The following is a 45,839-nucleotide window of genomic DNA, read 5'->3' as shown; positions in this document are numbered from 1 at the left end:
GGCCGACCTCGATCACGCGGCGCCCCACCTCGCGCCCTACGCCGACATAGAGCTTGAGCGTCTTCACACCCCACGCCACCATGTCCGCCACGAAGGGGTCCACGTCGGCGGGCGTCGCCAGGTACCAGCCGACGTCCGGATGCCAGGGTGGGTTGCCGTCGATGAGAAAGCTGCACCGGAAGACGTTGGGAGAGATCTCCGGGTGGTCGTCCGCGTAGCGCTCGATGAGGCGCTGGGCCGGGACGTTGTCTCCCGTGCTCCGGATCGAGGTCACCCCGTGCCCAAGGTAGAAGGGCAGGACTTCGTCGCCGGTCATGTGCGACTGGTAGAGGATGTGGGTGATGTGAACGTGCGCGTCGATGAGACCGGGGAGGACGAAGAGGCCCGCGCCGTCGATGCGCGCCGCGCCCGCGGCCGCGTCGGAATCGGCGTTCAGTTCGGTCGCCGGGGCGACGGCTTCGATGCGGCCGGCCCGGACGAGGACGCTCGTCTCCGGGCGCATGGCGGCGGCCCGGACATCGAAGACGCTGGCCCCGTCGATGAGCAACGCGCGATCCGATACCTGGTCGGCCGCGTCACCGATCCCCGACGCCCGGTCCTGCCTGCCGCAGCCGAGAGCGAGCCCGGCGCCGGTCAGCGCGGCGCCGCGCATGAAGTCACGGCGGTCGATGGCGGCCACGGGCGGCTACGCGGAGATGCAGCGGTACACGAGCGTCATTTCTGAGGATCGTCCGCGGCCCTCGGCGGCGTCAAGCACTGCGCCGTTCACGGGGCGTTGATAGCGCGTTGCGTTCGCGGCGCTAGGTTGTGGCCATGCCCGCTCCTTCCGCCCGCTTCATCGTCTCCCCAACCGCCGCCGTGCGCGTTGACGCCGCCCGGAAATGGCTCGGAGCGCAACCCTCCGCGGAAGGCGTGACGGTCGTCGGCGAGACGCTGTCCGGGCCGCACGAACTGCTCCTGCGCGGGACGCTCACGGCGGGGGCCGCGATGGGCTGGCGCCGCACCACGATACCCCTCCTGGCCCGCGACGTCGCGCTCTCGCGGCTCGCTGCCGACGGAAGGGCAATCGGAGATGCGGTGGCGCGCGATGCCATCGCGGCGCGAGCGCTGGCGGGGCTCGATCGGCGGAAACTCGGCCGCTTGGCGGCGGTGTCGGACACGCCCGGCTTCCTTCGCGCCGTGGGAGGAGCCGTGGACGCCCTTCGCATGGCGGGCGTCACTCCGTCCGTGGTCGCTACCGTCGATGCGGATCTCGCCGCCTTCTACGAAGCGGTCGAGGCGCAATGGAGGACGGCGGGGCTGGTGGATCGAGCCGGCGTATTCAAGGCCGCGCGGTCTGCACTCCGCGACCCGGGCGCCCGGCAGGGCATCGTGGACGACCGGCTCCTGATGCTGGACGCCCGGATCCGGACGGAACTGGAGGGGCGGTTCGTCGCGGCGCTCATCGAGCGAGGCTGCGACTTGCTCGCGACCGTGCCCGAGGGGGATGACCGCACACTGCGGGCGCTGGAAGAAGCGGGTGCGCGCCCCTCCGATCCGTCCCGGATCGATGGGGCCGCCGCGGGGGCGATCGAACGGCTTCACGCGCACCTCTTCGGCCCGGCGCCGTCCGTATCCGCCGCGGACGATGCCGTGACCGTGTTCTCCGCTCCCGGAGAGGGGCGTGAAGCGGTGGAGATTGCCCGGCGGCTCACCTCCCTCGCCGAGGCCGGAACGCCCTTCGACCGCTGTGCGATCCTCCTCCGGCAGCCCGAAGACTATCGGCCATACCTGGAGGAAGCTCTCAATCGTGCCGGAATCCGCCCCTGGTTCGCGCGCGGTGTCCGGCGCCCGGATCCGGCGGGCCGCGCCTTTCTGGCCCTCCTCCGTTGCCGGACCGAAGACTACTCGGCGCTTCGCTTCTCGGAGTACGTCTCGATCGGCGAGGTGCCGGACGAGGGAGAGGACCCGCAACGGGTGCCGCGACGCTGGGAGCAACTGCTCGTCGAAGCGGCCGTCGTCGGCGGCCTGGAGCGCTGGGAGCGGCGACTCGATGGTCTCGCCGCCGAACTCGAGTTCAAGCGCGCCGCGCTGGAGGCGGAGAACGGCGAAGACCCGCGTCTCGCGCGGATCGATGGGAGGCGCGCCAACCTTGCCTCCCTCCGGGCATATGCGCTGCCCTTGCTGTCGGAGCTGTCCGAGCTGCCCGCCGAGGCTCGCTGGGAGCGCTGGCTGGCGGCGCTGAACGCTCTCGCCGTCCGTTCGCTTCGGCGGCCCGGCAACGTGCTCGCCGCCCTGTCCGACCTCACGCCGATGGGGCCTCTGGGTCCGGTCGAGCTGGACGAGGTTCTGCGCGTGCTCGCGCCCCGGCTCCTGGAGGTCCCCGAAAGTCCGCCCGCGAGCCGCTACGGCCGCGTGTTCGTCGGGCCCATCGATGCGTCACGGGGGCTCGCCTTCGATGTCGTGTTCGTCCCCGGCATGGCCGAGCGCCTGTTTCCTCCCAAGATCGGGGAAGACCCGATCCTGCTCGACGAGATGCGCCAGCGGCTGGCCCCAGACCGTCTCCGGACGAACCGCGACCGCGTGCGGCAGGAGCGGCTCGCCTTCAGACTCGCGGTCGGAGCGGCGCGGAAGCAGGTCGTCCTCTCCTACCCGCGCATCGACGCCATGAAGACCCGGCCCCGGGTCCCCTCCTTCTACGCGCTCGAGGCGATTCGCGCCGCGGAGGGCCGGCTGCCCGGGTTTGAGGAACTCAAGCGGCGGGCGGAGGAAGTCTCCGATGCGCGGATCGGGTGGCCGGCGCCGAAGTCCCGCGCCCACGCGATCGACGAAGCCGAGTACGACCTCGCGGTGCTCGACGAACTCGACAGGCACGATCTCCGTGGAGAACGCGCGGTGAAGGCCGCCGGTCATCTCCTCCACTCGAACCCCCATCTCGCACGTGCCCTCCGCTTCCGCGCCTATCGCTGGGAGGTACCGCGCTGGACGTGGGCGGACGGACTCGTTCAGCTCTCGGAGCGGGCCGCGGAAGCGCTGGCGGAGCAGTCGCCCGGCGCGCGTCCCTACTCGGCGACGGCGCTGCAGCACTTCGCGGCATGCCCGTACCGTTTCTATCTCCAGGCGATTCAGGGCCTGCGGCCGCGCGAGACCCCGGTCGGGATCGAGGCGCTCGACCCGCTGCAGCGCGGTTCCCTCGTGCACCAGGTCCAGTTCGAACTCCTGACCCGCCTCCAGGCCGAAAGCACGCAGGAGCGGCCCCTCCTCCCCGTCGGGCCGGAGAACGACGCGCGGGTATCCGAACTCCTCGAGGAGGTGCTCGACAAGGTGGCGGGGGACTTCCGCGACCGCCTCGTGCCGGCGATCGACCGGGTCTGGGACGACGGCATCGAAACGATCCGACAGGACCTGCGGGAGTGGCTGCAGCGCGAGAGCGACAGCCGGTCACCCTTCGAGCCGTGGCGCTTCGAACTTTCCTTCGGGCTCCCCCGGGATCCCAACCGCGACGCGCACTCCGTGGCGGAGCCCGTCGACCTGGCCGTCGGACTGAAGCTCCGTGGCGCCATCGACCTCATCGAACGGACGCCGGCCGGCGTCATGCGGGTCACAGACCACAAGACGGGCCGGCATCGGGCAAAGGCGGGAGCGACGATTCAGGGAGGTGAACTCTTGCAGCCGGTCCTCTATGCGCTCGCCGCGCAGACGCTGTTCCCGGCACAGCAGGTGGAATCGGGCCGGCTCTACTACTGCACGGCGGATGGCGAGTTCCGGGACCACGTCGTGCCGCTCGACGACCGGGCGCTCCAGGCGGCCGGGCTCCTGAGCGAGATCGTGAGCGGGGCCTTCGAGGCCGGGAGTTTCCCGGCGCTTCCGCGGGAGGACGCCTGCCGCTGGTGCGACTACCGGCAGGTCTGCGGGCCCGACGAGGAACGCCGTACCCGGCGCAAGCCTCCGCCGGTCGATCTGCGGCGCCTGAGGGAGTACCCGTGACCCGGCCCGGCAGACTCGCCGACCAGGAGGCCCGCGACGCGATCCGGCAGGATCTCGACGACACGCTATTCGTCGAGGCGGCGGCGGGGACGGGGAAGACGACGGCGCTCACGGACCGGATCGTCGAGGTGCTGAGACGCGGTCTCGGCACGCTGGAGGACATCGTCGCCGTCACCTTCACCGAAAAGGCAGCCGGCGAAATGAAGCTCCGGCTGCGGGCGGCCATCGAGGAGGCCCGGATGGCAGAGGAAGACGGGGGCGCCCGTGCGCGTCTCTCGCGTGCGCTCGGCCACCTGGAACTCGCCCACATCGGCACGATCCACGGCTTCTGCGCCGATCTGCTGCGCGAGCGGCCGATCGAGGCCGGCGTCGATCCGGCGTTCCGGGTCGCGCCGGATGACGAAGCCGGACGTCTCCTCGATGGCGCCTTCGAGGGCTGGTTCGAGGGCGCGCTGGCGGACCCCGGTCCCGGCGTGAGGAGGGCGTTGCGCCGCCGCGATCGGCGGAATTCGGGCGGTCCGCGCGCGGCGCTGCGGGCGGCGGCCGGCAGTCTCGTGGACCAGCGCGACTTCGATGCGCCGTGGTCCAGACCCGAGTGGGACCGGGAGGCCGAACTCGACCGTGCGCTCGACCTGCTGCGGGAACTCGCCGACTTCGCCCCGCTGGCCTCCCGCCCGGAGGACTATCTGACGCAGAACCTGCGCAACATCGAACGCGGCGTGCGGGAGATCGAACGGCGGGAGGAGACGCGCGGGCGCGATCATGACTACCTGGAAGCCTGGTTGCGGTCCTTCGTGGGCGCGCGCTGGCGCGGCTGGTTCTGGCGAGGCTTCCGCTCGCGGGATTTCGGCGGCGGACTCGCGAAGGCCGATGTCGTCGCACGCCGGGACGAGGTCCGGGCGGAGGTCGAGGGGATCCTGCAGACGGCGGACGCGGATCTGGCGGCCCATCTCCGGGACGAACTCTGGCCCGTGACGGAGCGGTACGAGAGGGCCAAACGGCGCGATGGTTGCCTCGATTTCGTGGACCTCCTGCTCCGGGCGCGCGATCTTCTGCGCGACAGGGCGGAGATCCGGGCGCACTACCGCCAACGCTTCACGCGTTTTTTCGTCGACGAATTCCAGGACACCGATCCGCTGCAGGTCGAGATCCTGCTCCTCCTGTGCGGCGAGGACCCGGAGGAGACGCGGCCGGAGCGCATCGTGCCTGCGAGCGGCAAGCTCTTCGTCGTCGGCGACCCGAAGCAGTCGATCTACCGCTTCCGCCGGGCGGACGTGATGCTGTACGAGAAGACCAAGCGCCGCCTGGAGGACGCGGGTGCCCGGGTGCTGCACCTGTCCACGAGCTTCCGGTCGCAGCCGCGGCTGCAGGCCGCCGTGAACGGGGCGTTCGAGGCACGCATGAAGGCGAGCGAGGACGGCAGCCAGGCGGCGTACGTGCCGCTCGCGCCCTTCCGCGCCGATACCGGGAGCCAGCCCGCCGTCATCGCCCTGCCGGTCCCGAAGCCGTACGGACGCTTCGGAAAGATCCGGGGAATCGAGATCGAGGAATCCCTCCCCGTGGCGGTCGGAGAGATGGTGCGCTGGCTGGTCCGCGAGTCGGGATGGGTCGTGACGGAGCGGGAGCGTCCGGAGGCTCCGGTCCCGGTCGAAGCCCGCCACATCTGCCTCCTCTTCCGTCGCTTTCAGAAGTGGGGAGAGGATGTGACGCGCCCCTATGTACGTGCACTCGAGGCCCGCGCCGTTCCTCATGTGCTGGTCGGTGGCCGCTCGTACCACGATCGCGAGGAGGTGCTTGCCGTCCGGAATGCGCTGACGGCCATCGAGTGGCCTGACGACCGGCTGGCAGTCTACGCCGCCCTCCGCGGTCCGCTCTTCTCGCTCGGCGACCGCTCCCTGTTCGAGTTCCGCGTCGACGTGGGTCCGCTGCATCCGCTCGCCGGGTGGGGGCCGGATGGCGAAATCGGCGGGAACGAACGAAAGGAGGACGGGACGGCGCTGAAGCCCGAACTGCGGGACGTGGCGACGGTGCTCGGGCTCCTCGGCGACCTCCACCGGCATCGGAACCGGCGTCCCATCCCGGAGACGGTCCGGCGCCTGCTCTCGGCCGCGCGCGCCCACGCGGGCATCGCGATCTGGCCGACGGGCGAACAGGCGCTGGCCAACGTCCTCCGGCTCGTCGACCGGGCGCGCGCGTTCGAGCGCCGCGGTAGCCCCTCCTTCCGGGCGTTTCTCGACCGCCTCGACGACGAGGCCGAACGCGGGCAGTCCGAGGAGGCGCCCATCGTGGAGGAGGGGACGGAGGGCGTGCGGATGATGACGGTACACAAGGCCAAGGGCCTCGAATTCCCGGTCGTCATCCTGGCGGACATGACCTGCCCCGCGGCGCACGAGCCGCCGTCGCACCACATGGACGCCCCGCGACGCCTCTGGGCCCAGCGCCTCTGCGGCGCCACGCCGCGCGACATCCTGGACAACGCCGAGGTCGAGCGGCGCCGGGAGATGGCCGAGGCGGACCGACTCGCGTACGTCGCGGCCACGCGGGCGCGCGATCTGCTCGTGGTGCCCGCCCTGGGCGACGGTCGAGACGGCCTCGGGGGCTTCTCCGGGGAAGACGGCGAATGGTGGCTCGAGTCGCTGAATCCCGCGATATATCCGCCACGCGGCGCTCGGCGTCGACCGTCCTCCGCCGAGGGTCTGGGCGCTCCGGCTTTCCGCGATGAGTCCGTCCTGGATCGTCCGGACAGGAAGGGCGGCCAGCGCCCCGCTCCCGGCGACTCGGTCGCGCCGGGGCTGCATATCGCCGCAGCGGGCACGGACGTCGTGTGGTGGGATCCCGCCGCGCTCGATCTCGACGCGGATCCACGCGCCGGCGATCGCCAGCGCCGATTGCTTGAGGTCGAGAGGGAAGAGCAACCCAGTCTGGATGTCGAGGCGGGGCGCGGCGCGCACCGGGAGTGGCAGGCGTCCCGCGCCGCGAGGTTGAAGGCCGGGGGACGTCGGACGATGTCTGTGACAACGGCCCGGGCGATCGCGCGCCGCGCCGCCGAAGCGTCCGAAGCCGGCGACCCGCCCCGCTCCGACCCGCGAGTCGCGTGGATCGAGGTGCCGCGGCCGGAAGCCGAGCGGTCGGACGGGGCGGGGCGTCCGGGTGGCGAGCGGTTCGGCGACCTCGTCCACCGCATACTCGCCACGGTGCCCCTCGACACGGATACCGGCGCGGTCGAAGGGCTGGCCGGAACGCTCGGTCGCGCGCTGGGAAGTCCCGAGCCCGAAATCGTCGCGGCGGCGGCTCTGGCGGCGCGCGTGCTGGAGCACGAAGTGCTCGACCGGGCGCGGGCCGCCCTGGCCTCGGGACCCGGCGCGGTCCGTCGCGAGGTCCCCGTCTTCTACGCGGGTGAAACCGTCGGGCCGGACGGAGAGCAGAACCGGGAGGGGGGCGCGGGCATCGTGGAGGGGGTCGCGGACCTCGCCTTCCGCGAGCTTACCGGATCCGGCCCCCGGTGGACGGTGGTCGACTACAAGACGGACCGGCGTCCCGCCGCTGCGCGCACCGAATACGAGGCGCAGGTCGCCTGCTACGTCGAAGCCATCGAGCGGGCCAGCGGGGAACCGACCCGAGGGATCGTGCTGGCGTTGTAGTGACGGAGGTAGTGTCGCAGTTAGGCGCCGTACTTCCGGCGATGGAGTTCGGCGGCCCGGTCGGACCACTCCTTGAGCCGGATCCGCGCGCCGAGCCCCCTTCCGAGAGTGTCGAGGTCGTCGGAGGTCCACCGGGCGAGATCGAGGTACGTTCGGTAGCCCATCTCGTTCAGTCGCGCCTCGAAGGTGGGGCCGATCCCCTTGATGCGCGTCAGATCGTCGCCCTCGCGAGATGCCCGCGCGCCCACACTTTCCGCCGGCAGGGGACGTGCGTTGCGCCTGCGACCCGTTCGCGTCCGCGGGAAGCCGGCGCGCCGGGCCGGGGCCACCATCCCGCCCCCCTCGGGATCGAGTTTCGAGAGGCGGGTGTAGAGGCTGTCCCGCTCGGCCTCGATCTTCCGTCGTGCGGCCTCGGATTCGAGCCGCGCACGCTCCAGCACCCGCCGTGCGTCCTCTTCGATGGCGGACAGACGGTTGTCGAACCGACGCTTGAGCGTCAGCTCTCTTCCGGCGATCTGTCGGCCACGGATCCACCAGCCGACGAGAAAACCCGCCAGTGCGGCCAGCATCAGCCCCAGAACGACGATCGGGGTCAGGATATCCATCATCTTCGATCGGACTCCGGGTTCCGGCGTACTCCCGCCGCGAGGTGACGCGGAAGGGGAACCCAATGTAGGGTGACGGAGGGTGCCGCCCAACCCCGGCGCAACCGGGAATAGGAACGGAGTCAGCCGACCGAAGGAGAGTGTGATCGAGATCCCGCTGACGGGACGGTTCAACCGGATCATGTCCGCCCGGGACGTTGCCACGGCTTCCGGGTGCGTGCTCGGGACGTCTCGCGAGGGACGGCCCGTCCGGGGTTTCCGCTTCGGGCGCGGGCCCGAGGCCGTGAGCCTGCTCGGCGGTTGCCACGCCGACGAACCGGTGGGGCCGCGCCTTCTGCGTCGTCTCGCCGGCTACCTGGCGGGACTCGACGCGGAGGATCCGATGCTCACCCGCCATCAGTGGTGGATCATCCCGCACATCAATCCGGACGGCGAGCGCCGCAACGCCCCGTGGCAGGATCCCGACGCGGACGCCTACGATCTCGGGCGATACCTGGCGGGCAAGGTGCGGGAACTGCCCGGCGACGACATCGAATTCGGCTTCCCCCGCGACGACGCCGATCCAGGCGCGCGGCCAGAGAACCGCGCGGCCTACGACTGGTGGCGCACCTGCGATCGACCGTTCGCGCTGCACGCCTCCCTGCACGGCATGGGGTTCGCCGCGGGTCCCTTTTTCCTCATCGATCGCGCCTGGGAAAACCGGTGCGAAGCGCTCAAGGCCTCCTGTCGTCGACGCGCACGGGCGCTCGGTTACGCGCTGCACGATGTCGAGCGTCACGGGGAGAAGGGTTTCTTCCGCTTCGAACGGGGGTTCGCCTCGCGGCCCGACTCGAAACGCATGGCCGCCCACTTTGAAGCCCTGGGCGACTCCGCGACGGCGTCGCGCTTCTGGCCGAGTTCGATGGAAGCGGTGCGCTCCTTCGGCCACGACACGCTCACGCTCGTGTCGGAGATGCCGCTCTTCATCCTCCCCGGCGTGGGAGACAGGCCGGGCCCGCCGGACCCGGTCGCCGAACGCTGGAAGAGACGGCTCGACGGTTGGAGACACGAGCTGTCCGCGGGGGCCGCGCCAGACGCGATCTCCGCCGACGCGAGGAAGAGCGGACTGGTCCCGATGCCGGTGCGCGACCAGATGATGCTGCAATGGACGTTCATCGCCGCAGGATTGCGTCAAACGCGCGCTTCGGCGTCGTGACCGCCACGGACGACCCGGCGGCCGGCTTGCCCATGGTGCGGCGGGCGAACAAGGTGGGCAGCGTGAACAGGCGACTTCTATTCGCAACCCTCGCGGCGGCCGGCTGCAGCGACCTTGCATCGCAACCCGAGCGGGTTCCGGGAGCGCTCGAGCTTCTCCCGGCCGATGCCATCGTCCTCGAGGGCGAAACTGTCCGGTATCGGTTTCGGGTACTGGACGAGAGTGGTGCGGCCTTCAGCAGCATTCCCGCCTGGGCGCCGCCGCGCTGGTCCGTGTCCGATCCGTCCATCGCCTCAGTCAGCGCGGACGGGGAGGTCATCGGCCTCGAGGGGGGGTACGAAACGCGGGTTGCCGCGGAGGTGGCGAGCCTGCAGGCCGGCGCCTGGGTGAGGGTGAACCCCCGGAGCGTCACGATCGAAGCGGCCGCCGTGCATCTGACGCAGGCGGTGCAGACGCTGGGAGGGGACATCCCTCTGATTGCGGGCCGTTCAGCGCTCCTGCGAGTGTTCGTCACAGGTGACAAGACGAGCTTCTATCGTCCCCGTCCGCTCGCGACCTTCTATGAAGACGGTGCCGCGATCCACGCGATGCGCCTGGATCCCGCGGCCGACCGGATCCCTGTGGAGCCCGACGAGGGGAAACTCGACCGATCCTTCAACGGGGTCGTTCCGGGTGAGGTCCTGAGGCCCGGGGTCGAACTGGTCGTGGAGCTGGATCCGGACGGCCTCGTGCCGGCGGCCCAGGGAAGCGACCGGCGCGTGCCGGCCGAAGGACGCATGAGGCTGGATGTGCTGACCGTTCCGCCAATGCATCTGACGGTGGTACCGGTGTTGCACTCCGCGGATGCGGAGACCGCCCTGGCCTGGGTCAACGGGATGACGGAGACGAGCGCCGGGATCGCGTTCGTCCGTTCCATACTCCCGATCGGCGAACTGGAACTCACGCTACACGAGCCGTACCACACGACAGCGGACCTGAAGACGGCGGAAGGCTGGCTGGAGCTCTTGCGCGAGATCAGCGTGCTCCGGCTCACGGAACGACGGCGGGACTATTACTATGCCGCCCTCGCAGCGCCTCCGGATGCCCCGTTCAAGGGACTGGGCTATATCGGGCGGCCGATCGGCGTGGGCATACTCGATCTCGACACCTTCGCCCACGAACTCGGGCACAACATGGGGCTGCGGCATGCACCGTGCGGCCTGGCCCTGAACCCCGATCCGGACTTCCCGTACGAGGACGGCTCCATCGGCGTCTTCGGGTACGAGACGCGGCGCGGGGACACGCGAATGGTCGATCCGGCCGAGTATTGGGACCTGATGACGTACTGCGACCCGAGTTGGATCAGCGACTATCACTTCGTCAAGGCCATGGAGTTCCGGCGGGAGCACGAATCGCTGATCCTGCGGAGCGTCGAGCCCGAACCGACGCTGCTCCTCTGGGGGAATGCCGGCGCCGGGGACCTCCTGCTCGAGCCCGCCTTCGTCATCGACGCGCCCGCGACGACACCGACCGGCGAGGGTCCATATCGCCTGGAAGGGCTCGACGCGGCGGGCCGGTCCCTGTTTTCCTTCTCCTTCACGCCGGACGAACTGGAGTACGGCGGTGGACAGTTCGCCTTCGCGATTCCCTGGGAGAGCCGCTGGGGCGGTCCCGGTGGACTGAATCGGGTCGAACTCTCCGGTCCGGATGGCGCCGTCGCGATCCGACGCTCCGGGGGGCGCGCGACAGCCCTGGCTCTGGACCCGGGCACGCGCCGTCTGCGCGGCATCCTGCGCGACCCCGGGAAGGTGCCTCCGTGGGCGGAGGGGTTGGACCTCATGGTCAGCGACGGAGTCCCGCGCGAGGGGACCCCGCGGCCGCGGCAATGAACGGCCCGCGGCGCCGCGCCGCCTTCGTCCTGGCGCTGATGATGGCCGCAGGCACGCCGATCGTCGGGCGCGCCGCCGCGCAGACCTCCGTGGAGGTGCGGAGCGGCCTCGCCGTGGGGAATCACACGTCCACTGCGGCGGCTCTCGAATGGGCTCCTGCCCTCTCGTACGAAATCCGGATTGCGCGACGGCTGCGCCCACGGGTCGCCGTCTCCGCGGGGTATGTCCGTACCGCCTTCGGCTGCAGGGAGGGGTTCTGCCGCGGGAGAGAGCCGACGGTCACCGGCAACCACGCCGCCCTCGGCGTGGAGCTGTCGCGAGGCTGGCTGTGGGGCCGGGTCGGCGTCCTCTACGGCACGACGCGCGTCGGGACCGAAGGCGAGAGCCCGCGGGCGGGCCCCGGTCTGGAGGCGGGCGCAGGACTCCGCCTTCGCCTCGGCCGGGCACGCATCGGGCCGGGCCTGTCCTGGCGGCGCATGTCGGCCGACACCCCGTCGAGTACCGACCATGCCATGGCGCTCGGCTTCGATCTGGGCGTCGTATTCGAATTCGACTAGTGTCAACACCACGCTAGCTTCGCTTGCCCCACAGGTCCCGGAGGCTCGGATGCGCCGCCCACACAGCCGGTCCCGCGCCCCGCGTCGCCGCTTCCACGCGACGGCAGCCTTCTCGCTCCTGCTCTCGGTCGCGTGCGGGGCGCCCGGAGATTCGGCTCCCGGCGGGGGCTCGGCGGCGGCACTCGACCTCACGCTCGACAACATCCACCGCCACAACACGGGCGTGCGGGGCGTCTCGATCTCGCCGGACGGCCGTCACCTCGCGATCTCCGGCTCGGGGCCGGACGGTTCGGGGCTGTATGTCGCGGCGCGCGGCGAGGGAGGTGGCTTCGGGACGCCGCGCTTCTGGCTTCCGGGCTCGAATCCGGCTTGGGCCCCGGGCGGCGACCGGATCGCGTTTGCGACCGGCGGCCAGGTCCACGTCGCCGACGTCGGCGATGTCGAAGCGCGCCCGCTGATGGACCGCATGGAGGGTGTCCGGGCGCCGGCCTTCTCTCCGGACGGGCGGACGATCGCGTTCTACTCGACCGCGAGCGGCCACCAGGATATCTGGCTCGTGCCGGCCGACGGCTCGACTCCCCCGCGCCAGTTGACCGAGGCCGTCATGGCCCTCGACGATCCGCGTTTCGCGCCCGCCTGGCGACCGGGCGGCCGCGAGATCCTGTACGTGTCGAACGCCTCCGACTACTGGCACGACGACCTCTGGCTCGTCGACGTCGAGACCGGAGATCGCCGGCAGCTCACCCGCACGCTGATGGCGATGTCCACCCCCGTGTGGTCGCCGGAGGGGGACCGGATCGCCGTGTTCGGCACGGCGAAGGACGAATACTGGTACGAGGATCTCTCCTACATCTACGTGATCGAAGACCTGGAGGTGGGCGACGGGGCGTCGGAGCGCATCGTGGACATGCAGGTCTACGCGACGGATGCGGCGATGCGGCACGCCCCGTCGTGGTCGGCGGATGGCGCGTTCATCCACTTCCCCTACCTCGAACGCGGCACGGTCAACGTGTGGGCGGTGCCGGCCGCCGGCGGCGTGGCCACGCGCGTCACCCACATGGAGGGGACGATCTCGAGCGTCAGCCACACGCCGGGCGCCGGGATCCTCGCCTTCGTCCGCTCGTCGCCGACGCGCGGAGGAGAAGCGTACGCTCTCGACCTCCTCGGTGGCGTCCCGGAGCGGCTCACCTCGTTCTCACCGTCCTGGCGGTCCGTCGCCGCGCCCCGCGAAATCGCCTTCCCGAGCTTCGACGGACTCCGCATCCAGGGCTTCCTCTACGACCCGCCGCAACGGGCGGCAGGGGCCGCCTGCCCGGCGCTCGTCCAGGTCCACGGGGGCGGGACGAACTCCTACCAGAGGGGCTTGAACCTCACCGAACAGTACCTCGCCTCGAAGGGGTTCGTGGTCCTTGCGATCAACTACCGTGGCGGTTCGGGCTTTGGGCGCGAGTTCCAGGATCTGTCCGTCGAGGACTGGCTGTGGGACCAGGCGCGCGATGCGGGCGCGGCGGCCGATTTTCTGCGCAAGCTTCCCCATGTGAACGGGAAGGTGGGGATCTACGGCGGCAGCTATGGCGGGAGCATGTCGCTGTCGGCGATCAGTCTCACCCCGGAGAAGTTCGACGCGGCCGTCCCCATGCGGGGCGCCTACTCGAAGCTGAACACGCTCGAGTACACGGATCGGCTGGGGAAGATCTTCTCGGTCACGGGACACGGCGGCACGCCGGAGGAGCGTCCCGATACCTACGCCAAGAGCAACGTCGTGTCGCGCATCGCCGACATCACGGCACCGGTCCTTCTCATGCACGGGGAACTCGACCGCCGCGTGCCGATCCAGAACTTCGAGAACGCCGTGGCCGAGTTCGAGCGGCTCCGCAAGAGCCTTGAGGTGAAGACGTACCCGGACGAAGCGCACGGCTTCCGGAACCCGGACAATCGCGTCGACACCTGGTCGCGCCTGGAGGCGTTCTTCAACCGGCACCTCGGCGGCTGCGTCTCGGGCTGAAGAGCGCCGGTCCGGAAACCCGCATCGCCGGCCCCACGTAGGAAGTCACGGTGCGGGCGTCGCCCCGCCGGTCGAGGAATCCGGACGATGGTCTCGATGGACTGCCTGGGAGGACATACGTGAAGAACCCGCTAACCGCCGCCGTGTTGAGCTTTCTCGTACCGGGCGTGGGCCAGTGGTACAACGGCAAGTTCCTGCGCGGCCTCTTCTGGTTGCTGGTGACCCCGGGCCTGTGGCTCGGAACCGGCGGCACGCTGGGCTGGATCTGCCACATCGTGTCCGCGGTCACGGCGTACAGCTACGCGAACCGGCTGTACGTCCGCTGACCCCTGGCAGGCCGTGGCAAGACCCCGCATCGGCGTCGAGAGCGGGGAAGCGCAGCGAGGCTTCTGCCACGGCCTGTTAGGGCACGCGTTCGAAACGGCCGTAGTAGTCCATCTCGACGCCCGTCACGCGGGCGGTGTCGTCCAGCAGGAACGAGACACCGATCCGGACGTCGCCGAACCACACGTCGAAGCGGTCTACGTGCCAGTGCTCAAGCGGCATCCGCACGGGCCGTTCCCGGCCATCGAACTCGGCCACGAGCCGCAATTCGCCGACCGACTCGCCAACTCCGTTCGCCGCCCCGTTGCCGGACCCGTTGCGTTCGGCGCCCGCCGAGGCGGTCGCGGCCGGACGTTCGTGCACTCCGGGGGTCCCATCCCACCGGCCCAACCGTCCCTCGGCGGGCATGAGCGCCGGGATCGCTTCGTCCGTCAGCCGGATGCGCAACTCGCCGGCGTAGCCGTTGCGGTAGGTCCCGACGTAGGCGGCGAGCGGTACCGAGGGACCCTGGTCGAGCCGGGCCGCCTGCCGCGCCTCCTCGGCCTCGAAGGTCCGCCGGTTCCCCTCGGCGACGCTCCGCTCGAATTCCGCGTGCCAGTTGCGGTTCCGCAGCTCGTCCGTGCCCACGAAACGCGCCATCGCCCACTTCGTGAGCACCCACGGCAGCTCCGAGTTCCGGTTCGTCGTCGCCCACACGCCGAAGCCCTGTTCCGGCGCCAGCGCGATCGAGCAGTTGAACCCCAGCGCGTTCCCCCCGTGGCCCACGCCGGTGACGTCCCCGAACCTCCCCGTCGACCAGCCCATCGCGTACGCGCCCGGCCCCTCGAACGGCATCCAGCTGCTCGGGTTCCGTATCACGGTGTGCGGCGTATGCATGAGTTCGACGGATGACCGGGAGAGCGGCGGGTTCGGGTGCGTGCCGACGTGGAACCGCATCCACTCGGTGATCTCGTCCGCCGACGTGATCACGCCGCCCGAGGGCACGGTGACGTCCTCCGCGTACTGCCACGGCACGGGCTCCAGCGGCATTCCCGTGGTTGCCGCGTTTCCGATGAACCGCCGCTGGATGATCGCATGCGGCTCGGCGTGGTTCGGACTCGCGTTCGCGGGTGCCATGCGCGCCGTCGTCGTCGACATCCCCAGCGGACTCCAGAGCTTCTCCCGCGCGTAGGAGTCCCAGTCCGTCCCGGAGACGGTCTCCACCAGGTGGCCCGTGAGGACGAACATGTCGTTTGTGTACCCGTAACGGTCGCGGAACGCGTGGTCCGGATCGGTGTGGGGAATTCGCATGAGATAGTCGCGCCTGTCGGTGACCAGGGGGCGCAGCGGCTGATTGCTCCCGGTCCCGACACGGTGCGTCACGATGTCCCGCACGCGGATCTCGCGCGTCGTCCACGGGTCGTGGAGACGGAACCACGGGATGTGGTCCGTGATGCGGTCGTCCCAGCGCAGTTTCCCCTCTTCGACCAGCGAGGCGATGGTCGCGGCCCCGAACGCCTTCGAGCAGGAGCCAATGCTGAACAGCGTCCCTCCGTCCACCGGCGTGTCCCGACCCAGCTCGCGCACACCGTAGCCGGCGGACAGGTAGCGCTCGCCCTCGTACACGATGGCCAGCCCCAGCCCGGGCACTTCCCACCGCGCCATGGCGTCCTCGACCCACGCGTCGATCTCTTCGACGCTGGGTGGAGGCGGGAGCGACGACTGCGCCTGGGCGGATACCGCCGCTGGCAGCAACGCTGCTCCGAGGAACACCGTGGCCGGTATGCCGCGACGTCGCGGCGGCTGCATGTAAAGACGGTTCCTGAATGTCATCACGGCCTCCTGCTCAAGTCGCCGGCCTGTTCGCCCGGCGCTGTTCCCAAACACACTAGGGGAGTCCGAATACCCAGAGGACTCCGCCCGCGGCGGTCACGATTCGCTGCTCCCCGTCCACCTCGAACGACATGGGGTTGGTGCGGACGCCGGCGCCCGCCTGGAAGTCCCACAACGCCTCTCCCGTTTCCGCGTCGAGGGCGAAGATGTTGCCCTCGTTGCTTCCGCCGAAGACGAGGCCGCCTCGCGTAGCCATCACGCCGGCCCACGGGGGGGACAGGAGCGGGAACTCCCACCGCAGCTCCCCCGTGAGCGCGTCGAGCGCCTTCACGGCGCCGCTCGCCTCGTCGCCGGACAGCGCCTGCTCGCCGCCGCCGAGAAACGGCTGGCCGGGCTCGTATTCGACCTCGGCCTTGTAGTAGACGGCCCCCATGATCCGGGTCGCCTGGTAGAAGAGCCCCGTGTCCGGGCTGTACGAAGGGCTGAACCAGTTCGCCGCCCCCTGGAGGCTGGGCCAGACCAGGTTCCCTTCCTCCGTGGGCTCGGTGCCGGGAATTACGATCGGGCGGCCGTGCTCGTCGAGGCCCTCGGCCCACGTCTGCTTCGAGTACTCCAGGCCGTGCAGGAACTCGCCCGTCTCGCGGTCGAGCACGTAATAGAAGGCGTTCCGGTTCGCGGTCACGAGCAGCTTTCGGGGCTCGCCCTCCCATTCGGCGTCCACCAGCACCTGGATCTGATTCGCGTCCCAGTCGTGCGTGTCGTGCGGCGTGTACTGGAAGTACCACTGCATCTCGCCCGTGTCGGGATCGAGGGCGAGGATGGAATTCGTATACAGGTTGTCCCCGGGCCTCAGGTCCCCGTTCCAGTCGGGTGCGGGGTTGCCCGTCGGCCAGTACAGGAGATCGAGTTCCGGGTCGTAGGAGCCGGTGAGCCAGGTGGAGCCGCCACCGTGCTCCCAGCTGTCGCCACCCCACGTCTCGCTCCCCGGCTCGCCCGGCCGCGGGATCGTGAACGTGCGCCAGAGGAGAGTTCCGGTCTCGGGGTCGTAGGCGTCGACGAAGCCGTTCGCGCCGGCCTCCGCGCCCGACACGCCGACGATGACTTTGCCGTCGAGTGCGAGCGGCGCTGTCGTGATCGAGAAGCCGAGGAAGTTGTCCGCGACGTCCACCTCCCAGCGGAGCGCGCCGGAGCCTGCGTCGAGCGCCACGAGGCGGGCGTCGAGCGTGCCCACGAACACCGTCTCGTCGAGGATGGCGACGCCACGGTTCACGCGCGGGAAGCCGATGTTCTTCGTCGAGGCGGGAACTTCCGCCGACCAGTGCCAGAGGCGGCGCCCGCTGCGCGCGTCGAGCGCGCTCACGTTGCTCGGCGGCTCCGTCACGTACATCACGCCGTCCACCACGACCGGCGTCGTCTCGATGAGCCCGCCGCTCATCTGGTAGGCCCAGATCACCTTGAGGTCGCCGACGTTGCCGCGATGGATCTCGTCGAGCGCGGAGAAGCGGTGCGAGGCGTAGTTGCCCGAGTACGTGAACCAGTTGTGCGGCTCGTCGTCCGCGTTCACGAGGCGCTCGAACGGTACCTGCGCGCCCACGCCCGCGACGGCGCCGCCGCACAGGAGAGCCGCCGCCGCGAGCGCGCCGGCCGCGACAGCCGAAGGAAGCCGTGGTCCAGGATTCACGATCCCTCCCCGAGGTCGGCGAGGAAGGCGACGAGATCGTCGATGTCCGCTTCCGTCATCTCCTCCACGGCGGGCATCAGGGAGTGATCGAACTGCTTCTCGAGTTCCACGAGATCTTCCTTGCGAAGCGAGACCGTGCGGCCGGAGATCGACCGCAACTGGATCGTGAAGGCATCCTCGTTCACGCGCATGCCCGTGATGACGCGGCCCTCGCGCGTGACCGCGCGGATCGGCAGGTATCCCCTGAACCCCCGCAGGATGCCTCGCCGCGAGACCGGCAGCTCCGAGTCGGGCGTCCGCAGAGACGCGTAGAGGTAGTCGACCCCGCGCCGCAGCCCGATGCCCGTGAGTTCGGGGCCGATCCCTGTCCCGCGGCCGTCGACGACGTGGCATGAGTAGCAGTCGCCGGCGGTGGCGAACACTTCCCGCCCGCGCGTGGCGTCACCCGAGACCTCCATGACGGCGTCCTGCCCCAGCGTGCGGACGTAGGCGGCCACGAGGTCGACCTCCAGATCCGACACCAGGTTGGACCTCGTCCCGGGCATGCCGGTACCGGGGATCCCGCTCCGGATCACCTGCACGAGCGACTCGTGGTCGGGCGCGCGGGGCAGGGTGGGGCGGGCCAGATTGGGCCCCTCGCCCCCGTGGCCGAGCATTCCGTGGCACCGGCCGCAGTGGGCCTGGTAGAACAGCTCGCCGCGCGCGAGACCGGCTTCGGTGACCTCGGGTTCATCCTGAGCCGCGGCGTGGCCGGGCACCGCAAGCACGCTCGCTGCCAGCGCGAGACCGCACAGACCCGGACGGGGCCGTCGCATGACCCTCCTCCTCCACAGGCGTTCGTTCATGCCGCTAATCAACGTAGCCGCCCGGCGGGCCCCTACGGAACCAGCGCCTCCGGCTCCAGGACCCACCGCCTGAGCCATTCCACGTTTCTCGACATGAGATCGCGCTGGAGACGCGGAGATCTAACCCCATGTGGTTGATCCGGATAAAGGACGAGCGTCGTCGGCGCTTTACCGATGGCGCGGACGGCCTCGAAGAACTGGATGCTCTGTTCCGCCGGTACCCTCTCGTCCCTCTCACCCACCTGGATCAGGAGCGGTGTCGTCACGTTTTCAACATGACGGTAGGCGGAGCGCTCCTCGTACAAGTCCCAGTCCTCCCACGGCTTCGGGCCCAGGTAGGTGTGGTAGAACTCGGGGATGTCCGTCTGGGAATACATGGAGATGAGGTCGTTCGCGCCGGCGCCCGCGCTCGCAGCCCTGAAGCGGTCGGTCTGCGTGATGCCCCAATAGGTGTGGTGCCCTCCGAAGCTCCATCCGCTCACGGCGAGCCGGTCGGGATCCGCGATCCCGCGCTCGACCATGGCGTCCACGCCGGAGTCGATGTCGACCCAATCCCGGCCGGAGATGTCGCCGCGGTTGAGACCGCGAAAGCGCTCCCCGTAGCCGCTCGACCCCCGGTAGTTCGGCTGCAGGACGGCGAAGCCCATGCCCGCGTAGACCTGTACCGGGTAAGCGCCACGCGTCGCGTTGAAGCGGTCGGATGAGATGCCGGACGGCCCCCCGTGGATCACGAGGACCATCGGGACGCGGTCCCCCTCCTCGTACCCGACGGGAAGGGTGAGAACGCCTTCGATGTCCTCGCCTCCGGCGCGCGAAGGCCACGACTCGACCCGCTGTTCGCCGAGCGCGAGGTCGGCCACCTGCGGATTCAGGTCGGTCAGGCGCTCGGGGCGAAAGGAATCCATCGGAGTGATGAAGAGGTCCGGCGGCGCCATGCCGTCCTCGGCGGTGAACGCGAGCCAGCGCCCGTCCGCCGACGCGGAGGCGCCGGAGTAGTAATGCGGGCCGTCAGCCAGATCGCCCGGAGGACCTGTGGCGTCGCCGTTGGCGAGCGGAATCCGGTACACGGCGGCTCCCGTGCGTCGGGCCGCCGAGACGATGAGCTGCGCACCATCGATGTGGACGAGGTTCGCGTTCGCGTCCAGACCGGCCGTGAGCGACACGGGCTCCAGCGCGGCGCCGGCCTCGTCGAACGGCACCCGCCAGAGTTGTCGATTGAAGGTCCCGAGCAGTTGCCCCGTTCCGGACACGACGAGGCCCGACGCATCGTCCCACGCCACCGGATTCTCCCCGCCCGGCATCGACGTGACGCTCCGGGCCTCCGCTGACGCCCCCTCCTGCACGTACGTCGCACCGTAGTACGTCGTCCTCAGCACCGGCGACGACCGCGCGCCGAAGGCCACGGCTCGCGAATCCGGGGACCATACGAAAGACACCACGTGGAGACCGTCCGGCGACCATCTCACGCCCTCGGCGGCCACGTCGTCCTCGAGTTCGGCGACGTGGAGGCGCGACCACTGGTCCGTGTAGACCGAATCCCACACCATCGGGCGCCCGCGCACCTCCTCGAGTTCGCGGTCCGCCTCCGTCGCGGGCGGGCTCGCCACGAAACCGAGCCGCCGGCCATTGGGCGCGAAGCGGAAGCCGCCGACCGAGGTCTCGTGGGACGTCACCTGCCACGCCTCGCCACCGTCGGGCCGGATACCGTAGACCTGCCTGACGCCCTCCCGGTCCGAGGAGAAGGCGAGCCATTCCCCCGACGGGTGCCAGACCGGCGCATCGTCGGAACCGGGACGGAACGTGAGCTGGCGGGCAGCGGCCGGGCCTCCCGCCGTGGGCACGACCCACACGTCGGTCTCCTGGCGGTCCTCCTCCATGTCCCGTTCCGTGACGACGTAGGCCACCCACCGTCCGTCCGGACTCACGGAGATCTGCGAGAGGCTCCTGAGGGCGAGGACATCCTCGACCGTCATCGGCCGGCCCTCCTGGGCGTCCAATCCGGTGGAGAGGGCAACGGAGAGGATGACGGAGAGGACGGACCCCGCGGCGAGGACCCGGGAGGTGGGGAAGATCGCGGCACGCATGGCACACCCCTGACGTTGGAGAAGCATCGTTACTCTTCGCCGCTCACGCCCAGAAAGAGCAGGACGAACGCCGCCGCCTGCACGACGTGGTACAGCGCGTTGTGGTCGAACCACACCGGGTGGATCGGGATCTGCAGTTGCTGGATGGCGGCCGCCGCGAAGGTGAGCCCGAAGCCGATCAGCGCCCGCCGCCGGCTCGCGGTGGGCCGGCGGCGATAGGCGAGCGCGAAGCGCACCGTGAGATAGATGACGGCGGGCAGATAGAAGGCGACCGCGACGGCGAACGCCTGCCACCCGGCCAGCACGACGGCGACGTAGGCGACGTACGCGAGCCCCGCGATTCGCGTGACCCACCGTGCACCTGTCGCCTGGCCACCGACGCGGGCGCCCAGTCCCCAGGCCGCGAGCCCGGTCGCGCCGACCGTGAGGATCGTGGCCGGCCACAGGACGCGGTATCCGAGGGTCGCGGCGTCCCCGAAGAAGCCATGCACCGTGCCGCCGAAGAGGGCCGCGGCGCCGGAGCCGGCGAAGAGCCCCATCGCCCACGGGCGCAGGTCGGCCCGCACGTGCGAGCGAGCGCGCCAGACCAGAAAGGCGCAGAGCAGGGTGAGCCCGTAGTCGGTCAGCGTGACGGCAGGTTCGGTCAAGGCGCTTCGCCCTCCGGTCGCGGAATGGGTTTTTCCTTCTCTGATCGGTATTGTCGGACCATCGCCCGGGGCAATACTCACACCACACCAGCCCAAAGGAGGAGGAGCCGTGCCTCGATCCCCGCGAACCGTCCGAACGCGCTACCTCCTGCCCGCGGTCATGGGGCTCCTCGCTGCCGGTTGCTCGTCCTCCAGCCGCGGCGTCGACGAAGCGGGCCGGATCCCGCTCACGCTGGAGAACGTCTTCACCGCCGGAGGGGGCGCGGGGCGGGCGGTGCTCTCGCCCGACGGGTCCATGCTCGCCGTGGCCGGACCCGCCGGGGGCGGCAGCGGATCCGGTGTTCACCTTGTCCCGATTCCGGCGCCGGCGGAGGTGGTGGCCGCCGGGGGAGACGCCTCGACCTTCCGGGTCGCCGGCCGGGCGCAGACGTGGTCGCCGGACGGAGAGCGGCTGGCCTTCATCGCCGGAGGAGACCTCCTTGTCGCCGCCACCGGAGAGCCGGGCCGGGTGGTGGTGGAGGGCGCGAGCGGCCTGCGGGCCCCGTCGTGGTCGCCGGATGGGGAGACCTTGGCGTACTACTCCACGGGGTCCGGTTCCCAGGACATCTGGCTCGTGGACGCCGCCGGGGCGGCGCCGCCCCGGCAGCTGACGGCCGGCGCGGCGGAGGCCGAGGACAGCCGCTTCAGCCCCATGTGGTCGCCGGACGGCCGGTGGATCGCCTACATCTCGAACCGGGCCGACTGGTGGCACGACGACGTGTGGCTCGTCGCCGTGGCGTCCGGCGAGACCCACCGGGTCTCCACTTTGCTCATGGCCTCATCCAGCCCCGTCTGGTCGCCGGACGGATCGACCCTCGTGCTGATGGGGACGGCCAAGGACGAGTACTGGTATCAGGACCTCGCCTACCTGTACCGGATCGACCTCGACTTCACCGGCGCCGCTCCGCGCGCCCTCCGGGAAGCGCCGCTCGACATGCAGGTCTACGCGACCGACGCGATCATGCGCTTCGACCCCTTCTGGTCCGGCGACGGCGAGCGCATCTACTTCCCGTACCAGCAGCGCGGGGCCTTCGACTTGTGGTCCGTCCCCGCGTCGGGCGGCGTCGCCACGCGCGTCACGAACGTCGGCGGATCCTGGTCATCCCTGCACGCGACGCCGGACGGCCGCCGCGCCGCGTTCACGCGCGATGCGGCGACGGAGGGCAGGGAAGCCTGGTTCCTCGACCTCGGGGGCGGCACCCCGGTTCGCCTGACGGACTTCTCGCCGCACTTCGAGGGCGTCCAGCGGCCTGCGGAGATCTCCTTCCGCTCCTTTGACGGCTTGTACATCCAGGGATTCCTCTACCTGCCGCCGGCGATCCGGGCCGCGCGCTCCGCCGGCTCCGACCCGCCCGCCTGCCCGGCTCTCGTCCAGGTACACGGCGGCGGAACGAACTCCTACACGCAGGGGACGAACCTCGTGGAGCAGTACCTGGCGAACGAGGGATTCGTCGTGCTCGCCATCAACTATCGCGGAGGGTCCGGCTTCGGGCGTGAGTTTCAGGATCTGTCGGTGGAGGACTGGCTGAACGACCAGTCGAAGGACCCGGGCGCCGCGGCGGACTGGCTGCGCCGCCAGCCGTACGTGAACGGGCGCATCGGCATCTACGGCGGGAGCTACGGAGGCATGCAGTCCATGTCCGCGATCACGCGCACGCCCGACAAGTTCGACGCGGCCGTCCCCATGCGCGGCATCTACTCCGAATCCCTGACGCTGCCGCACGCGGACCGCGTGGGGAAGATCTTCGCGATCACGGGGCACGGCGGGACGCCGGAGGAGCGGCCCGACATCTACGCGAAGAGCGAGACGCTCGACCGGATGGACCGCATCACGGCGCCCGTCCTCATCATGCACGGAGAGTTCGACGTAAGGGCGCCGTTCGAGAATTTCGAACTCGCGGTCGAGCGGCTCGAGGCGCTCGGCAAGGAGTTTGAATCGAAGACGTACCCCGAGGGCCACGGCTTCCGGGACCCCGCCAATTCGATCGACATGTACGGCCGGCTCCAGGCCTTTTTCGACAAGCACCTCGGAGGATGCCAACCCCGCGGCGCGTCTCCGGATTAGCGTGACCTCCGGTATTGTCCGACCACCGCCCCGGGCAATACTCCACGGCTTCCGAAACCCCTCCGGTTCGATTGATATGTACAGCCGGCTCCATGGATCTTTCGACAAGCATTTTCGAGGATGCCAAGCCGACGGCGCGTCTCTAGATTAGTGTAACAGTTGCCCTTCCCCCCAAGACTCAAGGCAGACCCATGGCGACGCGCAACCGCACGAGCTCCGATTCCGAAGGTTCAGCTTTCTCTCGCGTCCGTGTCTGGCGTTCCGCGGCGCTCGGCTTTCTCGGTCTGGCCATTCTCTCCTGTGGCGGAGGGGAGACTTCGGGGCCGCCGCCCGGGCCGCCGCCGCCTCCTCCGACCGCGACCGTGCCGGCGAGAATCACGCTGGACCCGGAAGAGGTCGCGGTCGTGGCGGGCGACACGGTTCGGGTGCGGGCGCGCGTCCTGAACGACCGGGCGCAGCCCATCTCGGATGCGGTGGTGACGTGGACAAGCAGCGATCCGACCGTCGCGGCGGTCGACGCCACCGGACTCGTGACCGGCCTGAAGGAGGGCAACGCGAGCCTGACCGCCACGTCGGGCCCCGTCTCGAACTCCGCTCCGGTCGCGGTGCACAGCCTGGATCGCGCGACGCTCATGGACCTCTACCTCGGCACGCGCGGGGGCGAGTGGACGAACAACGGCGGCTGGGGGACCGACGCGCCGGTCGGGAGCTGGTACGGCGTGACGGCGAACGAGCAATCCCGTGTGACGGCGATCGAGCTGAGCGAGAACGGCCTGAACGGTCAGCTTCCCGACGACCTCGGCAGCATGGCCTTCCTCACCGAAGTGGAGGTGGGCGGGAACGGCAACCTCTCCGGTCCCATCCCGTTCTCCCTGTCGGCGCTGGGCATCCAGACGCTCAACTACGGCGGCACGATGCTCTGCACCGTTCGCGATGAGGGCTTCCAGGCGTGGCTGAACGCCGTTCCCACGCGCGAGGGCGAGTTCCTCGCTTGCAACGAGGAACGGTCGGACCTGATGAAGTTGTACGAGGCCATGGGAGGAGAGAACTGGACGGAGTCAGGCAACTGGGGGACCGACGCTCCGCTCGGGAACTGGTCCGGCATCGCAGTCGATTCGGCCGGCCGGGTCACTACGATCAACCTGAACCGCAACGGCCTCTCGGGCGAGATTCCTCCCGAGATCCAGTACTTCCCGTACCTGCGGGTGCTCCGTCTGGACTATAACCGGCTCGAGGGCGAGATCCCGCCGGAAATCGGCCTGCTCACCGAACTGCGGCGGATGGACATCGACGGCAACAACTTCAACGGCAGCATCCCGCCCGAGTTCGGGAAGCTCGTCAACCTCGAAGTGCTCTGGATGGGCGGCAACCAGATGAGCGGCCCCATCCCGCCCGAGTTCGGGAACCTCGAGAGCCTCCGGATACTCCACCTCTACGAGGCCCGGTTCGAGGGCTCGATCCCCGAGGAGTTCGGAAGGCTGACCGAACTGGAGATCCTCCGCATCACGGAGACGAACATCGACGGGGGACTGCCCGAAAGCATGGCGGCGCTCGGGAGGCTCCGTGCGATCCGCCTCTTCGAAAACGAGTTGTCGGAACCCCTCCCCTCGTGGATTGGGCAACTCGACAGCCTGTTCTCGCTCTGGGTCTCCGACAACGACATCGAGGGGCCGCTTCCTGCCGGACTCGGTCAGGCCGACAGCCTCCGCTTTCTCTGGGCGCAGAACAACCGGTTGTCCGGACCGCTGCCCGCCGACCTTGGCGACGCAAGCGGGCTCTACAGCGTACGGCTCAATGGCAACCCGGACCTGTCGGGCCCGGTGCCGGAGAGCATGACCGCGCTCGATGAGATCTTCGAGCTGCAGGCGGCGGACACCGGGTTGTGCATGCCGCAGACTCCCGCCTTCCGTACGTGGCTGGAGTCCGCGCTCTCGAAGTACCGGATCCGGACCTGCGGGGCCGAGGCCCACGCCGAGGCCTACCTGACGCAGGCGGTGCAGTCGCGCGACTATCCCGTGCCGCTGGTGGCCGGGGAGGAGGTGCTCCTGCGCGTCTTCGTGACATCCGAACAGGAGACCGGGGCGCTGCTCCCGCCCGTCCGGGCCACGTTCTTCCTCGACGGCGCGGAGGTGCACGTGGAGGACATCCCCGCCGGTTCAGCGGCGATTCCGACGGAGGTGCAGGAGGGCGAACTCGACCTCTCGCCTCATGCCATCATCCCCGCCGACGTGATCCAGCCGGGGTTGGAGATGGTCGTGGAGGTGGACCCCGATGGCACGCTCGACCCGAACCTGGGCGTGTCGAAGCGCATCCCCGAGACCGGGCAATCGGCCGTTGATGTGAAGGCCGTGCCTCCGATGTACCTGACCCTGATCCCGTTCGTCTCGACCGTCGACAACGACCAGGGTGCCGTGACGCTCGTCAGCAACGCCGACCCGGACGACGAGATCTTCTGGCAGACGAACAATTACCTCCCCGTCGAGGAACTACAGATCATCCGGCACGCGAGCGTCAGGATCGACACGAACGACATCTTCGAGATCCTGGACCGGGTCGTGACCATCCGGACGGTGGAGGATGGAGTCGGACACTGGATGGGGCTCATCCCGGACGCAGATGGTGCCGCGGGCGTCGCGTGGCTGCCATTCGGGCCCGACAGCCTTACCCACCTGGGGAAGACTGCGGTCTCGATACTGAGCGCGGAGACGATCGCGCACGAACTCGGGCACAACATCAGCCTGTCGCACGCGGCGTGCAGGGGAGACGAAGGAGGTCCGGACCTCACCTTCCCGCACGAGAACGGTGGGATCGGCGTCTGGGGCTGGGATCCGCGCGACGGCGGGTCGCTCGTGGACCCCGCATCCACGGTCCGGGACTTCATGACCTACTGCGACCCGTCGTGGGTCAGCGACTACTACTTCTCGAACGCGCTGCGCTTCCGTCTCCAGGACACGACCGACGTTCGGCGGGATGCGCCGGCCGCCTCGCGGATGCTCGTGGTGTCCGGCGGCGTCACGGCGGACGGCGATCCCTGGCTCGATCCCGCCTTCGTCGTCGACACACGGCCGGCCGTGCCCACCTCCGGCGGGCCGTGGCGGTTGACCGGGCGCCGGGCGGACGGCGGCGAACTCTTCTCGCTCAGCTTCACGATGGCCGGCGTGTGGGATGGCGACGGTCGGTCCGGATTCTCGTTCGCGCTGCCCGTGCAGCCGACTTGGGCGACGGAGATGGCGAGCCTCGTGCTCTCCGGGCCGGGCGGCAGCGTGGAGATGACGGAGGGAAGCGAGCCTCCGGTCGCGATCCTGCGCGATCCGCGGACCGGCGAGGTGCGGGCCATCTTCACCGACCTGCCGGCGGGTCCGCTGGCCCAGAGCGCGGCGGGTGCCCGCGCGCCGGAGCCGGGACTCGAAGTGATGGTGAGCAGCGGACTCCCGGACGCGTCGGCCTGGCGACGCTGACGGGGTACAGCCTCCAGGCACGTTGGAGGATGCCAACCCGGCGGCGCGTATCTAGGTTAGGGAGGTGGTCTCTTTTCAGTGATACCGGGGGTGTTGCGCGGTAACGATTCGGCAGTCCTTCGCCGTTCGTCGCCGCTTCTCCCCAAGACGCAAGGCAGACCCATGGCGAAGCGCACCCGCACGATCTCCGATTCCGAAGGTTCAGCTTTCTCTCGCGTCCGTGTCTGGCGTTCCGCGGCGCTCGGCTTTCTCGGTCTGGCCATTCTCTCCTGTGGCGGAGGGGAGACTTCGGGGCCGCCGCCCGGGCCGCCGCCGCCTCCTCCGACCGCGACCGTGCCGGCGAGAATCACGCTGGACCCGGAAGAGGTCGCGGTCGTGGCGGGCGACACGGTTCGGGTGCGGGCGCGCGTCCTGAACGACCGGGCGCAGCCCATCTCGGATGCGGTGGTGACGTGGACAAGCAGCGATCCGACCGTCGCGGCGGTCGACGCCACCGGACTCGTGACCGGCCTGAAGGAGGGCAACGCGAGCCTGACCGCCACGTCGGGCCCCGTCTCGAACTCCGCTCCGGTCGCGGTGCACAGCCTGGATCGCGCGACGCTCATGGACCTCTACCTCGGCACGCGCGGGGGCGAGTGGACGAACAACGGCGGCTGGGGGACCGACGCGCCGGTCGGGAGCTGGTACGGCGTGACGGCGAACGAGCAATCCCGTGTGACGGCGATCGAGCTGAGCGAGAACGGCCTGAACGGTCAGCTTCCCGACGACCTCGGCAGCATGGCCTTCCTCACCGAAGTGGAGGTGGGCGGGAACGGCAACCTCTCCGGTCCCATCCCGTTCTCCCTGTCGGCGCTGGGCATCCAGACGCTCAACTACGGCGGCACGATGCTCTGCACCGTTCGCGATGAGGGCTTCCAGGCGTGGCTGAACGCCGTTCCCACGCGCGAGGGCGAGTTCCTCGCTTGCAACGAGGAACGGTCGGACCTGATGAAGTTGTACGAGGCCATGGGAGGAGAGAACTGGACGGAGTCAGGCAACTGGGGGACCGACGCTCCGCTCGGGAACTGGTCCGGCATCGCAGTCGATTCGGCCGGCCGGGTCACTACGATCAACCTGAACCGCAACGGCCTCTCGGGCGAGATTCCTCCCGAGATCCAGTACTTCCCGTACCTGCGGGTGCTCCGTCTGGACTATAACCGGCTCGAGGGCGAGATCCCGCCGGAAATCGGCCTGCTCACCGAACTGCGGCGGATGGACATCGACGGCAACAACTTCAACGGCAGCATCCCGCCCGAGTTCGGGAAGCTCGTCAACCTCGAAGTGCTCTGGATGGGCGGCAACCAGATGAGCGGCCCCATCCCGCCCGAGTTCGGGAACCTCGAGAGCCTCCGGATACTCCACCTCTACGAGGCCCGGTTCGAGGGCTCGATCCCCGAGGAGTTCGGGAACCTGAGCGAACTGAGGCGGCTGAGGATCGCCGACACCAGGATCGATGGTCCGCTTCCGGCAAGCCTTGGGGCGCTCGAGAAGCTTCAGATGCTCCAGGTCTACCAGAGCCTCGTGTCGGGCCCCATTCCCCCGGCGATTGCCCAGATCGACAGCCTGTGGCTGCTGGAGTTGTCCGACAATGAAATCGAAGGGCCGCTGCCCGGGGAACTTGGCCAGCTCGATAGCCTCCAGGTGATCGCAGTGGACGGCAACATGCTGTCGGGCGCACTGCCGCCGGAACTCGGCGACGCCGGCGCGCTCGAGGTTCTCTGGTTCCAGGACAACCCTGACCTGTCGGGTCCTTTGCCCGAGAGCATGACGCAGCTCGAGGAACTCTTTGAACTGGTTGCGTCCGGCACCGGGTTGTGCATGCCGCAGACACCCGCATTCCGCACGTGGCTGGAGTCGGCGCTCCCGAAGTACAGGATCCGGACATGCGGCGGGGAGGCCCATGCCGATGCCTACCTGATTCAGGCAGCGCAGTCGCGCGACTACCCCGTCCCGCTCGTAGCCGGCAGAGAGGCGCTCCTGCGCGTGTTCGTAATGTCCGAACAGGAGACCGGGGCCATGCTCCCGCCCGTCCGGGCCACCTTCTTCGTGGACGGTGCGGAGGTGCACGTCGAGGACATCCCGGCGGGTTCAGCCGCGATCCCGACGGAAGTACAGGAAGGAGAACTGGATCTTTCGCCCCACGCCGTTATCTCCGCCGATGTGATCCAGCCCGGACTGGAAATGGTTGTGGAGATCGACCCCGATGGGACGCTCGATCCGAGCCTCGGCGTGTCGAGGCGCATCCCGGAGAGCGAACGGATGGCGGTGGATGTGAAGGCCGTGCCGCCGCTGCTTCTGACCCTGCTCCCCATGGTCTGGACGGGGGACAACGACCGCGAGGCCGCGACGTTCGTGAGTACGGCCGACCCTGAGGACGACTTCTTCTGGCAGACGAGGACGTATCTCCCGGTGGCGGACATCGAGCTTACACGCCATCCGAGCGTTACGGTCGATTCGAACGACTCCGGCGACCTCATTGCCGATGTCGGAAGGATTCGGGTGATGGAGGATGGGGTGGGACACTGGGTGGGTATGATCCCGGATATCGGGGGTAACATTGCGGGTCGCGCGACCTTCCCGTTCTTCTCGAACGAGATCCCCTACTCCGGCAAAGTCGCGATCTCGGTTTTGAGCGCGGAGACGTTCGCCCACGAACTCGGTCATAACCTTAGCCTGTTCCACGTGCTGTGCTCGGGGAACGAAGGCGGCCCGGACCTGAGCTATCCCCACGACGGGGGGCGAATCGGCATCTGGGGCTGGGATTCGCGGGATGGCGGGTCGCTGGTCGACCCAGGCTCCCCGGTGCGGGACTTCATGTCGTATTGCGACCCGACGTGGGTCAGCGACTACTACTTCACGAACGCGCTGCGCTACCGGCTGCAGGATACGCTCGAGGTGTGGGAGGCGCCGGCCGCGAGCCGGACGCTGCTCGTATCCGGGGGGGCTGGCGCGGACGGTGCGCTCCACCTCGACCCCGCCTTCGTCGTCGACGCGCGTCCGGTGTTGCCGCACGCGCCCGGGCCGTACACGCTGACCGGAGAGCGCGCCGACGGCAGCGAACTGTTCTCCATCAGCTTTGACATGGGAGTGATCTGGGACGGAGACGGGGAGTCCGGATTCACCTTCGCGCTGCCCGTGGAGCCGGTGTGGGAGACGGCGTTGACGAGTCTCTCCCTCGCCGGGCCGGGGGGTACCGTCGAGATCGCCGAGGGGAGCGAACCGCCGATGGCGATCTTGCGGGATCCGGGTACGGGCCAGGTCCGCGCCATCTTCCGCGATCTGCCCTCCGGTCCGCTGGCACAGAGCGCGGCGGAGGATCTCGCTCCCGAGCCAGGGCTCCAAGTACTCGTGAGCAGCGGGCTCCCCGGCGCGTCGGCCTGGCGCCGCTGATTCGGGGCTGAACCGCGCGGTCGGGCGATCGGCAGCTCGGCCGCGGGTTCCCCCGTCTCGCGGAGTCGGGGACCGCTCACTCTCCGGGCGGGCGGAACTGCGGGAATTACGAACGGGAGGGCGCATGCGATCGAAATCGACTTCTCCATCCTCGGTTTCGCCCCGCCGAGTTCCGTCGTTCCTGTCTGTCGGCGCGGTCGTGTTCGGACTCGCGCTGTTGCCCCTGGGCGTGAACGCGCAGTGGACGAATCGCTACCCGAAGGTCGCGGGGTACGGCCACCACGTGTACCTCGAAGGCTACGAGCTTCCGCTGCTCACGGCGGGACCCATCGATCCGGCGCCGTCGCCGGACGGGGAGCGGGTGGCGTTCGCCTCGGGCGGGTGGATCTGGGTCATGGACCTCGCGAGCGGCGTGGCGCGGCGGCTGACCCGTGGCGGGGGGATCGACGCGCGACCCGCCTGGTCCCCCGACGGGCAACTGGTCGCGTTCGTACGCGACGATACTGAAGACACGGAGATCGTCTGGGTCGCCGCGAGCAGCGGAGCCGAACTCGGCCGCGTTGACAGTCCCGGACTGGAACTCGATCCCGCTTTCTCGGCCGACGGTACGAAACTCTTCTACTCATCGGCCGAATCGGAGGTGCGAGCCCTGGATCTGTGGGCGGTCGACATCGAGACCGGCGTCCGGCGGCCGGTGACCGACGCGCCCGGGCTCGAACTGAAGCCCCAACCCGGCGCACGCGCGCTCGTCTACCTGTGGAAGAGCGGCGGCCGCGACCGCGTCGTCGTGCGCGCCGACGATTCGCCGGAGCCGCGCACGCTCATCGAGGGGAACATCGCGTCCATGGCGCGGCCGGCGCTGAGTCCCGATGGGTCCACCGTGGCCGTCAACTGGCCGACCCAGGAGGGGTGGGACCTCCGGCTCCTGAACGTGGCCGACCCCGGACCGTCGATCCTGCTGGCGTCGGGAGGGCTGCCGCTGACGCCGGCATGGGATCCTTCGGGCGAATGGATCTACTTCTCGGAGGCCGACGACCAGGAACGGTTGGAGCTCAGGCGGGTGCGCGCCGCGGGCGGGCCGGTCCGCGAAGTGCCCGTGACGGCGTGGGATTGGGGCGAGTCGACCGCGACTCTCCGCATTCGGACCGTCCGCGAGGAAGGCGGGGCGCCGGTTCCGGCACGGCTCGCCGTCGTCGACGGGGCCGGGCATCCGGCCGTCCCGGAGGCGTCGCAGACGCGTTTCGACGGGCAGGGCGGCCGCGTCTTCTTCTACTCGCCGGGCGTCATCGAGGTCACCGTGCCCGTCGGCGAGGTCACGGTCGCGGCCGTGCAGGGACTCGCGACGCCCGAGGCGGCGACGACGCTGCAACTCGGAGAGGCGTCCGGCGTCGCCGAGGTTGAAGTCGTGCTGTCTCCCGTTTGGGACGCCCGGGCCGGCGGCTGGAGTTCGGGCGAACATCATTTCCACCTGAACTACGGCGGCCCGTATGACCTCTCTCCCGACGACCTGACGCCGATGATGCTGGGGGAGGCGCTGGACTTCGCCACCCCGCTCCTCGCAAACCTCCACAACCGGTTCGAGGATCAGGATCTGTGGAGATGGCGACACGCGGGCGGCCCGCCCTTCATCCGCTTCGGGCAGGAGGTGCGGTCACACTTCCTGGGGCACCTGGGCTTGATCGAGATCGACGACCTGTTCTGGCCCTGGGTGTGGGGGCCGGGCTACCAGGTCTACGGATCCGACGACCGCGCGAACGCCGAGCCGCTGCGCCATGCGCGGGCTCAGGGAGGTTTCCAGTACTATGTGCACCCCGTGAGCACCCGGGGCATGGCGCGCGCGACGCCGTGGGCCGAAGCATCGATCGCCGACCTCTACGGGGTCGTGCCGATCGAACTCGTCCCCGATGCCGTGCTCGGAGATCTGGACGCGCTCGAAATCGTCTGCCTGTGGAGCGACGAGGTCCTCACTTCCCAGATCTGGCACCTGCTGCTGAACGCCGGCATCCCGATCGTGCCCTCGGCCGGGACGGACGTGATGAACAACTTCTACCGCACGATGGCCATCGGCACCTCGCGCGTGTACGCGCAGACCGGAGCCGTTGAGAACTGGTCGACCTACATGGATGCGCTCCGGAGTGGTCGAACCTTCGTGACCAACGGGCCGTTCCTCGAGTTCAGCGTAGGCGGGGCGGGTCCCGGCCTCGTCGTGTCCGGTGGAGACGTTTCGTGGTCGCTCGATGTCGCGACCGCCACCGGAGTGGATCGGGTCGAGGTGCTGGTGAACGGCGAGGTGGCGTGGAGCGAAGAGGGGCTCGACGGCCCCGGTTCGCGCCGCTTCGAGGGCGACCTGACGCTCCCGGAAGGGGGATGGGTCGCCGCGCGCGCCGTCGGCGGCGCCGCCCGCTGGCCGATGATGGCGAATTACCCGTTCGCGCACACCGCGCCCGTCTGGATCGGAAGCGTCGGCAGTTCCGACCCCGCCGCCCGCCGAGCGGCCGTTGCCGAACTCCTCGCCATTCTGGGCGTGGCGCGCCTCAGGTTGAGCGCGGGCTACGGAGGTACGGACATCCCCGATCTCCTGGGCCGCTTCGACGCCGCGCGCGAGCGGCTGGAGGCGATGGCCGCACGATGACGGGCGACCGCGGCACCGCCGCTCGTCCTTCGCGTCCGGCCATGGCCCTCGTGATCGAGGATCCGGGGTCGGCCGGTGGGGCCCGCCGCTGGCTGCTCGTGCGCCGCCCCGATGACGATCCCGATCTGCCCGGCGTGTGGGGCCTCCCCGCGGGTTCGCCTGCCGACGGAGAGACGGACGACGCTCTCGTCCGGCGCATCGGCCGCGAGAAACTCGGCGTGGAGACCGAGGATCTGGGCCGCCTGAGCGAGGGCCACCTCGACCGGCCGGGCTATCGGCTCGAGATGCGCCTGCACGCGGCCCGGATCGTGGCGGGCGAACCCCGCGTGCCCCAGGCCGTCCCCGGCGTCACCCAGTATTCCGAGTGTGACTGGAAGCCGCCGGCCGAACTCCGGAGCGGGGCGGACCGCGGATCGCTGTGCTGCCGGCTCGCCCTGGGACTGCCAGACATCGCGGCGGGCGGCCGGGACCGCGTCAGAGCCTGATGTCGAGGCGGCGCGCCGCGGCCAGTGGCGGGGCCGCGAGGCCGCAGGCCACGTAGGCGGCGAGCGAGAGCGCCATCGCGGGGAAGACCTCGTGCACGGCGTCCGAGAACGGAACCAGATCCCAGCACAGCAACACCGTGAAGCCGGTCAGGAGCGAAGCCACGGCTCCCGCGCCCGTGCCTCGCCGCCAGAGCAGGCCGAGCACCACGGCCGGGAAGAAGCAGGCCGCGTAGAGCCCGCCCGAGAAGGCCGTGAGCGTGACGATGCTCCCCGGCGGATTGAGCGCGAGCCAGGCCGTGATGATCGCGAACAGCGCGACCCAGAACCGCGTATGCGCCACGGCGCGCCCCTCATCCGCCTGCGGCCGGAAGAGCGAGATCACGTCCCGCTCCCAGGTCGAGGCCATCACGAGCAGCACGCTATCCAGCGACGACATCGCCGCCGCGAGCATCGCCACGAGGATGAACGCCGCCGGCAGCGCCGGCAGGATCCCCGCGTCGCCTAGCAGCGTCGGCACGACGAGATCTGATTCCGCGAGGCCGCTGCCGATCACGGCGTGGGCATAGAGCCCGATCGGGAGCAGGAGCGTGTACACGCCGAGGAACGCGATCGTTGACACGACGAGCCCGCGGCGCACCGCCTGCGGATCGGCGAGGGCGTAGAAGCGCGAGAGCTGTCTCGGATCGACGATGAACTTGAGCGTCCCCGCCACGATGATCCCGACGAGGACGGGGAAGGGCATGGCCGCGTCCCAGCGGAAGAGTCCCGAGGTGGCCGGCGCCGCGCGGATCGCGTCGATCGCGCCCAGTCCCCCGGCGCTGTTCAGCGTCCCCCAGAAGAGGAGGATGGCGGCGATGGACATCACGATCCCCTGGACCGCATCGGTCTTCACGACCGAGATGAACCCGCCCACCGCCGTGTAAAGGACGACGACGACAAACACGAACCCGATCGCGCCCTTGTAGGGGATGTCGAGGAAGATCTCGAGCAGGTTCCCGATGCCCTTGAAGACCGCGATCATGTACAGGAAGCTGGCGAAGATCACGATGACCGCCGCCAGGACGCGCGCCGCCCGGCTCTCGAAGCGGAACCCCACGTAGTCCGCGAGGGTGACCGAATCCACCGCCCCCGTGAAGGCGCGCAGCCGCGGCGCGACCCAGATCCAGGCCGAGAGCGAGAAGACGACGACGGCGGGCGCGAGCAGGAGCCACGGCGCCCCGTACGTGTACGCCTGTCCCGAGAAGCCGACGAAGCTGTTCGTGCTCGAGTAGGTGGCGAAGAAGGAGAGGCCGAGCACGACCCCGCCCATCGATCGTCCTCCGACGTAGTAGTCCGTCCGTCCCTTCGTCCCGCGGCGGCCCTCGATCGCGTGTCGCACGAGCAGGGCGCCGTACACGGCGAGGAGCGCCACCGCGATCCAGTGTGTCTGCAGCCAGGCCATTCGCTTGTCGGGTCCCGGGTTCGGGGGGCGGTCTCGGGTCTGGAGTCGGCGGTTCGACGACCCCGGTATCTGATTGGACCTCGCCTCCGCAGACAAGCCCCGGCTCCAAGCGCAGGGTCGGTCCGCGTCCCGTGCGTTGCCCCGCCCATCTCCGCACACAAGGTTGGATTTCGACGACCGGCAACGGTCGGTGATGCGGACGGATCCCAGGTCACGCTACCGTGCGACGGAGGTCAGCGAAGTGGCACAGGCAACCAGCACCCTGAGTCCTGAAGTTCGGACCCGAAAGCGGCTCCCGGAGCGGGGAATCGAGTGGGAGACGCTCAAGAGCGAACTGCTCAGCCGGAAGGCGATCGATTACGACTGGAGGAACGGTCGCGTTCCGTACCTCGTCTACTACGTGGACGAGGAGATGAAGCGGGTGCAGGACGCGTCCCACGCGATCTATTCGGTGGAGAACGCCCTCTCCGGGCAGGGTTCCTTTCCCAGCGTCGGGGCGATGGAGGAAGAGGTCATCCAGATGGGCCTCGACGTGTTCAACGCCCCCGAGGGCGCGGCGGGCCAGTTCACGTCGGGGGGCACGGAGAGCATCTTCCAGGCCGTGAAGGTCGCGCGCGACATGAAGCGGGAGGCGCGCCCGGACCTGGGCCGGCTCAACATCGTCGCCGCCTACAGCCGTCACCCCTCCGTGGACAAGGCCGCCCAGATCCTCGACCTCGACATGAAGTACGTGGACTGCCGGGCGGACTACCGGGCGGACGTGGACGCCATCCGCGAGGCCATCGATGAAGCCTCCATCGTCATCTACGCCGGAGCCCCCACCATCTACTACGGGCTCATCGACCCGATGCGGGAACTCGGTGAACTCGCCCTTGAGACGGGCGTCCGCCTGCACTCGGATGCCTGCTACGGCGGCTTCATCTCGCCCTTTGCGCGGGAACTCGGTTATCCGGTCCCCGACTTCGACCTCTCCGTGCCGGGCGTGTCCAGCCTGTCCGCCGACCTCCACAAGTTCGGTTTCGCGCAGAAGAGCGCCTCGCTCGTCCTCTTCGCCAACGGGGACGACCTGCGGTACGCCCGCTATGTCATCCGCGACCTCGCCGGCGGCTCCTACGCCTCGGCGACGGCGCAGGGCTCGCGGCCGGGCGGTGCGGTGGCGTGCGCGTGGACGATGCTCCAGCACATCGGCCGGGAGGGATACCGTGGGATCGTGCGCGGGATCATGGAGACGACCGATGCAGCCATCGAGGGCGTGAGGGCGATCGACGGCCTCTACGTGTTCGAACCTGAAGGGGACACGAACCTCTTCCGCTACGATGTCGAGCCCGGAGAACCGTTCAACATCTTCGCCGTCGCGAGGCTTATGAACGAGCGGGGTTGGATGATGGGACAGCACCGCAAGCCGCCCGCCATCCACCAGCCGATCACAGCCGTCCACACGCCCGTGCTCGGCGAGTACCTCTCGGACCTCGAGGCATGCGTCGCCATCGCCCGCCGCGACCGCCTCCACGACACCTTCCTCGACGGCACCTACTAACCGGGATGCCGGCCGGACTGTTATCGGCGCTGATCATCGCGCTCCTGGCGCTGCTCGGGATCGGCGCGCGTTACCAGGTACACGGGGATCTCAACGCCATCCACGGTCTGTTCAGCCTGTTCTTCTCGACGAACCTGCTGATCTGCTATTGGGAGGCGTGCCTGTACCTGCGGCGCGACTACATCGAGGAGCGTGCCGTGTACTGGCGCGAACGGCGGCGCGAGACGGGCCGGACGCCGGCCGTCGAGTTTCTGACCACGAGGGTGCCGCCGAGGCGGATCTTGTCCCCGACGGTCTGGGCGGACGCCTGGGCGACCTACTCGATGGTGGACGAGTCGTATGCGGATCGCCGTACGTTCGGGTTCACCGTCGATATCGCCAACGGCTTCTTCACCCCGGTTCCGACGCTGGTCCTGTACGCGGCCTTTACCTTCGGTTTCCTGCCGGCGGTCGTGGCCGGCATCCTGGCCGCCATGCTGTTCTGGCAGTGGACGTACGTGTCGTCGCTCTACTGGGTCAGTTTCTTCGTGGCCGGGAGGCAGGCGCTCATCACGAAGGGCGAGTTCCTCGTCTACGTCGGCGCCCCGAACGCCTTCTGGGTGCTGTGCCCGGCGTTCGGGCTGTACGTCTCCGTTCGCCTGATCCTGGATGGCCACTACCGCGTGCTGGGATTCTGATCCTGACCGACGTTGCAGGTGTCTCGATTTCACACAAAGGACGGACCCGATGGAACGCTTCCCGATCCGGATGACTGCGCTGTTCGCCGCGTCTCTCCTCCTCCTTCCATTGGGGGCCGCGGCTCGGCAGGTGAACATCGGCCTGCCGGCCGAGCGGACGGCCCACCGTCCCGCGGTGCCGGGCCCGAACGGGCTGGTGACGGCGGGTCACCCCCTGGCGTCCATGGCGGGTCTACGCACGCTCATGGCGGGGGGGAACGCCGCCGATGCCGCCGTCGCGACGCTGGCCACGCTGAACATCGTACGGCCGCAGATGTCCGGGATGGCGGGGAACGGGTTCGTCACGCTCTACGACCGCGTCTCGGACCGCGTGTACTCGCTCGGGGCCACCGGCGCCGCTCCCCGGGGGCTCGATCCCGCGACCCGCACGGCCGACGAGTTGAACAAGGGCATTCACGCGGGCGTCGTCCCCGGCCTGTTCGGGGGATGGATCGCCCTCCTGGACCGCTTCGGCACCATGAGCTTGGCCCAGGTGCTCGCCCCGGCCATCGATTACGCCGAGAACGGCCATCCCATCGAGGCGTCCGTGGTGGCGGCGATCGAGTCGCACAAGGACCTCTTCGAGAGCTTCCCCTCGAGCCGGCGGATGTTCCTCCCGCGCGGCAGGGTGCCCGAGCCCGGCGAGACGTTCCGCATGCCCGATCTGGCGAACACGCTGCGCAAGGTGGTCGAGGCCGAGCAGGCGGCCCTGGCGGCCGGCAGGACGCGCTCGGAGGCGCTCCGGGCCGCCTTCGACCGGTTCTACCGGGGCGACATCGCCGAGGAGATGGCCCGCTTCTACGCGGAGAACGGCGGCGACTTCACCATGGAGGACTTCGCCCGCTACGAGCCCATCTGGGCGGAGCCGATCCACACCACCTACCGGGGGTTCGATGTGTACACCAGCCCGCCGACGTCGCGCGGAGGGCTGGAGGTGACGATGCAGTTGAACCTCGTCGAGGGATTCGACCTCCGCGCGCTGGGCGCCGGGAGCGCGGAGACCATCCACCTCCTGTCGGAGGCGATCAAGGTCGCGAAGGCCGATGTCTATGCCTACGCGGCCGATCCCGCCCTGGTCGACGTGCCCGTCGGCGCGTTGCTGTCGAAGGACTACGCGGCGGCTCGCCGATCCCTCATCGACCCGTCCCGCCTGATGGCATACCCGGGCGCCGGAAACCCGGTGCGGGTCGACGAATTCCAGCCGGGCGCGCGCGCCGCCGGGCAGGCGGCGGGAGAGGCAGCGATCCAGCCACGGCGAGGACACCTGGCCGAACAGGCGCACGCGGGGAGCACCACCAGCTTCTCCATCGCGGACCGCTTCGGCAACGTCGTCGCGGCCACGCCCACCCACGGCGGCGCCTTCGGCACGGGCGTGGTGGTCGGCAACACCGGCCTCACCTTCAACAACGGATCCCGCATCGGCTCGACAGCGCCGTACCCCGACCATGTGAACTACGTCCGGGGTGGGCAGATCCCGATCCTCAACAACTCCCCGATCATCGTGCTCAGGGACGGCCGGTTCCATGCGGCGCTGGGGACGCCGGGCGGCGAGACGATCGGCCAGACCCAGTTCCAGGTGCTCGTGAACCTCCTCGACTTCGGGATGCCGGTCCAGGAGGCCATCGCGGCGCCCCGCTTCACCCTGAGCGGCGAGCCGAGCTTCTACCGGCCCGGCGCCGAGATCCGCTTCCGCCTGGAGGACCGCCTGCCCGACGCCGTGGCCGGGACGCTGGAGGCGTTGGGATACACCGTGGAACTCGCGCCCGGTTACGCCTTCGGCAGCATCCAGGGCATCACCTTCGATGCCGCGACTGGGGCCCTCATGGCGGGCGCCGACCCCCGCCGCGTGGCCTACGCCGTGGGCTGGTGAGGTTGCCGGCTCTCCCCGGCCTCACGCCATCGGGCGCGACCCGTCGCGGCCGCGGAGGATGTTGAGGGGGGCGAGTTCCGGGCGGCGGCAGGCGGTCAGGCGGAGGATGAAGGTGTCGACGAGGGCGTGCTGGCCGGACAGGCTCGCGTGGCTCACCATGTCGGTGAGGACCATCCAGGCGGAGAAGGGCGGGAAGCGGATCTCCCGCCACGTCTCGTCCCGCTCCTGGAAGGATGGGGTGTCCTTCATATAGTTGTGGAAGCGCCGCATGAGACGGTCGTACGGGCTGGAGTCCGCGAGCACCGCCTCCCCGAGCCCCGCCTTCGCGATCCCTCGCAGCAGACGCCCCCGGAGACGGTCCACGGGGCTCCTCTCGAGCGAGCCGCCGTCCGCCACGCCCGCCTCGGTGCCGTAGCGCGCGAAGACGTCGGGGAACGTCCCCTTGGTGCACCACACGCGGTCCTCCTCGGGGTTCACGTTGACGAAGAAGCGGAGGATCCGGTCCCCGTCGGTCGCCCCGTAGGCGCCAGCGTCGAAGTGGATCAGTTCGTTGCTCGCGTGCGGGGAGAGGCCGCGGCCCCGCTCCTGGATCGGGCGGAAGCTCGTCGTCCCCACCGTCCATCCCTCGGTAAGCGCGGGCAGGTACTCCCGGAGGAAGGCGCGAACCCTGGCGCCGTGCGCGGCGAGGGTGTCGAGAACGGCGTCCCGCAGCCCCCCGCGCGCCGCCACGCCGCGTAGACGCCCGCTCTCCGGGTGGTAGCTGACGTTCTTCGCGCGCAACTGGCGCGGAAGTTCGGCGCGCAGCCGCTCGAGATCCGCGTCCGGCGGAAGTGCCACCGGACAATCGGGGAAGAAGACGATCTCCCCCCGCTCCAGCGCGTCGGCGAGATCGGGCCGGGGCCCCCGCCCGGGCCCGGCGTTGGTGACCAGGCCTCGCCCCGAGTTCAGCGGCCCCCGCGCAGCGGTGAGCTCGTCAGTTGCGGGAGCCGATCGCCATCACCTCGAACCGCGCCCCGAACAGGAGGGGCCCGGAGCCGAGGAAGGCGCGCGCCGGGAAGTTCTCCGTGAAATAGGTCCGGTAGACCTCGTTGAAGACATCGTAGAGAGCGACATCCGAGCAGAACACCTGCACGGAGACGAGGTCGTCCATCGTGATCCCGGCCTCCTCCACCGTGTTCTTGATCGCCTCCATGACGAGCCGAGCCTCCTCCTCCGCGTCGTTCGGCGGACGCCCGTCCACGAGTCCCAGCGACCCGGACACGAAGAGCAGGTCGCCCACCCAGACGGCGCCGCTGAACGGCAGGCCCTCGTCGCTGGCGTGTTGCGGGTTGATGTACTCGCGCTGGGCCGAAAGATCGGAAGCCATGGCCGCGAAACCTCCGGTGGCAAGAAGTGAGACCAGGATGAAGCGCTTCATGAGTCGGTTCCTCTTGTTGTGGTTCAGTGGTCGTCGGTTCGGGGCTCTCGGTTCAGTGGTCGCCATCCGCCGGCGTCTCGGCCTCCGCGGCGAGCGTCTCCCTCGCCTCCGACACGATGTAGGCCTGGATCGCCCGAACCTGCTCGGGATCGAGCAGGCCCTCGTAAGACGGCATCCCCTGCGCCTCGCGACTCCCTCCGAGCACGATGTCCTCGAAGTTGCGGTGCACGATGTCGGTCGACCGCTGCAGGTTCGGCATCGCGCCCTCCGAGCCGCCTCCGCCGCCGTGACAGATGCCGCAATACTGCCCGTACACGTCCGCCCCGCGCTCCAGCGACTCGGCGTCCGTGGGCAGATCGAGGTCGGGCACGTTCGCCGGCCGTTTCCGCTGCGGCGTCGGCATGGGCTCCGTCCCGCCCAGCACGAAGGTGAAGACCCGTCCCCGCTGCTCGTAGTTCGCCGCGTCGCCGTACGGAGACCCGCTGCGTCCGCGCGCGCCGCCCCAGCCGGCCGCCACGGACACATGCTGCCGACCGTCGACGAGGTAGGTTACCGGGCCGCCGAGGATCCCGAGGCCGGTGGAGACCTCCCACAACTGGTCTCCGGTCTCCGCGTCGTACGCGACGAAGCGGCCGTCCCCGCCGCCCTGGAACACGAGCCCCGACGACGTCGTCATCGTCCCGCCGTTCCAGTAGCCGAGCTGGGCGACGGTCCAGCGCGCCTCCTGAGCCTTTGGGTCCCAGGCCACGAGGAACCCGGCGTCATCGCGGGCGCCATAGCGGCTCTGGAGCCCGAGGTTGCTGACGGCGGGTCCGTAGCTGTGGTCCTCGATCGCGAGGTCCGTGAACACCCAGTCGGGCGGCTCGCTGCGCTCGACCCACCCCTCCTGGATCGGCAGGTACATGAGCCCCGTCTCCGGGTTGAACGACTGTGGCTGCCAGTTGTGGCCCCCGAGGGCGGCCGGCGTGATGAGCGTCCAGACCTCCGCGTGCACGGCTTCCGGTCGGTCCGTGGGGCGGCCCGTCTCGAGGTCGAGTCCCTCCGCCCAGTTCTGCACGATGTATTCCTGACCCGACAGGAACTCGCCCGTCTCGGCGTCGAGGACGTAGAAGAACCCGTTCTTCGGCGCCTGCATGATCACGCGGCGCATGCGGCCGTCGAACTCGAGGTCCGCGAGCGTCATCGGCTGGACCGCCGTGTAGTCCCAGTGGTCGCCGGGCGTCGTCTGGAAGTGCCACACGTACTCGCCCGTCTGCGGGCGCAACGCGAGGATCGAGGCGAGGAAGAGGTTGTCACCGCCCCCCGGGCTCCGGTGGCTCCGCGACCACGGGGACCCGTTCCCGGTCCCGATGTAGAGGAGGTCGAGGTCCGGGTCGTAGATGATCGAGTCCCAGGCCGTCCCGCCACCGCCCGCGACCCACCACTCGCCGCTCCACGTCTCCGCCGCCATCTCCATGGTTTCGGACTCGAAGCCGTCCGCCGGGTTGCCGGGCACCGTGTAGGTGCGCCACACGAGTTCGCCATCGTCCGCGTCGTAGGCGGACACGTAGCCCCGGACGCCGTACTCGGCTCCCCCGTTGCCGATGATCGCGAGCCCCTGCACCACGCGCACCGCGCCCGTGATCGTGTAGGCCTCGTCGGGGTCGATGGTGAGCGTCTCCCACACGACGTCGCCGGTCTCCGCGTCGAGGGCGACGAGGCGGCCGTCGATCGTGCCGACGATCACCTTGCCCTCGTAGAGCGCGACGCCACGGTTCACGACGTCGCAGCAGGCGAGGCGCCCGCGGATGCGCGGAACGCCGGGGTCGTGACGCCACAGCCGCTCTCCCGTCCGCGTGTCGATCGCGTGCACCACGCTCCACGGGGAACTGATGTACATGACGCCGCCCACGACGAGCGGCGTAGCCTCGACGCCGCCTCGTAGTTCGATGTCGTACGTCCAGGCGAGGCCGAGTCCGTCGACGTTGTCCCGCGTGACTTCATCCAGCGTGCTGAAGCGGTCCTCGGCGTAGTTGCCGCCGTAGGTGAGCCAGTTGCCGTCGGGCCGCGCCGCCTCGAGCACAGCGTCGGTCACATCGCTGGCGCTCCGCACGGCCGACGGCTCGGGCGGCGGCGCGTCCGCGGTGCAGGCGGCGACGGGAGCGAGGAGCAGCAGGGCATGGAGTCGCGTGCGCATAATCTCTCCCGGTCACGGGGATGGGGTACGGCCTCAAGCGAACAGTGTACGATCTAACACTGTCCGATGTCCTCAGTCACGACCAGTTCAAAGAACCTTGAACCCCTCGCGCCTTGCGGCGTTGGAGAGGCGGTGGTCGCCGCTGACCAGCTCGAGCCGCTGCGGATCTTCGGCTGCCGCGGCAAGGGCCGCCGCCAACTGCAGCGCGTCCGCCCCCCGCAGCGGGTGAAGCCGAAGTAGCCTGATCGCACGGTTACGAACCTGTTCGAGGGGCTCGATCTCTATCCAACTGGCCGCCAGCCGCTGAAGCTGCTCCAGGGACCGGTCGAGCCCGCCGGCTTCGAAATGCCGCTCCCGGTGGAGGCGGTTCAGGGCCGACGCGCATTCGACGCGGCTTCCCCACCACGTAACGATCGCCGGATCGTCCCGGATCGTGGCACGGCGCCGGGCGCTGCCCGCCTCGTCCACGAGAAGTGTCACGAGTGCCGACGAGTCCCAGTATTTCAATGGCCCTCGGCGCGCTCGGCCACGATGATCTCGCTGGCGCTCACCCCTTCGGTGAGCCGCGGGGCGGGGACACTCAGGAAGCGTTCGACATCGAACGGAGCGCGGGGAGGGGTTGCCACGCCCCGCCGTACGAGGTCCGCGACTTCATGGTCGCCGCCCAGGTCGTCCGGGCGGCAAGGTTCGATCCGCGCCACGGGCTCGCCGCGATGCGTGATCAGCACAGCTTCCCCGCGACGGACGTCGCCCAGCAGTCCACTGAGGGCGTTCTTCGCTTCGCTGACGCTGGCTCGTCTCATCTGGCCATTCTGGCCATATCGATATCGCCTGTCAAGCCTCAAAGGCTCGTCGGCACGACGACGGCGCGAGCTAGTTTGCGGAGTTCCCGGGCCGCAGGATGACCTCCCCGGGGAGTTCGTCGGTGAACTCGCCGCCGTCGACCGTGAACACGCCGTTCACCATGACGTAGTCGACGCCTTCGCTGAACAGGTCCGGCTCGAGCACGGTGGCCCGATCGCGGAGGCGTTCGAGGTCGAACACGACGAGGTCCGCCCGGTAGCCTTCGCGCAGAAAGCCGCGGTCCTCCAGCCCGATGATCCGCGCCGGCAGCCCCGTCATCGAGCGGACCGCGAACGGAAGCGTGATCGCCTTCAGGTCCTTCACGTAGCGGGCGATCTTGCGCGTGAATGCGCCGAAATGGCGAGGGTGCGCGCCGGGCCGCGAGGCGAACTCGGGCACGCCTTCGACCCCGCTCACGGCCGCGTCCGAGGCCGTGGCCGTGTAGTCCTGCCGGTAGTAGTTGATGACGTCCGCGTCGTGGATCCCGTAGCCGCGCGTCCAGGCCCCGCCGAGGACGTCCGCGTATCCGTTGAGCGCCATGTGGACGACGACCTCCTGGTACGTGACGTCCAGCCGGCGCCCCAGTTCCTCCAGCGTGCGGCCCACCCAGGTCGGGTCGGGGTAGCCCACCACGACTACGCGGTCCGGACCCCCGTTGTGGTCGACGATCCACTCGATGTCGCGGGCGATGAGAGCCTGGAGTTCCGGGTCCGCCCAGCGGCGCTCCAGGTGCCCCCGGGCATCGTCGAACACCCCCGGGCGGTTGTAGACCGGGCTATCCCTCCCGCCGCTCGTGTCCACGGTGTCGTGCACCAGGCTCCAGCGTGGGATCATGGGCCGCGCGCCCCCGCCGAACGTCTCGTACGGGTAGACGTCCAGGTAGACTTGCAGCCCCTCCGCGCGCGCCCGGTTCACGACCAGCGTGTCCTGTTCGGAGCGGCCGAAGCTGGAGCGGCCCCGCGCCTTGTGGTGGCTCGCCACGACGCGGATCCCCGTTTCGCGCGCGACGTTCACAGTCTCCGCCAGCCCCTCGTTACCGTCCACGGGCAAGTCCGTCACGGTGCTCGGCAACTCCCACAGCGGCATGGCCGCCTCGCTGCGCTGGTGCGCGACGTAGAAACCGTCGTAGGGGGCCACGGCCTCGGCCAGGGCAATCACCTCCTCCGGCGTGCTGTAGCGGGCGGGGCGGTACTCGACGCCGGCTCCCAGCCCCCACGCCCCCGACTCCATTCCCTCGCGCACGAGCGCCTGCATGCGGGCGATCTCGTCCTCCGTCGCCGCACGCCAGTAGTCGTTGCCCATCACTTCGGCGCGCACCGTGCTGTGGCCGACCATGGGGACGAAGTTCATCGCGTGTCCCAGCTCCCGGAGAGCCGCGATCTCCGCGCTGAGCGGCCACGTCTGATTGCGGCCGTCCGGCCCGCCGATGACCGTCGTGAGCCCCTGGCTGTTCAGGCTCTTCGCGCGCCGTGCCTCCAAGTGCTCGGAGGTCATGGCGCGGTCGGCATGCGAGTGCAGGTCGATGAAGCCCGGCGAGACGTACATCCCCGTCGCGTCCACCACGCGCCGCGCCGTCGCGTCTCCGAGGCTCCCGATCCGCACGATCCGGTCGCCGGCGATGGCGACGTCCGCCGCGAACCACGGGTTTCCCGTGCCGTCGATGACGCGCCCGTTCCGGATGAGGATGTCGTACTCCTGCCCGGAGAGCCGGAGAGGGAGGGCGCCCGCCGCGAGGGCGGCGCTCGTGGCCAGGAAGACGGCGCGTCGTGCTGTAAGCCGAATCATGTCAATCACCCCGGGGCGGTCGGGCAACATTGTCGGACGACCCTGACGAGTCGGACGATAACGCGACGGTTGCCCGCGGGTCGAATCGGGTAGATATGTTTCCGGCCCTGTCCCCTGTCCGATCCCGGGAGCCGACGATGCACGAGAAGCGCGAAAAGAGCCTTCACGAGATCCGAATGATGAAGTTCGCCCTGGTCCTCGTCGCCATTTCGGGCGCGGTGGCCGCCGATCCGGTGGCGGCGCAGGGCCGGTTCGAGCCGATGGACGTGTTCGAGATCGAATACGCCGCCGACCCGCAGATCTCGCCCGATGGCAGCCAGGTCATCTACGTCCGCACGTCCATGGACATCATGCGGGACGCGAAGAAGTCCGAGCTGTGGATCATGAATGCCGACGGGTCGGATCACCGGCGCGTGGGCGTGGGCGGGTCCCCGCGGTGGTCGCCGGACGGGACCCGGATCGCCTACACCGACGACGGCCAGATCCACGTGCGCTGGATGGATACGGGCGAGGCAGCCACGCTCACGCAGCTCATCGAATCGCCGCGCGGGCTCCGCTGGTCGCCCGACGGGCGCTACCTCGCGTTCAACAAGCTCGTCCCCTACCCGCCGCCGAGCCTCGCCCCGCCGCCCACGCCGCCCGCCGGGGCGGAATGGGCCGATCCTCCCATCATGGAGGACCGCTTCAAGAACCGGCAGGACGGCGTCGGATACCTG

30 protein-coding genes are annotated in these 45,839 nt (G+C 69.6%); 16 read left to right on the top strand and 14 right to left on the bottom strand.

Annotated elements, in window-relative coordinates; translation table 11 throughout:
• On the bottom strand, positions 1–679 hold a 679-nt coding region (locus tag OXN85_08710; protein ID MCY3600039.1), incomplete at its 3' end, for an amidohydrolase family protein.
• Between the two features lie 134 nt (positions 680–813).
• Between OXN85_08710 and OXN85_08705 the strand changes: the two genes are divergently transcribed.
• Positions 814–3,966, top strand: a complete 3,153-nt coding sequence (locus OXN85_08705; GenBank protein MCY3600038.1) for a PD-(D/E)XK nuclease family protein — start codon at positions 814–816, stop codon at positions 3,964–3,966.
• Complete coding sequence (locus OXN85_08700) at positions 3,963–7,607, top strand: UvrD-helicase domain-containing protein (GenBank protein ID MCY3600037.1); 3,645 nt, start codon at positions 3,963–3,965, stop codon at positions 7,605–7,607. Before OXN85_08705 ends, OXN85_08700 begins: the two co-directional genes overlap by 4 nt.
• Before the next feature lie 20 nt (positions 7,608–7,627).
• On the opposite strand, the gene OXN85_08695 is transcribed toward OXN85_08700, so the two are convergent.
• Complete coding sequence (locus OXN85_08695) at positions 7,628–8,215, bottom strand: hypothetical protein (protein MCY3600036.1); 588 nt, start codon at positions 8,213–8,215, stop codon at positions 7,628–7,630.
• A gap of 139 nt (positions 8,216–8,354) precedes the next feature.
• Between OXN85_08695 and OXN85_08690 the strand changes: the two genes are divergently transcribed.
• The 5 genes from OXN85_08690 to OXN85_08670 all read left to right on the top strand — a co-directional run bounded on the left by OXN85_08690 (position 8,355) and on the right by OXN85_08670 (position 14,163).
• The gene (locus OXN85_08690; GenBank protein MCY3600035.1) at positions 8,355–9,407 is read left to right on the top strand and encodes a M14 family zinc carboxypeptidase; all 1,053 of its coding nucleotides are present in this window, start codon (positions 8,355–8,357) and stop codon (positions 9,405–9,407) included.
• On the top strand, positions 9,356–11,275 hold the full coding sequence (locus OXN85_08685) for a M66 family metalloprotease (GenBank protein ID MCY3600034.1): 1,920 nt from the start codon (positions 9,356–9,358) through the stop codon (positions 11,273–11,275). Before OXN85_08690 ends, OXN85_08685 begins: the two co-directional genes overlap by 52 nt.
• Positions 11,272–11,832, top strand: a complete 561-nt coding sequence (locus OXN85_08680) for a hypothetical protein (protein ID MCY3600033.1) — start codon at positions 11,272–11,274, stop codon at positions 11,830–11,832. The genes OXN85_08685 and OXN85_08680 overlap by 4 nt, the downstream gene beginning before the upstream one ends.
• A gap of 49 nt (positions 11,833–11,881) precedes the next feature.
• The gene (locus OXN85_08675; protein ID MCY3600032.1) at positions 11,882–13,837 is read left to right on the top strand and encodes a prolyl oligopeptidase family serine peptidase; all 1,956 of its coding nucleotides are present in this window, start codon (positions 11,882–11,884) and stop codon (positions 13,835–13,837) included.
• A 119-nt stretch (positions 13,838–13,956) separates the two neighbouring features.
• Entirely contained in the window at positions 13,957–14,163 is a 207-nt protein-coding gene (locus tag OXN85_08670) for a hypothetical protein (protein MCY3600031.1), read from the top strand.
• A 76-nt stretch (positions 14,164–14,239) separates the two neighbouring features.
• On the opposite strand, the gene OXN85_08665 is transcribed toward OXN85_08670, so the two are convergent.
• The 5 genes from OXN85_08665 to OXN85_08645 all read right to left on the bottom strand — a co-directional run bounded on the left by OXN85_08665 (position 14,240) and on the right by OXN85_08645 (position 21,230).
• Positions 14,240–15,973 carry a serine hydrolase gene (locus tag OXN85_08665; GenBank protein ID MCY3600030.1) on the bottom strand — a complete coding sequence of 578 codons (1,734 nt, stop codon included), beginning with the start codon at positions 15,971–15,973 and terminating at the stop codon, positions 14,240–14,242.
• A 55-nt stretch (positions 15,974–16,028) separates the two neighbouring features.
• Complete coding sequence (locus OXN85_08660) at positions 16,029–17,654, bottom strand: PQQ-dependent dehydrogenase, methanol/ethanol family (GenBank protein MCY3600029.1); 1,626 nt, start codon at positions 17,652–17,654, stop codon at positions 16,029–16,031.
• Positions 17,651–18,469 (bottom strand): c-type cytochrome, encoded by an 819-nt coding sequence (locus OXN85_08655; protein ID MCY3600028.1) that lies wholly within the window; start codon positions 18,467–18,469, stop codon positions 17,651–17,653. Before OXN85_08655 ends, OXN85_08660 begins: the two co-directional genes overlap by 4 nt.
• A 62-nt stretch (positions 18,470–18,531) precedes the next feature.
• Positions 18,532–20,610, bottom strand: coding sequence for a S9 family peptidase (locus OXN85_08650; GenBank protein ID MCY3600027.1), 2,079 nt, complete (start codon positions 20,608–20,610; stop codon positions 18,532–18,534).
• A gap of 2 nt (positions 20,611–20,612) precedes the next feature.
• Complete coding sequence (locus tag OXN85_08645; GenBank protein ID MCY3600026.1) at positions 20,613–21,230, bottom strand: hypothetical protein; 618 nt, start codon at positions 21,228–21,230, stop codon at positions 20,613–20,615.
• Positions 21,231–21,339: 109 nt separating this feature from the next.
• On the opposite strand from OXN85_08645, the gene OXN85_08640 reads away from it, so the two are divergent.
• The 5 genes from OXN85_08640 (at position 21,340) to OXN85_08620 (ending at position 33,338) form a co-directional block, all read left to right on the top strand.
• Positions 21,340–23,334 (top strand): prolyl oligopeptidase family serine peptidase, encoded by a 1,995-nt coding sequence (locus OXN85_08640; GenBank protein MCY3600025.1) that lies wholly within the window; start codon positions 21,340–21,342, stop codon positions 23,332–23,334.
• 362 nt (positions 23,335–23,696) lie between these two features.
• Positions 23,697–26,792: an Ig-like domain-containing protein gene (locus OXN85_08635; GenBank protein ID MCY3600024.1), complete on the top strand. Its 3,096-nt coding sequence runs from the start codon at positions 23,697–23,699 to the stop codon at positions 26,790–26,792.
• 333 nt (positions 26,793–27,125) lie between these two features.
• Positions 27,126–30,221 carry an Ig-like domain-containing protein gene (locus OXN85_08630; GenBank protein ID MCY3600023.1) on the top strand — a complete coding sequence of 1,032 codons (3,096 nt, stop codon included), beginning with the start codon at positions 27,126–27,128 and terminating at the stop codon, positions 30,219–30,221.
• Between the two features lie 199 nt (positions 30,222–30,420).
• Positions 30,421–32,853: a CehA/McbA family metallohydrolase gene (locus OXN85_08625; protein ID MCY3600022.1), complete on the top strand. Its 2,433-nt coding sequence runs from the start codon at positions 30,421–30,423 to the stop codon at positions 32,851–32,853.
• A complete protein-coding gene (locus OXN85_08620) occupies positions 32,850–33,338 on the top strand; it encodes an NUDIX domain-containing protein (GenBank protein MCY3600021.1) in 489 nt (162 codons plus the stop codon). Before OXN85_08625 ends, OXN85_08620 begins: the two co-directional genes overlap by 4 nt.
• Here the strand turns inward: OXN85_08620 and OXN85_08615 are convergent.
• Complete coding sequence (locus OXN85_08615) at positions 33,328–34,779, bottom strand: sodium/solute symporter (protein MCY3600020.1); 1,452 nt, start codon at positions 34,777–34,779, stop codon at positions 33,328–33,330. The genes OXN85_08620 and OXN85_08615 overlap by 11 nt on opposite strands.
• 241 nt (positions 34,780–35,020) lie before the next feature.
• Between OXN85_08615 and OXN85_08610 the strand changes: the two genes are divergently transcribed.
• The 3 genes from OXN85_08610 to OXN85_08600 are packed head-to-tail and all read left to right on the top strand — an operon-like array spanning position 35,021 to position 38,902.
• Entirely contained in the window at positions 35,021–36,316 is a 1,296-nt protein-coding gene (locus OXN85_08610; protein MCY3600019.1) for a pyridoxal-dependent decarboxylase, read from the top strand.
• A 5-nt stretch (positions 36,317–36,321) separates the two neighbouring features.
• Entirely contained in the window at positions 36,322–36,993 is a 672-nt protein-coding gene (locus OXN85_08605) for a hypothetical protein (GenBank protein MCY3600018.1), read from the top strand.
• A 49-nt stretch (positions 36,994–37,042) separates the two neighbouring features.
• Positions 37,043–38,902, top strand: coding sequence for a gamma-glutamyltransferase family protein (locus OXN85_08600; GenBank protein MCY3600017.1), 1,860 nt, complete (start codon positions 37,043–37,045; stop codon positions 38,900–38,902).
• A 21-nt stretch (positions 38,903–38,923) separates the two neighbouring features.
• Here OXN85_08600 and OXN85_08595 read toward each other — a convergent pair whose 3' ends face one another.
• The 6 genes from OXN85_08595 to OXN85_08570 form a co-directional block, all read right to left on the bottom strand.
• Positions 38,924–39,832, bottom strand: a complete 909-nt coding sequence (locus OXN85_08595; protein MCY3600016.1) for a Kdo hydroxylase family protein — start codon at positions 39,830–39,832, stop codon at positions 38,924–38,926.
• 43 nt (positions 39,833–39,875) lie between these two features.
• Complete coding sequence (locus tag OXN85_08590; GenBank protein MCY3600015.1) at positions 39,876–40,319, bottom strand: RidA family protein; 444 nt, start codon at positions 40,317–40,319, stop codon at positions 39,876–39,878.
• 52 nt (positions 40,320–40,371) lie between these two features.
• Positions 40,372–42,495 (bottom strand): PQQ-dependent dehydrogenase, methanol/ethanol family, encoded by a 2,124-nt coding sequence (locus OXN85_08585; protein ID MCY3600014.1) that lies wholly within the window; start codon positions 42,493–42,495, stop codon positions 40,372–40,374.
• An 87-nt stretch (positions 42,496–42,582) separates the two neighbouring features.
• Positions 42,583–43,002, bottom strand: coding sequence for a type II toxin-antitoxin system VapC family toxin (locus OXN85_08580; protein ID MCY3600013.1), 420 nt, complete (start codon positions 43,000–43,002; stop codon positions 42,583–42,585).
• Entirely contained in the window at positions 42,999–43,298 is a 300-nt protein-coding gene (locus OXN85_08575; protein MCY3600012.1) for a type II toxin-antitoxin system prevent-host-death family antitoxin, read from the bottom strand. The genes OXN85_08580 and OXN85_08575 overlap by 4 nt, the downstream gene beginning before the upstream one ends.
• Positions 43,299–43,368: 70 nt before the next feature.
• Positions 43,369–45,123, bottom strand: coding sequence for an amidohydrolase family protein (locus OXN85_08570; protein MCY3600011.1), 1,755 nt, complete (start codon positions 45,121–45,123; stop codon positions 43,369–43,371).
• A 176-nt stretch (positions 45,124–45,299) separates the two neighbouring features.
• Here OXN85_08570 and OXN85_08565 point away from each other — a divergent pair.
• Positions 45,300–45,839, top strand: a 540-nt coding sequence (locus OXN85_08565) for a DPP IV N-terminal domain-containing protein (protein MCY3600010.1), incomplete at its 3' end; no start/stop codon positions are given.

Source organism: Candidatus Palauibacter australiensis, assembly GCA_026705295.1.
Lineage (GTDB): Bacteria > Gemmatimonadota > Gemmatimonadetes > Palauibacterales > Palauibacteraceae > Palauibacter > Palauibacter australiensis.
This window is presented reverse-complemented; position numbering and strand designations above follow the sequence as displayed.

Coding starts and splice junctions, on each gene's coding strand:
- OXN85_08615 (MCY3600020.1), bottom strand. CDS start 34,779: ATGGCCTGGCTGCAGACACACTGGATCGCGGTGGCGCTCCTCGCCGTG.
- OXN85_08605 (MCY3600018.1), top strand. CDS start 36,322: ATGCCGGCCGGACTGTTATCGGCGCTGATCATCGCGCTCCTGGCGCTG.
- OXN85_08665 (MCY3600030.1), bottom strand. CDS start 15,973: ATGACATTCAGGAACCGTCTTTACATGCAGCCGCCGCGACGTCGCGGC.
- OXN85_08680 (MCY3600033.1), top strand. CDS start 11,272: ATGAACGGCCCGCGGCGCCGCGCCGCCTTCGTCCTGGCGCTGATGATG.
- OXN85_08675 (MCY3600032.1), top strand. CDS start 11,882: ATGCGCCGCCCACACAGCCGGTCCCGCGCCCCGCGTCGCCGCTTCCAC.
- OXN85_08600 (MCY3600017.1), top strand. CDS start 37,043: ATGGAACGCTTCCCGATCCGGATGACTGCGCTGTTCGCCGCGTCTCTC.
- OXN85_08685 (MCY3600034.1), top strand. CDS start 9,356: ATGGACGTTCATCGCCGCAGGATTGCGTCAAACGCGCGCTTCGGCGTC.
- OXN85_08705 (MCY3600038.1), top strand. CDS start 814: ATGCCCGCTCCTTCCGCCCGCTTCATCGTCTCCCCAACCGCCGCCGTG.
- OXN85_08650 (MCY3600027.1), bottom strand. CDS start 20,610: ATGCTTCTCCAACGTCAGGGGTGTGCCATGCGTGCCGCGATCTTCCCC.
- OXN85_08620 (MCY3600021.1), top strand. CDS start 32,850: ATGACGGGCGACCGCGGCACCGCCGCTCGTCCTTCGCGTCCGGCCATG.
- OXN85_08570 (MCY3600011.1), bottom strand. CDS start 45,123: ATGATTCGGCTTACAGCACGACGCGCCGTCTTCCTGGCCACGAGCGCC.
- OXN85_08590 (MCY3600015.1), bottom strand. CDS start 40,319: ATGAAGCGCTTCATCCTGGTCTCACTTCTTGCCACCGGAGGTTTCGCG.
- OXN85_08575 (MCY3600012.1), bottom strand. CDS start 43,298: ATGAGACGAGCCAGCGTCAGCGAAGCGAAGAACGCCCTCAGTGGACTG.
- OXN85_08585 (MCY3600014.1), bottom strand. CDS start 42,495: ATGCGCACGCGACTCCATGCCCTGCTGCTCCTCGCTCCCGTCGCCGCC.
- OXN85_08655 (MCY3600028.1), bottom strand. CDS start 18,469: ATGCGACGGCCCCGTCCGGGTCTGTGCGGTCTCGCGCTGGCAGCGAGC.
- OXN85_08695 (MCY3600036.1), bottom strand. CDS start 8,215: ATGATGGATATCCTGACCCCGATCGTCGTTCTGGGGCTGATGCTGGCC.